Source organism: Vibrio sp. T11.5 (assembly GCF_027587155.1).
Classification (GTDB): domain Bacteria; phylum Pseudomonadota; class Gammaproteobacteria; order Enterobacterales; family Vibrionaceae; genus Vibrio; species Vibrio neptunius.
Map to the genome: position 1 here is coordinate 1 of NZ_JAPPTP010000012.1, position 57,671 is coordinate 57,671.

Annotated in this window: 51 protein-coding genes, 2 tRNA genes, 1 rRNA gene and 1 other RNA gene (1 of these 55 running past the window's edge); 34 read left to right on the forward strand and 21 right to left on the reverse strand. The window is 45.3% G+C overall.

The window, feature by feature from the left end; genetic code table 11:
- Window positions 1–34 precede the first annotated feature (34 nt).
- From OH455_RS13265 to OH455_RS13275, 3 genes are all read left to right on the forward strand, one after another.
- A tRNA-Thr gene (locus OH455_RS13265) sits at window positions 35–110 on the forward strand.
- Between the two features lie 12 nt (window positions 111–122).
- A 5S ribosomal RNA gene (gene rrf, locus OH455_RS13270) occupies window positions 123–238 on the forward strand.
- A 70-nt stretch (window positions 239–308) separates the two neighbouring features.
- A tRNA-Asp gene (locus tag OH455_RS13275) sits at window positions 309–385 on the forward strand.
- Between the two features lie 455 nt (window positions 386–840).
- Here OH455_RS13275 and OH455_RS13280 read toward each other — a convergent pair.
- The 5 genes from OH455_RS13280 to leuA all read right to left on the reverse strand — a co-directional run bounded on the left by OH455_RS13280 (window position 841) and on the right by leuA (window position 6,501).
- Window positions 841–1,623 (reverse strand): DUF547 domain-containing protein, encoded by a 783-nt coding sequence (locus tag OH455_RS13280; RefSeq protein WP_269981737.1) that lies wholly within the window; start codon window positions 1,621–1,623, stop codon window positions 841–843.
- A 109-nt stretch (window positions 1,624–1,732) separates the two neighbouring features.
- On the reverse strand, window positions 1,733–2,335 hold the full coding sequence (gene leuD, locus OH455_RS13285) for a 3-isopropylmalate dehydratase small subunit (RefSeq protein WP_269981738.1): 603 nt from the start codon (window positions 2,333–2,335) through the stop codon (window positions 1,733–1,735).
- An 11-nt stretch (window positions 2,336–2,346) separates the two neighbouring features.
- Window positions 2,347–3,747: a 3-isopropylmalate dehydratase large subunit gene (gene leuC / locus OH455_RS13290; protein ID WP_269981739.1), complete on the reverse strand. Its 1,401-nt coding sequence runs from the start codon at window positions 3,745–3,747 to the stop codon at window positions 2,347–2,349.
- A gap of 54 nt (window positions 3,748–3,801) precedes the next feature.
- Window positions 3,802–4,893, reverse strand: coding sequence for a 3-isopropylmalate dehydrogenase (leuB, locus tag OH455_RS13295; RefSeq protein ID WP_045975426.1), 1,092 nt, complete (start codon window positions 4,891–4,893; stop codon window positions 3,802–3,804).
- Between the two features lie 60 nt (window positions 4,894–4,953).
- Window positions 4,954–6,501, reverse strand: coding sequence for a 2-isopropylmalate synthase (gene leuA / locus OH455_RS13300; protein ID WP_269981740.1), 1,548 nt, complete (start codon window positions 6,499–6,501; stop codon window positions 4,954–4,956).
- A 466-nt stretch (window positions 6,502–6,967) separates the two neighbouring features.
- On the opposite strand from leuA, the gene OH455_RS13305 reads away from it, so the two are divergent.
- The 7 genes from OH455_RS13305 (at window position 6,968) to ilvN (ending at window position 15,137) form a co-directional block, all read left to right on the forward strand.
- Window positions 6,968–7,492, forward strand: coding sequence for a phosphatase PAP2 family protein (locus OH455_RS13305; protein ID WP_269981741.1), 525 nt, complete (start codon window positions 6,968–6,970; stop codon window positions 7,490–7,492).
- An 82-nt stretch (window positions 7,493–7,574) separates the two neighbouring features.
- Window positions 7,575–8,105, forward strand: coding sequence for a phosphatase PAP2 family protein (locus OH455_RS13310; protein WP_045975424.1), 531 nt, complete (start codon window positions 7,575–7,577; stop codon window positions 8,103–8,105).
- Between the two features lie 3 nt (window positions 8,106–8,108).
- Complete coding sequence (locus tag OH455_RS13315) at window positions 8,109–9,155, forward strand: MJ1255/VC2487 family glycosyltransferase (protein WP_269981742.1); 1,047 nt, start codon at window positions 8,109–8,111, stop codon at window positions 9,153–9,155.
- A gap of 390 nt (window positions 9,156–9,545) precedes the next feature.
- Window positions 9,546–10,505, forward strand: a complete 960-nt coding sequence (gene leuO / locus OH455_RS13320) for a transcriptional regulator LeuO (protein ID WP_269981743.1) — start codon at window positions 9,546–9,548, stop codon at window positions 10,503–10,505.
- A 166-nt stretch (window positions 10,506–10,671) separates the two neighbouring features.
- Window positions 10,672–12,480, forward strand: a complete 1,809-nt coding sequence (locus tag OH455_RS13325; RefSeq protein ID WP_269981744.1) for an AMP-dependent synthetase/ligase — start codon at window positions 10,672–10,674, stop codon at window positions 12,478–12,480.
- 436 nt (window positions 12,481–12,916) lie between these two features.
- Window positions 12,917–14,641, forward strand: coding sequence for an acetolactate synthase 3 large subunit (locus OH455_RS13330; protein ID WP_269981745.1), 1,725 nt, complete (start codon window positions 12,917–12,919; stop codon window positions 14,639–14,641).
- Window position 14,642: 1 nt separating this feature from the next.
- Window positions 14,643–15,137, forward strand: coding sequence for an acetolactate synthase small subunit (gene ilvN / locus OH455_RS13335; RefSeq protein WP_045975419.1), 495 nt, complete (start codon window positions 14,643–14,645; stop codon window positions 15,135–15,137).
- A 59-nt stretch (window positions 15,138–15,196) separates the two neighbouring features.
- On the opposite strand, the gene glpQ is transcribed toward ilvN, so the two are convergent.
- The 7 genes from glpQ to OH455_RS13370 all read right to left on the reverse strand — a co-directional run bounded on the left by glpQ (window position 15,197) and on the right by OH455_RS13370 (window position 21,337).
- The gene (gene glpQ, locus OH455_RS13340; protein WP_269981746.1) at window positions 15,197–16,252 is read right to left on the reverse strand and encodes a glycerophosphodiester phosphodiesterase; all 1,056 of its coding nucleotides are present in this window, start codon (window positions 16,250–16,252) and stop codon (window positions 15,197–15,199) included.
- A gap of 51 nt (window positions 16,253–16,303) precedes the next feature.
- Window positions 16,304–17,668: a glycerol-3-phosphate transporter gene (gene glpT, locus OH455_RS13345; RefSeq protein WP_045975417.1), complete on the reverse strand. Its 1,365-nt coding sequence runs from the start codon at window positions 17,666–17,668 to the stop codon at window positions 16,304–16,306.
- 335 nt (window positions 17,669–18,003) lie between these two features.
- Complete coding sequence (gene serA, locus OH455_RS13350) at window positions 18,004–19,233, reverse strand: phosphoglycerate dehydrogenase (RefSeq protein WP_206369808.1); 1,230 nt, start codon at window positions 19,231–19,233, stop codon at window positions 18,004–18,006.
- Between the two features lie 253 nt (window positions 19,234–19,486).
- The gene (gene rpiA, locus OH455_RS13355) at window positions 19,487–20,143 is read right to left on the reverse strand and encodes a ribose-5-phosphate isomerase RpiA (RefSeq protein ID WP_064488710.1); all 657 of its coding nucleotides are present in this window, start codon (window positions 20,141–20,143) and stop codon (window positions 19,487–19,489) included.
- 63 nt (window positions 20,144–20,206) lie between these two features.
- Window positions 20,207–20,794: a 5-formyltetrahydrofolate cyclo-ligase gene (locus OH455_RS13360; protein WP_269981747.1), complete on the reverse strand. Its 588-nt coding sequence runs from the start codon at window positions 20,792–20,794 to the stop codon at window positions 20,207–20,209.
- Between the two features lie 31 nt (window positions 20,795–20,825).
- A non-coding RNA gene (gene ssrS / locus OH455_RS13365) (6S RNA) lies at window positions 20,826–21,008 on the reverse strand.
- A 20-nt stretch (window positions 21,009–21,028) separates the two neighbouring features.
- Window positions 21,029–21,337 (reverse strand): cell division protein ZapA, encoded by a 309-nt coding sequence (locus OH455_RS13370; protein ID WP_045975413.1) that lies wholly within the window; start codon window positions 21,335–21,337, stop codon window positions 21,029–21,031.
- A gap of 234 nt (window positions 21,338–21,571) precedes the next feature.
- Between OH455_RS13370 and OH455_RS13375 the strand changes: the two genes are divergently transcribed.
- The 3 genes from OH455_RS13375 to OH455_RS13385 are packed head-to-tail and all read left to right on the forward strand — an operon-like array spanning window position 21,572 to window position 24,590.
- Window positions 21,572–22,147: a YecA/YgfB family protein gene (locus OH455_RS13375; RefSeq protein WP_269981748.1), complete on the forward strand. Its 576-nt coding sequence runs from the start codon at window positions 21,572–21,574 to the stop codon at window positions 22,145–22,147.
- A gap of 12 nt (window positions 22,148–22,159) precedes the next feature.
- Window positions 22,160–23,338, forward strand: a complete 1,179-nt coding sequence (gene ubiH / locus OH455_RS13380; RefSeq protein WP_269981749.1) for a 2-octaprenyl-6-methoxyphenyl hydroxylase — start codon at window positions 22,160–22,162, stop codon at window positions 23,336–23,338.
- Between the two features lie 25 nt (window positions 23,339–23,363).
- Window positions 23,364–24,590, forward strand: a complete 1,227-nt coding sequence (locus OH455_RS13385; RefSeq protein WP_269981750.1) for an FAD-dependent 2-octaprenylphenol hydroxylase — start codon at window positions 23,364–23,366, stop codon at window positions 24,588–24,590.
- Between the two features lie 60 nt (window positions 24,591–24,650).
- Here OH455_RS13385 and OH455_RS13390 read toward each other — a convergent pair whose 3' ends face one another.
- The 3 genes from OH455_RS13390 to ygfZ form a co-directional block, all read right to left on the reverse strand.
- Window positions 24,651–24,857, reverse strand: coding sequence for a DUF1107 domain-containing protein (locus tag OH455_RS13390; protein WP_006957803.1), 207 nt, complete (start codon window positions 24,855–24,857; stop codon window positions 24,651–24,653).
- A 619-nt stretch (window positions 24,858–25,476) separates the two neighbouring features.
- Window positions 25,477–25,953, reverse strand: coding sequence for an aminoacyl-tRNA deacylase (locus OH455_RS13395; protein WP_269981751.1), 477 nt, complete (start codon window positions 25,951–25,953; stop codon window positions 25,477–25,479).
- On the reverse strand, window positions 25,943–26,911 hold the full coding sequence (gene ygfZ / locus OH455_RS13400) for a tRNA-modifying protein YgfZ (protein WP_269981752.1): 969 nt from the start codon (window positions 26,909–26,911) through the stop codon (window positions 25,943–25,945). Before ygfZ ends, OH455_RS13395 begins: the two co-directional genes overlap by 11 nt.
- Window positions 26,912–27,098: 187 nt before the next feature.
- Here ygfZ and OH455_RS13405 point away from each other — a divergent pair, with 187 nt between their 5' ends.
- Together OH455_RS13405 and OH455_RS23425 are read left to right on the forward strand one after the other, a co-directional pair.
- A complete protein-coding gene (locus OH455_RS13405; protein WP_006957800.1) occupies window positions 27,099–27,359 on the forward strand; it encodes an FAD assembly factor SdhE in 261 nt (86 codons plus the stop codon).
- A complete protein-coding gene (locus tag OH455_RS23425; RefSeq protein ID WP_422636365.1) occupies window positions 27,331–27,726 on the forward strand; it encodes a protein YgfX in 396 nt (131 codons plus the stop codon). Before OH455_RS13405 ends, OH455_RS23425 begins: the two co-directional genes overlap by 29 nt.
- Before the next feature lie 12 nt (window positions 27,727–27,738).
- Here OH455_RS23425 and nadB read toward each other — a convergent pair whose 3' ends face one another.
- Window positions 27,739–29,355, reverse strand: coding sequence for an L-aspartate oxidase (nadB, locus tag OH455_RS13410; protein ID WP_045975431.1), 1,617 nt, complete (start codon window positions 29,353–29,355; stop codon window positions 27,739–27,741).
- A gap of 385 nt (window positions 29,356–29,740) precedes the next feature.
- Between nadB and rpoE the strand changes: the two genes are divergently transcribed.
- The 11 genes from rpoE (at window position 29,741) to acpS (ending at window position 39,031) form a co-directional block, all read left to right on the forward strand.
- Window positions 29,741–30,319: an RNA polymerase sigma factor RpoE gene (gene rpoE / locus OH455_RS13415; protein WP_045975406.1), complete on the forward strand. Its 579-nt coding sequence runs from the start codon at window positions 29,741–29,743 to the stop codon at window positions 30,317–30,319.
- 26 nt (window positions 30,320–30,345) lie between these two features.
- Window positions 30,346–30,969, forward strand: a complete 624-nt coding sequence (locus tag OH455_RS13420; protein WP_269981753.1) for an RseA family anti-sigma factor — start codon at window positions 30,346–30,348, stop codon at window positions 30,967–30,969.
- Window positions 30,966–31,928 (forward strand): sigma-E factor regulatory protein RseB, encoded by a 963-nt coding sequence (gene rseB / locus OH455_RS13425; RefSeq protein ID WP_045975404.1) that lies wholly within the window; start codon window positions 30,966–30,968, stop codon window positions 31,926–31,928. Before OH455_RS13420 ends, rseB begins: the two co-directional genes overlap by 4 nt.
- Entirely contained in the window at window positions 31,928–32,398 is a 471-nt protein-coding gene (locus OH455_RS13430) for a SoxR reducing system RseC family protein (RefSeq protein WP_206369819.1), read from the forward strand. Before rseB ends, OH455_RS13430 begins: the two co-directional genes overlap by 1 nt.
- 105 nt (window positions 32,399–32,503) lie before the next feature.
- Window positions 32,504–34,297: a translation elongation factor 4 gene (gene lepA, locus OH455_RS13435; RefSeq protein WP_045975402.1), complete on the forward strand. Its 1,794-nt coding sequence runs from the start codon at window positions 32,504–32,506 to the stop codon at window positions 34,295–34,297.
- 88 nt (window positions 34,298–34,385) lie between these two features.
- Complete coding sequence (gene lepB / locus OH455_RS13440; RefSeq protein WP_206369820.1) at window positions 34,386–35,282, forward strand: signal peptidase I; 897 nt, start codon at window positions 34,386–34,388, stop codon at window positions 35,280–35,282.
- Between the two features lie 162 nt (window positions 35,283–35,444).
- A complete protein-coding gene (gene rnc / locus OH455_RS13445) occupies window positions 35,445–36,122 on the forward strand; it encodes a ribonuclease III (protein WP_006957792.1) in 678 nt (225 codons plus the stop codon).
- Entirely contained in the window at window positions 36,115–37,092 is a 978-nt protein-coding gene (era, locus tag OH455_RS13450) for a GTPase Era (protein WP_269981754.1), read from the forward strand. Before rnc ends, era begins: the two co-directional genes overlap by 8 nt.
- A 93-nt stretch (window positions 37,093–37,185) precedes the next feature.
- Window positions 37,186–37,914, forward strand: a complete 729-nt coding sequence (gene recO / locus OH455_RS13455) for a DNA repair protein RecO (protein WP_045975399.1) — start codon at window positions 37,186–37,188, stop codon at window positions 37,912–37,914.
- On the forward strand, window positions 37,911–38,642 hold the full coding sequence (gene pdxJ / locus OH455_RS13460; protein WP_045975398.1) for a pyridoxine 5'-phosphate synthase: 732 nt from the start codon (window positions 37,911–37,913) through the stop codon (window positions 38,640–38,642). Before recO ends, pdxJ begins: the two co-directional genes overlap by 4 nt.
- 5 nt (window positions 38,643–38,647) lie before the next feature.
- The gene (gene acpS / locus OH455_RS13465) at window positions 38,648–39,031 is read left to right on the forward strand and encodes a holo-ACP synthase (RefSeq protein ID WP_206369824.1); all 384 of its coding nucleotides are present in this window, start codon (window positions 38,648–38,650) and stop codon (window positions 39,029–39,031) included.
- Here acpS and barA read toward each other — a convergent pair.
- Window positions 39,016–41,799, reverse strand: a complete 2,784-nt coding sequence (gene barA, locus OH455_RS13470) for a two-component sensor histidine kinase BarA (protein ID WP_269981755.1) — start codon at window positions 41,797–41,799, stop codon at window positions 39,016–39,018. The genes acpS and barA overlap by 16 nt on opposite strands.
- Window positions 41,800–41,964: 165 nt before the next feature.
- Here barA and rlmD point away from each other — a divergent pair, with 165 nt between their 5' ends.
- The 5 genes from rlmD (at window position 41,965) to eno (ending at window position 49,794) form a co-directional block, all read left to right on the forward strand.
- Window positions 41,965–43,284, forward strand: coding sequence for a 23S rRNA (uracil(1939)-C(5))-methyltransferase RlmD (gene rlmD, locus OH455_RS13475; RefSeq protein WP_269981756.1), 1,320 nt, complete (start codon window positions 41,965–41,967; stop codon window positions 43,282–43,284).
- A 73-nt stretch (window positions 43,285–43,357) separates the two neighbouring features.
- A complete protein-coding gene (gene relA / locus OH455_RS13480; RefSeq protein WP_045975394.1) occupies window positions 43,358–45,577 on the forward strand; it encodes a GTP diphosphokinase in 2,220 nt (739 codons plus the stop codon).
- A gap of 242 nt (window positions 45,578–45,819) precedes the next feature.
- Entirely contained in the window at window positions 45,820–46,614 is a 795-nt protein-coding gene (mazG, locus tag OH455_RS13485) for a nucleoside triphosphate pyrophosphohydrolase (protein ID WP_269981757.1), read from the forward strand.
- A gap of 162 nt (window positions 46,615–46,776) precedes the next feature.
- Window positions 46,777–48,417 carry a CTP synthase gene (locus OH455_RS13490; RefSeq protein WP_206369829.1) on the forward strand — a complete coding sequence of 547 codons (1,641 nt, stop codon included), beginning with the start codon at window positions 46,777–46,779 and terminating at the stop codon, window positions 48,415–48,417.
- Between the two features lie 78 nt (window positions 48,418–48,495).
- Complete coding sequence (eno, locus tag OH455_RS13495; RefSeq protein WP_269981758.1) at window positions 48,496–49,794, forward strand: phosphopyruvate hydratase; 1,299 nt, start codon at window positions 48,496–48,498, stop codon at window positions 49,792–49,794.
- A gap of 231 nt (window positions 49,795–50,025) precedes the next feature.
- Here eno and OH455_RS13500 read toward each other — a convergent pair whose 3' ends face one another.
- Complete coding sequence (locus OH455_RS13500) at window positions 50,026–51,234, reverse strand: multifunctional CCA addition/repair protein (protein WP_269981759.1); 1,209 nt, start codon at window positions 51,232–51,234, stop codon at window positions 50,026–50,028.
- A gap of 90 nt (window positions 51,235–51,324) precedes the next feature.
- On the opposite strand from OH455_RS13500, the gene OH455_RS13505 reads away from it, so the two are divergent.
- Window positions 51,325–52,932: an ExeA family protein gene (locus OH455_RS13505; RefSeq protein WP_269981760.1), complete on the forward strand. Its 1,608-nt coding sequence runs from the start codon at window positions 51,325–51,327 to the stop codon at window positions 52,930–52,932.
- Entirely contained in the window at window positions 52,932–53,708 is a 777-nt protein-coding gene (locus OH455_RS13510) for a general secretion pathway protein GspB (protein WP_269981761.1), read from the forward strand. Before OH455_RS13505 ends, OH455_RS13510 begins: the two co-directional genes overlap by 1 nt.
- Before the next feature lie 40 nt (window positions 53,709–53,748).
- Here OH455_RS13510 and OH455_RS13515 read toward each other — a convergent pair whose 3' ends face one another.
- The 3 genes from OH455_RS13515 to OH455_RS13525 form a co-directional block, all read right to left on the reverse strand.
- Window positions 53,749–54,360 carry a TIGR04211 family SH3 domain-containing protein gene (locus tag OH455_RS13515; protein ID WP_269981762.1) on the reverse strand — a complete coding sequence of 204 codons (612 nt, stop codon included), beginning with the start codon at window positions 54,358–54,360 and terminating at the stop codon, window positions 53,749–53,751.
- 154 nt (window positions 54,361–54,514) lie between these two features.
- Window positions 54,515–55,774 carry an inorganic phosphate transporter gene (locus OH455_RS13520; RefSeq protein ID WP_045975386.1) on the reverse strand — a complete coding sequence of 420 codons (1,260 nt, stop codon included), beginning with the start codon at window positions 55,772–55,774 and terminating at the stop codon, window positions 54,515–54,517.
- Between the two features lie 130 nt (window positions 55,775–55,904).
- Window positions 55,905–56,585 carry a TIGR00153 family protein gene (locus tag OH455_RS13525; protein WP_029236343.1) on the reverse strand — a complete coding sequence of 227 codons (681 nt, stop codon included), beginning with the start codon at window positions 56,583–56,585 and terminating at the stop codon, window positions 55,905–55,907.
- Between the two features lie 204 nt (window positions 56,586–56,789).
- Between OH455_RS13525 and OH455_RS13530 the strand changes: the two genes are divergently transcribed.
- On the forward strand, window positions 56,790–57,671 hold the 5' portion of the coding sequence (locus OH455_RS13530) for a CYTH and CHAD domain-containing protein (protein ID WP_269981763.1). Its footprint extends 636 nt past the window's final position; 882 of the gene's 1,518 nt are visible here — the first part of the coding sequence; it begins with the start codon at window positions 56,790–56,792; the stop codon falls past the right edge of the window.

Sequence of the window (57,671 nt, forward strand, 5' to 3'; positions counted from 1 at the left end):
CCTTGTTTAAGATAAATATCTTGAGCAAAATTATGCTGATATAGCTCAGGTGGTAGAGCGCATCCTTGGTAAGGATGAGGTCCCCAGTTCGAGTCTGGGTATCAGCACCAGCAAAAATTTTGCTTGGCAACCATAGCGCTTTGGACCCACCTGATTCCATGCCGAACTCAGAAGTGAAACGAAGTAGCGCCGATGGTAGTGTGGGGCTTCCCCATGTGAGAGTAGGACATTGCCAGGTTCCCTTTCTGTTTTTAGATTTTAGAAAAATCTAAAGGCAAAAAACTTAGACTCAAGAGTCTAACCAGTGCGGAGCGGTAGTTCAGTTGGTTAGAATACCGGCCTGTCACGCCGGGGGTCGCGGGTTCGAGTCCCGTCCGCTCCGCCACTTATTCCAGACCTCAGCAGAAATGCTGAGGTCTTTTCGTATCTGCGTATTGGAGAGTTGGAACGGACTTCGTCCTATGGAACACTTCGTTTCGAGAAAACGGGAGCGGGCTTCGCTCTGCTGGAATGCTACGTGTTGAAAGTCTAAGGTAGACAGCGTCCTTTGAGAGGTAAACTGTCATTCCATAGACTGACGAAGGAAGGGATAGGGAATCTCATAAATTCTTCGGCTTGCTGTAAGAGATCCCCAACTCGCTCGTGCCTCGCTCTCGGGGATGACAACGTTATGTATTGAAAACAAGAAGGTTTGACACGATATGCCAACCCTCAAAAACTTTCCAGTTTTCCAGTTTTCCAGTTTTCCAGTTTTCCAGTTTTCCAGTTTTCCGTAGGGCGAAGCCCGTTCCCGCATCCCGTATCCCGCATCCCGCATCCCGAATCCCTTATCCTCTTCCGCTATTCCTTCTCATTCAAATCCCAATCGTATTCATAACTAAACTTACCACTTAAATCCGATAACTCTGGGCGGTATTTTGCCAGATGCTGGATTAACTGTTGGCTATTACCAAAGTCATCAGCAAACCAATCATAAATGGAAGATAGTTGAGTATTACCACTTTTGATGAACACGCCTTTTTCACTGTTTATGAAGGTGGTCGCTGCTTGCTCAAGTAAGGCTTCTGTATTTTCAGCAGTAAACGCCTGAGATTGCAGGTTTGGACAGCCTAAGCTAGCACAGTTGACCGCATAATGGGTTCTTGGATCATTCCATATCGGGCGTAAAATTCGATGTTCAATATCATTCAGCGTGAGCTCTTTTCCATTGATGGAAACCACTTCATCTCCCCAAGGACCAAAACTGAATAACCCACCTAATTTTGTGATCGATTTGATTGGGTAAGCGCCTAAAATCAAATCGACAGTAATCGCGTTATATAAATTTACCCAGTAAGGGTACTGCTCAGCCTTGCTTAACTGAAGTGGATTGATATGACTCAGTTGATCTATGTAGTCATTGAGTTGTTGTTTATCTTGGACACTGACTGATGAGTATTTAAAAAGGGTGTATTCGCTTTCCGTGATGAGATATTTATCGAGTATTTGTTGCCAAGGCTGATGGTCAACTTTGGTGGTATTAGATTCATTACTGGTATTCCAGTAGGGCCAAAGTTCAGATTTGGGAGCAGAGTAAGCGTGGAAAGATATTAACGCGGCGATAAAAGCAAGAAAGAGTCTCATGGTCAGTCCTATTCATAACAACATTAAGATTTTAGACCGAGCCTACGAATGATAACTTTCAAAGAAATAAAAAGGCTGGCATGAGCCAACCTTTTTATATCGGTTTTAATTACTTGAGAAATGAGGGAATCTTACTTTCGTAATCGGCAATTCTATCTTCGTGCTGTAGTGTCAAACCGATGTTGTCCAAGCCATTTAGCAAGCAGTGACGACGGAACTCGTCAATTTCAAAAGAGTACTCTTTACCGTTTGCGCGAACTCGGTTGGCTTCTAAGTCGACCTCAACCTGTGCCCCTTCATTTGCCTCTACAAATTGGAAGATTTCATCGACTTCTTGCTCTGTGAGACGAACCGGTACCATTTGGTTGTTGATTGAGTTGCCATAGAAAATATCGGCAAAGCTTGGCGCGATCATCGCCTTGATGCCATAGTCTGCCAGTGCCCACGGAGCGTGTTCACGTGAGGAACCACAGCCAAAGTTTTCGCGAGCGAGTAGGATAGAGGCACCTTGATAACGAGGTGCATTCATTACAAACTCTGGGTTTGGCTGCTCACCTGCATCATCTAGGAAGCGCCAATCATGGAATAGGTGTTTACCAAAACCCAAGCGAGAAACTTTTTGTAGGAATTGTTTAGGGATAATGGCATCGGTATCGACGTTCGCGGCATCTAGAGGAACGACTAAGCCTGTGTGTTGTTTAAAACCTGACATCTGTTCTCTCCTTAGTCCAACTCACGAATATCTACAAAGTGACCAGCAATTGCTGCCGCTGCTGCCATCGCAGGACTTACTAAATGGGTACGGCCATCACGACCTTGGCGGCCTTCAAAGTTACGGTTTGAAGTTGATGCGCAACGTTCGTGTGGACCTAAGCGATCGTTGTTCATCGCCAAGCACATTGAACAGCCAGGAAGGCGCCATTCAAAGCCCGCTTCTTTAAAGATGATGTCTAAGCCTTCTGCTTCTGCTTGCGCTTTGACTTGCTCAGAGCCCGGTACGATAAGAGCTTGCACGTTATCTGCAACTTTACGGCCTTTTGCTACCTGTGCAGCGGCGCGCATGTCTTCGATACGAGAGTTAGTACAAGAACCAACAAATACCTTATCGACTTTGTAATCTGATAGTGCTTTGCCAGCTTCTAGCCCCATATACGCCAATGCTTTTTCTGCTGATGCTTTCTCGACAGGATCTGCAAAGCTTTCTGGTGCTGGGATAGGTTGATCAACGGCGATTACCTGACCAGGGTTTGTACCCCAAGTCACCTGAGGTTTGATTTCCGCTGCATTTAGAGTGACGACTGCATCAAACTCTGCATCTTCATCAGTTTTGAGTGAAGACCAGTACTCAATAGCCGCTTCCAAATCATCGCCTTGAGGTGCGAATTTGCGGCCTTTGATGTATTCGAACGTGGTTTCATCAGGCGCGATTAGACCCGCCTTGGCACCAAGCTCAATAGCCATATTACACACTGTCATACGACCTTCCATCGTTAGATCAGTAATTGCTTCACCACAGAACTCAACTACATAGCCCGTACCGCCAGCTGCTGTTGTCTCACCAATGATGGCTAAAACGATATCTTTCGCTGTGATGCCAGGGTTCACCTTACCTTTTACCTCAATCTTCATCGTTTTGGCTCGTGCCTGCTTTAGCGTTTGAGTCGCTAAAACGTGCTCAACTTCAGAAGTACCGATGCCAAAAGCTAATGAACCAAATGCACCGTGAGTGGCTGTGTGAGAGTCACCACAAACGATCGTCATGCCAGGTAAGGTAATACCCAGCTCTGGGCCCATTACATGCACGATACCTTGGTATTTGTGGTTAATGTCGTAAAGAGTGACACCAAACTCTTCACAGTTCTTTGACAGCGTTTCCATCTGAATACGTGCCATCTCACCAGATGCATTGATGTCTTTAGTAGTGGTGGAAACGTTGTGGTCCATGGTGGCAAAGGTCTTGCTGACCTGACGCACTTGACGACCTTTTTCACGCAGGCCATCGAAGGCCTGGGGTGAAGTCACTTCGTGTACCAAGTGGCGATCGATATACAAAATTGGGTTCTCACCCTCGGCGGCTACGGCAACGTGTGCATCGTAGACTTTCTCATACAGTGTTTTGCCCATTATTACTATCCCGTGTATAGCACCTGACAACGGCTTATCAGGTGCGAATAATTATTATGAATTTAAAATGTACTCAGCGATTTTATCGCCCATTTCTGATGTCGAAAGGGCAGGATTGTCACCTGCTAGATCGGCGGTCAGCTCTCCAGCAGACAGTGCTTTAGATACTGCTGCTTCAATATCTTGTGCAGCAGCTTCTTCACCTAGGCTGTAACGCAGCATTAGTGCAGCAGAAAGAATCTGTGCAACAGGGTTTGCGATGTTTTTACCTGCGATGTCTGGTGCACTGCCACCTGCTGGCTCATACAAGCCAAATTGGCTTTCGTTCAAGCTGGCAGAAGGTAACATACCCATAGAACCAGTGATCATTGCACATTCGTCAGAGATGATGTCGCCGAAGATGTTTGAACACAGCATGACGTCAAACTGCGCAGGATCTTTGATTAGCTGCATGGTCGCGTTATCGATGTACATGTGTGACAGCTCGACATCTGGATAGCTTTTCGCCACTTCTTCGACCACTTCACGCCACAGGATAGAGCTCTGTAGAACGTTCGCTTTATCGATAGAGCACACTTTTTTGCGACGTAAGCGCGCTGATTCGAATGCTATTTTAGCGATGCGCTCAATTTCAAAACGGTGATAAATCTCGGTATCAAATGCTTTTTCATTCGCTCCTTCGCCTTCACGGCCTTTTGGTTGGCCGAAGTAGATACCACCTGTCAATTCACGTACCACGACGATATCAAAGCCATTGCCAGAAATATCTGCACGTAGAGGTGAGAAAGCTTCTAGGCCTTTGTGAATTTGGGCTGGACGCAAGTTACAGAACAACTGAAAGTGCTTACGCAGAGGTAAAAGAGCACCACGTTCAGGCTGATCATTTGGCGGTAAATGTTCCCACTTAGGGCCGCCGACTGAGCCGAATAGTACTGCATCTGCTTCTTCACAGGCTTTTACTGTGCTGTCTGGTAGTGGGCAACCATGATTGTCGATGGCAATACCACCCACATCGTGTTGGTTGCGAGAGAAAGCAATACCGTGTTTCTTTTCGATGGCGTCTAGCACTTTGTGTGCTTGCTGCATTACTTCTGGGCCAATACCGTCTCCTGGTAGAACGGCAATATTGTAAGATTTGTCTGTCATGGTAATCCTTTAATTTTTATATCTTTTGTTCCAGAGATGACTCGCATCCCTAGAGTCTATTTATACTGTTGCGATTTTTTGCTGTTTGATTTCGGCAATCTTATCTGCACGGTGAATGCTGTTGATTACGTGCAGTAGTGCTTGACCAGAAGCTTCTACGATGTCTGTTGATACACCAGTACCGTGGTATTTACGACCTTTGTAGTTGGCGATAATATCAGCCTGACCAAGCCCGTCTTCACCTTCGCCTTTCGCGGTTAAATCAAACTTGTCTAGCACGATATCATATCCGGTGATGCGATAGATACACTGGTAAAGCGCGTCAACAGGGCCGTTACCTACCGCAGCTTCAGACGTCTCTTTATCACCACATTGCAGTTTAATACTTGTGGTTGCCATGACGCTACCTGACTGAACGCTTAGGTAGTTCAATTTGTAAAAATCGTCTTCTTCACGCAAGTTAGAAAAGTGCATTAGCGCTTCTAAATCGTAGTCAAAGACTTGGCCTTTACGGTCAGCCAGTTTCAAGAAGTCTTCGTATAGCGCATCCAAGTTGTACTCGTCTTCTTTGTAGCCCATGCTATCCATGTGGCTTTTCACTGCAGCACGTCCACTGCGGCTGGTTAAGTTCAATGCTTGATTTTTCAGGCCGATTGACTCTGGGGTCATGATTTCGTAAGTGTTTTTGTTCTTTAGCATGCCATCTTGGTGGATGCCTGAAGAGTGACTGAATGCGTTGGCACCAACAATAGCCTTGTTGCTTTGGATTGGCATGTTACATAACTGACTGACCAATTTACTGGTGCGATGAATCTCATCATGCTTAAGACCAGTGTGAACACCCAAGAATTCCTGACGAGTCTTGATAATCATCGCGATTTCTTCTAAGGAGCAGTTCCCCGCTCGTTCACCAATACCATTGATCGTACCCTCAATTTGTCGTGCGCCTGCTTGAACAGCTGCAATTGAGTTAGCGACTGACATACCTAAGTCATCGTGACAGTGAACAGAAATAATGGCTTTATCAATATTTGGAACACGATCAAACAGAGTTTGGATAATTCCGCCAAACTCGTTTGGCACTGTGTAACCAACGGTATCAGGAATGTTTATCGTGTTAGCACCAGCGTTGATAGCGGCCTCAACCATGCGGCATAAATTGTCAATTGGGGTACGTCCAGCATCTTCACAGGAAAATTCGACATCATCAGTGTAGCGACGGGCGTGTTTTACCGCTTTGACTGCCATCTCGACAACGTCATCATAACTGCGGCGTAGTTTGTCTTGGACGTGGACGGTGGAAGTAGAAATGAAGGTATGAATACGGAATTGATCAGCGACTTTTAACGCTTCGCCTGCAGCGTCAATGTCTTTCGCAACGGCACGTGCTAGCGCACAGACTCGGCTGTCTTTTACGTGTTTGGCGATGGTCTGCACGGATTCGAAGTCACCAGGAGATGAGACAGGAAATCCCGCTTCAATTACATCAACACCTAGCCTTTCTAGCGCATAGGCAATCTGCAGTTTCTCTTTAACTGTCAAGCTTGCTGACAACGCTTGTTCGCCATCACGCAATGTGGTGTCGAAAATAATGACTTGATCGTTCATGTTTGCTTCCTTCCTGACTTGTGTGTTTACCACACTGTTAATCGTTTTCTTCCGGTATTTTAGGTATAAAAAAACCCGCATCTGTGTGCGGGTTTCTGATATCTCGTTGTGGTTATTTTTCTTCCACAGCCTACCCGCGCGATCGTGTCACGATAAGGAGGAGGCTCAGCAGGATAGAAAAACGCTTTATCATTGTTAACGGTTCCTATTAGGGCGTTAAATAAACCACAGAATTAAGTTAATAAATTAGTACCGCACTCCACTGAGTACGTCAACCCTAAAGTTGTTTTTTTATTCATCAATAGTCAAATGAACTAATTTATGGCGATAAACCATATTAGGCATACAGAAGATATTGTCCTGCTATTCGAGCAGTGAATGGCAAGATGAACGAGATGATTAATCTCTGGTTCATCTCGCTATACCTATGATGTGACTTCTCATGTGATCACAGGAGAAAAGTACCGTGCGTGCCGTTGAACCCATCATCAAATTTGACTTGGCATTGTCCTCATTTTGCTTAGGTCATCGCTTTAATCTGCCGCTGGCTAAGCTGAGTCGCCTGATTTCTCATACTGGAGATGGGCATCTGTATTTGCTGATTGGCCTGATCGCTTGGGCGCTGGATACGACCGCAGGTGCCGCTTTTCTTAAAGTCGGCATTCTGGCATTTATCATCGAATTACCCATTTACTGGGTTTTGAAGAATGGTTTTCGGCGCCGTCGTCCCTATGATCGTTCCGAATCACTCACCTCATTTATCCAACCCGCGGATCAGTATAGCTTGCCATCCGGTCATACTGCGGCTGGATTTTTGATGGCTACATTAATTGCGAGCTTTTACCCTCAATATGCGATTGCAGCGTACGGCTGGGCGGCAGCAGTGAGCACCTCACGTATTTTTCTGGGCGTACACTTCTTCACTGATATCGTGATAGGGGCGGGTTTGGGCATTGCGTGTGCCAAGCTGGCGTTGATGTTGACGATGTAACTGAATCAACCTGAAAGCTTCACTGATTTGTCACTTACTTCTCTTAATTTGAACGTAGAACCGTCGTTGCAAGGAGTCGGTAATGCGTTCAATCGAACCAATCGCCAAGTTTGATTTGGCATTCTCACTGTTTTGTCTACAACATAAATTCTCATATCCACTCTCTCGATGGAGCAAAGCCGTCTCTCACACGGGGGATGGGCATTTGTATGCTTTGATAGGCCTTGTCGCTTGGTGGTTTGGTGGCGAAATCGGTAGGCTCTTTTTACTGGCCGGTTTGCTTGCCTTTGCTGTGGAGCTACCTATCTACTGGACAGCTAAAAACCTCTTTAAACGTCGTCGACCAGAAGAGCTATCTGAGCTGGTGACGTCCTTCATTACACCTTCAGATCGTTACAGCTTGCCTTCAGGGCATACAGCCGCCGCTTTTTTAATGGCTACGCTGATCAGTCACTTTTACATCGACCTAGAAATGTTTGTCTTTTTGTGGGCGGCTTTGATTGCAGCTTCTCGTATTTTACTGGGTGTCCACTTTCTAACAGATGTGGTACTCGGTGCACTATTGGGTATTGGTTGCGCCCAAATTGGACTATCTGTGATCATGGGAGTGTAAAGCATGAGAGTTCTGTATGGGGTTCAAGGTACAGGAAATGGTCATATCGCTCGAGCTAGAGCAATGAGTTACGCACTCAAACGTCGGGGCATTGACGTTGAGTTTCTTTTTTCTGGTCGTGCAGTCGATAAATACTTTTCAATGGAAGCGTTTGGTGATTATCACACACGACGTGGTTTGACATTTGTGACTGAGAGTGGCCAGGTCAATTACCATAAAACATGCCTGCGTAATAACTTGCTCACTTTCTGTAAAGAGGTGAGGCAGCTTGATTTAAGTAATTTTGATATCGTTTTGAATGATTTTGAGCCCGTTTCAGCATGGGCATCGAAAATGCAAGGCAAGGTTTCCATCAGTATCAGCCATCAGAATGCATTCCGATACTCTGTGCCTCTCAAAGGAGCGAGTTGGCTAGACAAAAAAATCATTAAGTACTTTGCTCCTGCTTTGCACCATATCGGTTTGCATTGGTACCACTTCGATCAACCCATTCTTCCTCCTATTGTTCATACACATAATGAACAAGTCGAAGGTGAAGACTTTGTGCTCGTGTATTTGCCATTTGAGAGCATAGATGATATCGCGGAGCTATTGCTGCGATTCTCACAACAGCGATTTGTCTGCTTTCATCCGGAAATTAGGCAGGAGCAAATTGTCGACAATGTATGCTATTTGCCATTGAGTTTTCAGAAATTTCAATATCACCTTAATCGCTGTAACGGTGTTATTGCCAATGGTGGCTTTGAACTCCCATCGGAAGCTCTGACTCTAGGGAAAAAATTATTGCTCAAGCCCCTGAGTGGGCAGTTTGAGCAGATGAGTAATGTGGCAACCTTAGAAGTTCTAGGCCTAGCCAGTTGTATGGACATGCTTGATGCTTCTGTTGTACGTCATTGGCTAGATGATGATCAAGCGGAAAGCGTCACTTATCCCGATGTAGCTGAAGCGATTGCTGACTGGCTGATAAAAGGTGACTGGGATAACAAGTCTGAGTTAACTCAAACCTTGTGGGATAAAGTAGACTTTCCAAGTTACGTCACCAATATTTAGCTTATTGCCACTTTTCTCGGGTACACAGCATCAAATTATTGATGCTGTGTTTGTATCTGCCCCATAAATTATTTTTTCTACCAATACATCTCGTCACGATCTTAACTCCATGCTTAAACCTAATTGATTAGCTGATCCTTTACAGTATGTGCGATTTATAATTTTTTATATATGACATAACTTAATGATTAATAATATTAATTTTATAGCTTAAGTAAAAAATACTGATTAATTATCAATCTTGTTGCTAATCATTGATTGATTCGCTGATAGTAGAAATCCGCCGGGAAATATCTGACGGATAAATATAACACTATCTGGGTTATCTATTCCCAACCAATATTCATTTTAAGAACCATTTACATTGACGAATACAAGAGGCTTGCCCTGATGATTGATAAGAAAGAATCTATGAGTGCGATTGCTAGCTACCGAATGGAAAGTACTCTACGTGGAGTAGATCTAAACCTTCTCACTGTTTTTGACGCAGTAATGCAAGAACAAAATATTACCCGTGCCGCTCATAACTTGGGCATGTCTCAACCAGCAGTAAGTAATGCGGTTGCACGCTTGAAAGTTATGTTCAATGACGAGCTATTTATGCGTCAGGGGCGTGGTATTCAACCGACTCAGCGTGCGCGCCTGTTGTTTGGTCCAGTTCGCCAAGCACTGCAACTTATCCGTAATGAGCTACCAAGCTCAATTTTCTCGCCTGAAACATCAACGCGTTTGTTTAAACTGGCGATCTGTAGTCCTTGTGATATGCGCTTTGCGCCTAGAATTATGTCGACAATTCACGATCAGGCTCCAAATGTACAGCTTCATCTTGATGCTGAATTTGACCGCCAATTAGCGGAGAGAATGCGCTATCAAGAAATCGACTTCGTGATTGATTACGCACGTTTCGACGAACAAGGATTCTCAAGTACAGAAATCTTCCAAGACGAGCTTGTCGTTGTTGCTTCTAAATCTCACCCACGTATTCAGGATGCCGTAACTGCTGAGCTTCTTAAAGGTGAGCGTCATGCGAAACTATCTCGTGTTCATGGTCAGCGCAGTTTCTCTGAGCAAGCATACCGTGATCTAGACGTGCAGGCGTATTACGAAGGAACAAGCTTGAGCAACGTGCTTTACGTGGTTGGACAATCTGAGCTTGTGACTATCGCACCACGTTGGATGGTAGAAAATGCAGCGAACAAAGAACAGTTGCAAGTACTGGATTTCCCATTTGAAAATGGCAAGATCAGTGGCTTCCTAAGCTGGCATGAATCAAGCGAAAAAGACAAAGGTCATATTTGGTTACGAGATCAGCTAATGATGATCTGCGGTGAAGTAGTTGCCCTAGACTAATTTACAGTTATTTATGGCAAGAATGAAACCTTGAGTGGCTATTCGTCATTCAAGGTTTTTTACGATTTAATGGATAAGTTTGATACCCGTCAGTTGCCTTTTATGGCCTTAAATGTACACTTGTGCGCTCTAAAAAGCTTACAGGTGTAAGCTAAAGGTAGAAAAGATGGCCAACTTAGATTTTCATATTGTAAAAAGAATTCGTGAACAGATTGCCAAAAGCGGTGACCATATTGCTCTAAAACACAAAGTGGGTGATATGTGGAATGGCATTAGCTGGAAGCAATTTGGTCAGCAAGTGGATGCTTTGTCACTTGCTTTGTTGGCTCATGGGATCCGAATTCAAGATAAGATCGGTATCTTCTCTAACAACATGCCGCAGTGGACAGTGGCGGACTTTGCTGCTCTTCAAATTCGCGCGGTTACTGTACCCATTTACCCAACGAACACAGCGGCTCAATCTGCGTATATCTTACAAGATGCAGATGTGAGAGTTCTGTTTGTTGGTGAACAGGCTCAATTTGATGCTGCCGTGTCTATTTTTAATCAATGTGAACAACTAGAACTTATTGTTGCTATGTCTGATGATATTGATGTGGGGGAGCACGGATTTGCCATCCGTTGGCAGCGACTCATTGCCAATGTAGATAAAGCCCAACAGCAAGAACTCGATACTCGCATAGAGCAAGCGAATTTAGATGATCTTCTCACTTTGATCTATACCTCAGGTACCACAGGTCAACCGAAAGGTGTGATGCTCGATTACGCCAATATCGGCGCTCAACTTGAAGGTCATGATCAGCGTTTAAGCTTATCGCAAACTGACGTTTCTCTTTGCTTTTTACCTCTTTCTCATGTTTTTGAACGAGCATGGACTTTCTACGTTCTGTATAAAGGTGCTACCAATTGTTATCTACAAGATACCATGCAAGTACGTGATGCCTTGAGTGAGGTGCGCCCGACAGTGATGTGTGCGGTTCCGCGCTTTTACGAAAAGATCTTCTCTGCCATCCATGAAAAAGTCGCTAAAGCCCCATTCATTCGCAAAGTCTTGTTTACTTGGGCGGTTAACATGGGGGCTAAGATGGCGGTTTGTCATCAAGAGCGACGTAAGCCTTCTATTGTATTACAGAAATCTCATGATTTAGCGAATAGGTTGGTGTTGTCTAAATTACGTGCTCTTCTTGGTGGGAACATCAACTTTATGCCTTGTGGTGGCGCCAAGCTAGACGAAACTATAGGCCGCTTTTTCCACGCTATCGGTATCAATGTTAAGCTCGGTTATGGTATGACAGAAACCACTGCGACGGTATCGTGTTGGGATGACAAGTGTTTCAATCCAGACTCAATTGGTATGGCAATGCCTGGTGCTCAAGTAAAAATCGGCCAAAACAATGAGATCCTAGTCCGCGGACCTATGGTAATGCGTGGTTACTACAAGATGCCAGAAGAGACGGCAAAAACGTTTGATGAGCATGGTTTCCTCAAAACCGGAGATGCGGGCCATATCGACGAAAATGGCAACTTGTTCATTACCGAACGCATTAAAGAGCTTATGAAAACATCAGGTGGTAAGTACATTGCGCCGCAGATGATCGAAGGAGCAATCGGCAAAGATCATTTTATTGAGCAGATTGCAGTGATTGCCGATACGCGTAAGTTTGTTTCTGCGCTTATTGTACCGTGCTACGACAGTTTGGAAGAGTACGCGAAAGAGCTGAACATAAAATACCATGATCGTGTTGAACTGATTAAGCATCATCAAGTGGTGGAAATGCTCGAACAACGAGTCAACGACCTACAGCAAGAGCTGGCGAAGTTTGAGCAGGTTAAGAAGTTCAAATTGTTACCAAAGGCTTTCTCAATGGATGATGGTGAACTAACACCAACACAGAAATTGCGTCGCAAGGTGATTAACGACAAATATCAGGACGAAATCGAAGAAATGTACAGTGATACGGCAATGAAAAAGTAAATCTCTAACAAGTTAAATTTTAAATTGTTTAAAATTCCCTCAATCGGTTGTCTTTGACTGTTGAGGGATTTTTTATACCTAAACAGATGACCTGATGAGGGTAAAGCTTCGTTCTTATCTGACATTAGCTAATATTTTACTCTGAATTTTTTGTTTTTTTTTATCTCATTTTCTGTTTTTTTTGTTTAATCTGGTGTTCTTTCCTTATATTAGTTTGATAAATAGCATATTGCTTAAAATGAGAATTATGTCTCATTAGACCCTTTGATAAGAAAACGTTACATTTGTTGCGTGAACTTGTTTTCTGTTACGACAGAGCAAGACATAGCCGAAAAAGTGAAAGTATTTCGATTTAGGCTACGAATAAGCCCTAGACTATGTAAAACCAGCCCAATTAGTTGACCTTATTAATTGGTATACTGGTGAGGAGAATAATATGACAGCAATGTTGTCCGGTGCAGAGATGGTTGTTCAATCTCTGATCGAAGAAGGTGTAGAACAAATTTTTGGGTACCCTGGCGGTTCCGTTTTGGATATCTACGATGCGCTTCATGCTAAGACAGATCAAATTAAGCACGTCTTAGTTCGTCATGAACAAGCGGCTACCCATATGGCAGATGGCTATACCCGTGCCACTGGCAAGCCAGGCGTGGTTCTGGTGTGCTCTGGTCCCGGCGCGACCAATACTGTGACAGGTATTGCAACCGCGTACATGGACTCTATTCCTATGATCGTGATTTCAGGTAACGTACCTAATAACCTGATTGGTAATGATGCTTTCCAAGAATGTGACATTGTCGGTGTTTCGCGCCCTATTGTTAAGCACAGCTTCTTGGTTAAGAAAGCAGAAGATATTCCTGAAATCATGAAGAAAGCTTTCTATATTTCGACGACAGGGCGTCCTGGCCCGGTTGTTATTGATCTGCCGAAAGACGTGATGAATCCGCAGGTCAAATTGCCATACGAATATCCTACCAGTATTGCAATGCGTTCATACAAGCCAACTACAACGGGTCATAAAGGTCAGATCAAAAAGGCTTTGAAGGCATTACTAGAGGCGAAAAAGCCGGTTCTTTACGTCGGTGGCGGCGCTGTGATTTCAGAAGCTGATGAGCAGCTTCTGAAGTTATCAGAGGCGTTAAATCTACCTGTTGTCAGCACTTTAATGGGGTTAGGCGCCTTCCCTGGTACGCATAAAAACTCGCTTGGTATGTTGGGGATGCACGGTGTGTATGAGGCCAATATGGCAATGCATAACGCAGACTTAATTTTTGGTATCGGTGTGCGATTTGATGATCGAACCACCAACAACCTAGAAAAATATTGTCCGAATGCCAAAGTGATGCATATTGATATCGATCCGTCGTCTATCTCAAAAAACGTCAAAGCAGATTTGCCTATTGTTGGCTCAGCAGAGAAAGTTCTAGCGAGTATGGTGTCGCTCTTAGAGGAGCAAGGCACCACCAACAATGGTGAAGCATTACAAAGCTGGTGGGATGATATCCAGACTTGGCGTGATCGTGAATGTCTGTCTTATGAATCCACGCCTGAGCGTATTAAACCTCAACAGGTTATTGAGGTTCTGCACAAGCTGACAAATGGCGATGCGTACGTTGCTTCTGATGTGGGTCAACACCAAATGTTCGCAGCGCTCTACTATCCGTTTAATAAACCACGTCGCTGGATTAATTCTGGTGGTCTAGGCACGATGGGCTTCGGTTTGCCAGCTGGTCTAGGGGTTAAATTTGCTAAGCCTGATGAAGAGGTCGTAGTGGTGACTGGTGATGGCAGTATCCAGATGAACATTCAGGAGCTGTCGACGGCGTTGCAATACGATATTCCAGTTAAGATTATTAACCTAAACAACCGTTTCCTAGGCATGGTTAAACAGTGGCAAGATATTGTTTACCAAGGAAGACATTCTAACTCATATATGAGCTCCGTTCCGGACTTTGTTGCGATTGCAGAAGCATACGGACATGCGGGAATTCGCATTGAAACGCCAGACCAACTTGAGTCTGGTTTAAAACAAGCATTAGAAATGAAAGATCGTTTAGTGTTTGTGGATATCAATGTTGATGAAACTGAGCATGTATACCCAATGCAAATTAAAGGCGAAGGTATGGACAAGATGTGGCTAAGCAAAACGGAGAGAACGTAATATGAGACACATTATTTCACTGCTAATGGAAAACCAACCGGGTGCATTATCTCGAGTGGTAGGTCTGTTCTCACAACGTGGTTACAACATTGAGTCGTTAACGGTGTCACCGACAGATGATGAAACGCTGTCGCGCATGAACATCACTACGATCTCGGATGACATGCAGCTTGAACAGATCCAGAAACAGCTCAATAAGCTGATTGATGTATTGAAAGTTCAGGAAGTTACCGAACTTGATCATATTGAGCGTGAGCTGATGATGGTTAAAGTGAAAGCCAGTGGCTTTGCTCGCGCAGAAGTCAAGCGCACAGCGGATATCTTCCGTGGTCAGATTGTTGATGTCACCGCTTCTCAATACACGGTTCAACTAGCGGGTACCAGTGAAAAGCTGGATGCGTTCATTCAAGCGATTTCAGAAGTGACTGATGTCATTGAGGTTGCGCGAAGTGGTGTGGTAGGGATTGCACGCGGTGAGCGTTCACTGAAGCCTTAACTTGATATTAGTTGTGAAAAAAAAGCCTTAGTCATGGACTAAGGCTTTTTGTTTAAGGACTATTGGTTGAGAAAGTTAACTGCTTTGTCTGGGAAATCGGTAAACAGGCCATCTACTTTGACCTGATTGTAGAAGATATCCATCATTCCCTCGAAGCTATCAGTATAACTCGGAATACGCCCTGGATCGGCTCGGAAAGTGTATGGGTGAACATCTAGGCCTGCTGCTTTTGCCTCTTTCATCAAGGGTTTGATAATAATGTTGTCTTTGGTTGATTTATCATCGACCAACATTGGTTTCCAAGGGCCAATGCCTTCGGCGTACTTGGCAACTTCCTTCATTGCGCCTGATTCGAACATCCAATCATAGCTATATGGGGTTGCCGTGTTGCCTTTGTAGACCATGGTTTCGTTCCAGTCAGTGTAAGCCATCAGCTGCACTAACTTGAGATCCATGTCCATACTAGGCATGAGTTCATTGTTGATGCGTTTGAGCTCATTGGCGTCAAAGCATTGTAGGTAGACTTTGTCATCCTGACTGTCATAGCCGTACTGCTTTAATAGCTTAAGCACTGCGGAAGAGATATCTTTGCCTTCATGACGGTGGAACCATGGAGCTTTGATTTCAGGGTAAATACCAATATCGTAACCAAGCGTTTTGTTGAGCCCTTGAATGAGCTCAATTTCTTCAGCGAGAGTAGGGACGCTGAAGTCGGATTTCCACATTGGAAAACGGGTCGGATAACCCGCAACTTTATTACCATTGTCATCAATATTGAACCCTTCTGTCACTTTTAGGGTTTTGATTTCTGCGAGCGTAAAGTCAATTGCATAATAGCGGCCATCAGCACGAGCACGATCAGGGTAGCGCTCTGCTACATCGGTGACTCGATCTAAGTAATGATCATGGAGGACAACCAGTTGATCGTCCTTAGTCATGACAACATCTTGTTCGATGTAATCCGGTTTCATTGCGTAAGCCAAAGCTTTAGCTTCTAGAGTATGCTCTGGCAGATAGCCTGATGCGCCGCGGTGAGCGATGACTAGAGGCTTAGCCAAAGCTCCAGCAGATAGACTAAGAGCCAGAAATGTAGCGCAAACTGACGTTGTTTTCATTCTTCATTCCTTGATTAAAATAAGGCAGCCGTGCTGCCTCTTTGATGAGTATTAAGCGAGTGCTGCCTTTTCGGCTTCTTTCTGTTTATGGTGAGCACGTTCGCCAACAAATGCATAAATTAGACAAATAATAGATGCGATACAGGATGCGAACAGAATGATAAACCCACCATCCCAGCCAAAGTGATCCACTGTGTAACCCAGAATCGCGTTAGCTGCAACCGCACCGCCAAGATAACCAAATAGTCCGGTTAGACCTGCAGCCGTACCTGCAGCTTTTTTCGGAGCGAGCTCAAGAGCATACAAACCGATCAACATCACAGGACCGTATATCAGGAAGCCGATGGCAACCAGCGCCATCATGTCTACGGCAGGGTTACCGGCTGGGTTGAACCAGTAAACCAAGACCGCAACTGTCACTAAGGCCATAAACAGGATACCGGCTGGGGCGCGACGACCTTTGAATAGCTTGTCGGAAATCCAACCACACAATAAGGTGCCAGGAATACCCGCCCATTCGTAAAGGAAGTAAGCCCATGAAGATTTATCAACCGTGAAATCTTTTGCTTCTTTGAGGTAAACCGGCGCCCAGTCAAGCACACCGTAGCGAATGAGGTAGACAAACGCGTTCGCAATGGCGATTGACCAGAGTAGTTTGTTAGAAAAAACGTACTTAAAGAAAATTTCTTTGGCCGTCATTTCCTTTTCATGTGATTTATCGTAGTCGTCTGGGTAGTCGTTTTTGTACTCTTCAATAGGTGGTAAACCACAGGATTGTGGCGTGTCGCGAACTGTCATCCAGATAAAGATGGCAACTAGCGTGGCGAAGAAAGCAGGAACGTAAAAAGCGGTACGCCAGTCGTCATTGAATGCCCATAGGCCAAGGATAAACAGAGGACCAATTAGGCCACCGCCAACATTATGAGCGACATTCCATACCGAAACGATTTCGCCACGTTCTTTACGAGACCACCAGTGCACCATAGTTCGACCACAGGCAGGCCAGCCCATCCCTTGAAACCAACCGTTTAGGAAAAGCAGGATGAACATGGCAGTGATACTACCGGTCGCCCAAGGCATGAATCCGAAGCAAAACATGATCAACGCCGACATCAGCAAGCCGCCACTGAGGAAATAACGCGGGTTTGAGCGGTCAGAAACGCTACCCATTAAAAATTTTGATAAGCCGTAAGCAATCGAAACTGCTGCTAAAGCAACGCCAAGATCTCCGCGGCTAAAGCCTTGTTCAATTAGGTAGGGCATTGCCAAGCTAAAGTTCTTGCGAACTAAGTAATAGCCAGCATAGCCAACAAAAATACCGATAAAGAGTTGCCAACGTAATCGGGAATAAGTGCTGTCGAGCTTATCGGAAGATAAGCGGTCGATGTGCGCCTTAGGTTTGAAGATTCCAAACATAGGGACCTCATTGTTATTGTGCGATGGTAAGTAAAGGGAAAGTGAACGAGCAAAATTAATTTCGTTCGAAAGCGTTGGGCATTGTATGAATAATGACAGTTATTTCTGTGATAAATGTTGCATAAATATTAAAATTTTCGAAAATACAGAAGGTTAGTGTGAAAAATTTCGACTTGGATTCCGTAATAGATCAGTTGCGTGATAGTTCAGAAACACATCAACGAACTGCTTTTGTTCCTAAGGGAACATTAGGACTCGATACTTTTTGAGGGGAGAATGTGAGTTAACAAAAAGCCACTGCAATAGCAGTGGCTTTGATAGCGTCGAGGTTTAACTTAGTGAAGGATACGCGCGCGTAGTGTGCCTTCAATACCTTTGAGTTTCTTGAGTGCTTCTTCGGAGCGGCTGGTTTCAACATCAATGACGACATAACCGATATCGGCGCTGGTCTGCAGATACTGACCCGCGATGTTGATGCCTTCTTCTGCGAAGATAGTGTTAATTTGAGTCATGATACCTGGGCGGTTTTTATGAATGTGCAACAGACGCGAACAATCACGATGCTCAGGTAAAGAGACTTCAGGAAAGTTAACACTTGAAAGTGTTGAACCATTGTCAGAGTATTTCGCCAGTTTACCCGCTACTTCTACACCAATATTCTCCTGAGCTTCCTGTGTAGAGCCGCCCACGTGTGGGGTAAGGATAACATTATCAAATTTTTGCAGTGGCGATTCAAATGGGTCTGAGTTGGTTTTAGGCTCGGTTGGGAACACGTCAATCGCAGCACCAGCAAGGTGACCGGACTCCATTGCATGACAAAGCGCTTCAATATCAACTACAGTACCGCGTGCAGCGTTAATGAAAATCGAACCAGGTTTCATACGAGAAAACTCTTCAGCGCCCATCATGTTTTTGGTGCCTGCGGTTTCTGGAACGTGTAAAGAAATAACATCACATTTGTTCAATAGCTCACTCATAGTATCTACTTGAGTTGCGTTACCAAGTGAAAGTTTGTTCTCAATATCGTAGAAGTAAACACGCATTCCTAAGTTTTCGGCGATAATACCCAGCTGTGTTCCAATATGGCCATAGCCGATAATTCCTAATCGTTTGCCTCGTGCTTCATAGGAGTTGTCGGCGCTCTTTTTCCAGATCCCACGATGTGCCAGAGCGTTTTTTTCCGGAATACCGCGCAGCAAAAGCAAGGTTTGACCGAGCACCAACTCCGCCACACTGCGGGTGTTTGAGAAAGGAGCATTAAACACTGGAATACCACGAACGGCAGCAGCATTAAGGTCGACTTGGTTGGTACCAATACAGAAGCAGCCAATCGCCACTAACTTTTCTGCAGCATTAATCACTTCCTGAGACAGGTTAGTACGGGAGCGAATACCGATAAAATGAACATCCTTTACAGCTTCTAGTAATTCCTCTTCTGGCAACGAGCCTTTGTGATATTCAATATTGGAGTAACCAGCAGCCTGCAATACTTCTACCGAAGATGAGTGAAGACCTTCAAGCAGGAGGATCTTAATTTTGTCTTTTTCCAGTGAAACTTTGGCCATTGTCTTCGTCCTTAAAATGGAAATTTGGGGCTTAACTGGCGCACAAGTAGTGTAATGTCATTAAAGCAAACGTTTTGTTAGCAAAAAGACTCGCGCAAACGTTTTCCTTGTGCGTCTTCTGCTCACTAAGTTAACAAAAAAAATACACTTTGGGTAAGAAAATTACGGAATAAGGAATAATTTTTATAGGATAAAAGACAAAAACGGCACCTAATGGTGCCGTTTGTAATGAAATAACCGAAACTAGCTTGAATTAATCTTCGATTTTTGCCCCTTGAGGTGTACCCGTGATCACCACGTCCGCACCACGGTGGGCAAATAAGCCAACCGTCACAACACCTGCGATTGCATTGATTTTATCTTCCATTTCTTTAGGATTGGTGATCTGCATGCCATGTACATCAAGGATAACGTTGCCGTTATCTGTCACCACACCTTCACGGTACACAGGGTCGCCACCAAGTTTTACCATTTCACGAGCAACGTAAGAACGCGCCATTGGGATGACCTCTACAGGTAACGGGAACTCACCCAGAACGTCAACAGCTTTGGTACCATCTACGATACACACAAACTTATCTGAAATAGCCGCTACAATTTTCTCGCGTGTTAGCGCCGCGCCACCACCTTTGATCATGTCGCGTGCAGCGTTGATTTCGTCAGCACCGTCAACGTAGACATCTAAATTCGATACTTCATTACAGTCGAAGACTTCAATGCCTAAACCTTTCAGTTTTTCAGTTGATGCTTCTGAGCTAGAAACCGCACCTTTGATATCGTCTTTTATTGTACCGAGTGCATCGATGAAGTGATTTACCGTAGAGCCTGTGCCAACACCGACAATGCTGTCTTTTTCAACATACTTAAGTGCTGCCCAACCAGCTTCTTTCTTCATTTCATCTTGAGTCATGCCCATCTCCTGAATGAGGTTTGAATTTAACGTTTGCGGCGCGATTATATAACCAATCTAAGGCTATTCCCAATCCCAGATCTGCTTTGGTGTCACTATTTTGGGTAAAGGCACATCCCAGGATTCAATGGGCAGTTGTTCGACCAGCTGGCAGTCATGCGCGAGGCCTATGGGTTTTGGCCCTGATTGATGATGGAACCAAGGCTCTAACGTTCGGTCGTAGTACCCTCCACCCATGCCGAGACGATGTCCATGGTGATCAAACGCGACTAGTGGAGTACAGATAAGATCGAGCTGATTAACGGGAATGACTTGAGTTTGATCCAGCTTAGGTTCCTGAATCTTATATCGATTAAGTACCATAGGTGTTTCAGCGTCGTAGCGCAGAAACAACAAATGTCCGGCTGAAAATGGGTGGATAACGGGAAGATAAATCGCTTTTCTTTGCGCTCTTAACCAGTTAATCAGTGGTGTGGTATTGATTTCACCGTCAGCAGGCAGATACAGGGCAATATGCTGAGCTGAAGAGGCTTCTGGTATTTGTGCAAATTGGGCAATTAAATCAAATCCTGCTTTTTGCTGTGTTACATCACTGAGTTGATTGCGCTTGCTGCGGATCAGCTTTCTAAAATCTTGTCGGGATAGAGTCATAAGAGTACCCATGGTTGCTGGGTACCGAGGAGGATACCCCAGAGTGCCGTTGGAGATTTTGACCCTTGAACCAGCTGGTTCAAGGCGGATCAGCAATGATAACCGTAGGCTTCTCGGTTCAAGCCGAGCTTGCTCAATAGCTATCAAGTACTAACCCTTAGGGATTGCTTATCGGCTCAGGGACTTAATCCCCTCACGAACACTCCAGGGTAAATTCTTGTTTGGCGGTAAAGGCTATTGCTGTCCTGGCTTTACTTTACTTAGTGCATCACTGAGTGATGCCGTGAGCTTTTCCAATTGCTCATTTAACGCATTTTTTTGCTGCTCATCTACTGTATCACGGCTTTCGAGCTCATGACAGACATTCAGAGCGACAAAGGTGAGCAGTTGAACTTCGTTGGTAATCTTGGTTTTAGCAGACATGTCTTGTAAGCGTTCATCAAGGCGCTGAGCTGCATTACGCAAAGACTCTTCTTGTCCTGATGGGCAATTCACCCGGGTTAGTTTGCCTAAAATTTCGACTTCAACTGCTTGATTGCTCATACTGACTCTAAATGCGTTAGTAGGGGTGATATGCAGACAATCACCGAGGAGGAAACTATAGGAAAAGGCTTGTTAAGATTCAAGCTTTTCCCAATCAAGGTGCTCAAATCATGACGTAATAACACAGTAATTGGACAAATTGTGTAAATGCTATCCACAATTGCGCAATCGCTCGTTTTCGCTGGTCTTGGTAAATGGTAGAATTGATCTTATTTAGCAAACTTAGGTCTCTTTATGAGCGAACGTAATCTTCCAGAATACCTGATATTGGCTAGTGAGCTTCAGTCGGCCGGTCTGGCAGTGAACCCTGCAGAACTGCACGGCCTTTTAGCAGGAATGCTGAGCGGCGGTTTAAGTCTGACAGACAAAAGCTGGCAGCCCCTAATTTTTGATTACACTAATGATGGTCTGGGGTGGCCTACTAAGTCATTGCAATTGGCTCAAGCGACATTAGACGCAACCATCGCTGAATTTACGGGTTCAGGTATGGATATCTCAATGTTGATCCCTGATGAAGATGCCAGTGCAAGTCTGTTTGATACGGCTGATGGTGTCGCGGAATGGGTGAATCACTACATTTCTGGTTTAGGCCTTGTGAATGCTGAACTGAAAAAAGCCTCGACAGATGTTAAAGAGGCGTTGGCCGATTTAGAAGAGATTGCCAAGCTGGGCATTGATGAAGATGACGATATGCAAGAGCAAGCTCAGCTGCTAGAGCAGGTGATTGAACATGTTAAAGCATGTGCGTTGACGATCCACGCTGAATTTGGCCAAAAGCCGGTAGAGCAAAAGGCTCCAACCATCCATTAATCAGGACTCCCCATGAAGCAGTTTGATGTTGTAATTGCTGGTGGCGCAATGGCGGGCATGACGCTGGCACTGGCGATCAATAAACTTTCTCAGCAGCCGCTGTCTGTAGCGGTTGTCGAGCCTTACAAAGTCGACCATCAGGCTCACCCAGGCTTCGACTCTCGTTCTATCGCTCTGTCTTACGGTACCGTCAATATTCTTAAGCAATTCGGGCTGTGGAAAGACATTTCAACCTTCGCGACGGCTATCCGTCATATTCATGTTTCTGACCGCTCTCATGCAGGTATGACTGAAATTGATAACCTTGAGGTTGGCGTGGAAGCTTTGGGATATGTGGTCGAGTTAGCGGATGTTGGCCGTCTCTATCATGAAAAGGTCGCGCAGGAGCCTAATATCACTTTACTGTGCCCTGCCTCGGTTAATCAGATCGAACGACGACAGCAATGCGTCCATATTGAGCTGGATGATGGTCAAACCATCAGTGGGAAACTGCTGGTGGCGGCGGACGGTGCCATTTCGACCTGTTGCCAGCAAATCGGACTTGATTTCAACGAACACGATTTCGAGCAAGTTGCGGTTATTGCTAACATTAAGACGGCAGAGCATCACCTAGGGCGCGCTTTTGAACGCTTTACCTCTTCTGGCCCTGTAGCTCTGTTGCCAATGAGCGAACATCGCATGTCTTTGGTTTGGTGTGTAAGGCCAGATGACGCTCAGCGTATTCTGTCGCTCGATGATGATGCCTTTCTACAAGAGCTCCAGCACGCATTTGGTTGGCGATTGGGGAAATTGGTAAAGGTCGGCCAGCGTGCTGCATATCCATTATTGTTGCGCTATCGAGAGCAGAACACATCACATCGATTTGCCATTGTTGGCAATGCAGCACAAACATTGCACCCGATTGCTGGGCAAGGGTTTAACCTTGGAATTCGTGACGTAGCGACACTGGCCGAGTCGATAGCCAATCATAGCGGCGATCCTGGAGATTATTCGGTACTGAGCCAATTTAAACGTCGCCGCGAAAACGATCGTAGTGCGACGATTTCACTGACATCGTCTCTGGTTCATATTTTCTCTAATGATTATCTCACACTACGTATTGGTCGAAATTTCAGCTTGGCCGCGATGGACAACATTCCGGTGTTGAAAGCGCCTTTATTAGCAAGAACTTTAGGCTTAGTTGCTCGATAGCAGCTTGAATGAGGATTGAATTCAGATGATGCAAAGTGTTGATATTGCAATTGTCGGTGGTGGCATGGTTGGCCTAGCTTTGGCTGCAGCATTTAAAGAGACCGATTTACGTATTGCGGTGATAGAAAGCCGAGTACCTGAGAGCGAATTGGCGGACTTACCGGATGTTCGCGTGTCAGCCCTAAGCCGTTCAAGTGAAAATATATTGCGTAATTTAGGGGCTTGGAATGGCATTATAGAGCGTCGTGCCGCACCATACTCGGCGATGGAAGTCTGGGAGCAAGACAGCTTCGCTCGAATTGAATTTGATGCGCAAAAGCTCGCTCAACCCGATCTCGGACACATTGTTGAGAATCGTGTGATTCAGCTATCACTACTTGAGCAGGTGAAGCAGCAGTCGAATGTCAGTTTGTTTATGCCTGCACAGTGCAACTCTATGGCGGTTGGAGAAAGTGAAGCTTGGCTCACTTTGGACAATGGTCACGCATTGACGGCTAAACTGGTGGTCGGCGCGGACGGTGCCAACTCTTGGGTGCGCAAACAACAGGATATTCCGTTAACGCACTGGGACTATGGGCATAGCGCTGTGGTTGCGAATGTCTGGACTGCAGAAACTCATGCCAAAGTAGCACGTCAGATCTTTACCCCACAGGGACCTTTGGCTTTCTTACCTATGGGAGAAAGTAATATGAGTTCGATCGTTTGGTCTACAGAGCCGAATCGCGCAGAGAGTTTAGTAGCGATGTCCAATGAAGAGTTCAATAAGTCACTGACGGCTGAATTTGACGCTCGACTAGGATTATGTGAAGTCGTTGGTCAACGTTTTGCTTTCCCGCTCAAAATGCGTTACGCACGCGATTTTGCTGTTGAACGAGTCGCTCTAGTGGGGGATGCTGCACATACAATTCATCCATTAGCAGGTCAGGGTGTAAACCTTGGTTTACTTGATGCGGCGAGCCTAGCGCAAGAAGTGATGACCTTGTGGCGCAAGGGTGAGGATATCGGCACCAAGCGTAACCTACGTAGTTATGAACGCTGGCGTAAATCCGAAGCGGCAAAAATGATTGCTGCGATGCAAGGCTTTAAAGATCTGTTTGCTGGTGGTAACCCTGCGAAGAAGCTAGCGCGAGGTATTGGCATGGCTTTGGTAGGACAATTGCCAGGAGCGAAAGATGAAATCATGAAACACGCCCTTGGTTTAAAGGGGAATCTTCCTGCATTAGCGAAATATCATGAAGCGACTTTGCCTTAGTCGTCATTTTAAATGACAAGGGTTGGCAAATAAAAAATGCCAACCCTTTTAAATTCTTACCTACGCATATGCACAGCGCAGTCTCATGATTTCCTGATTTACTTCCTTGACTGTTTGGAAATGTCGCCGTTCGGCTTTTTCTGGCAAGACAAGCTTGCCGTTGTCAAATTCAAACTTACCAATACCGTAGATATAAATTCTTCCCTTAAATAGCCGACTTACATGTTTAGCAATCATACCTGGTGTGTATCGCTTAAACAGTCTCATAGAGTAATCCTTATGTTTAGCAAGCACTGCAAAGTATACGATTTCCCGCCTGTTATTTATGTGATTTTGGTGGAGGAATATGCAGTAAAATGAGTTTGTTTGGATATTTGTGTTGTTGTGGGCAAAACAGCCGATAAATATCCACTTTATTGTGATGATTACCTCACTTATGTTCTGTGGTGGGAACTCATCTTGGTTACTCATTCAACACAATAGTTAAACCAAGATTTATGACATTTATAAGATTAGATTATTTTTTAAATAATATGCCAACTTACGGTAAATTTTTTGCTTAAAAAAAGCCCGCATAAATGCGGGCGAATAGTCACAGATGCATTACACAAAAAGTGAATGTCCTCCAATAATCAGCGGATTCACTTTTTCGTTGGAGAAGAGGCGTGTTTATTGCTATGCAAACACTCAGCAGTCAAACACACCAAGCAGTACATCATGGTTTGCCTGTACTTTAACCAACAAAAAAAACATAAACCAAAATACCATTCTTGACTATATATGCTTGCTTGGTGAATAAGAATTTAAACTTTTCGTGCTTTTTATTGAGGGTTCTGTCACGTAAATATTGCAATTATGGGATTGGATACAAGAAAGTTTGAATGGCTTATTTACGACAGATGTCAGCAAGTATCGGATTACAAAGACGGATGAGTTCGTCTCGCTGCAATGCTATTCCTGCCATATTTGAACCGCTGCTTATAGTCACTGTCTCTTCATTCAGCAGTCGACGATCAAATATGATTGGCATCTCTACTGGCAAGAGTAGGGGGGTTACCGTGCCAATCTGGTAGCCGGTCAGTTCTTCAACCATGGAGAGATCAACACAGGTCATTCGGCGGCAAGCGAGCAACGCTCGCACTTTTTTGGGATCAACAGATTGATCACCTGGCGTACAAGCCAGCGCATACAAATCGCCCATATCACGCAAAAGCATAGATTTGACCATTTGAGCAGGTCTCACTCCTCGCTGATAAGCGGCGTCTTCAATCGTGGTTGCAGGGGTACGATGGGGAAGAATGCGGAAAGATACCCGCTGCTCGGTTAAGTAGCGGGTCAGTTTCGTCTCAAACTTATTCGTCATCTTCAAGAGAATATGGCAGTGCTTGCATTGTCCAGATCGAATCTGGCGCATCTTTCAAACGAAATTGTGTATCAGAATCAAGGTTGTTTGGCAGTACGATGAGGCCGATAGAGACGCCGTCATTGAAGCGGTAACTGCTCATCAACTGACCAGCGCTGCGCCAATTGTCCCCAACTGAACGTTCTATTTCAGCTCCGACTTTTATTTCGTAATCGGAGCGTCCTTTAAGTATTTGTAACGCGCGCTTGTTCATACCGCGGTACTTGGCACGAGCAACCGTTTCTTGGCCTGTGTAGCAACCTTTGCTGAAGCTTATTCCACCCAGAGCTTGTACGTTAATCGCTTGAGGAATATGTTCGTTTTGTTGCTCTTGTGTGACTGCAGGTATAGCGGCTTCAATATCCAGTCGAGTCCAGATATCTTCATAAGCTTTGGTCGCATTTATCGACTGGCACAATTGTTCCGCAGTCGTGGCATCTGTAGCTAGCAACCAGCGTTGGTTATCGATTTTAATCGCGGTTCCCCCATCAATTGCTCGAACATCACCGCTTTGTTGTGAAAGATCTTCAACGATATGGGTCGCTTTCTCGCCAATTAATCCGAGTAAGACATCAGTACTTTGTGTGAATTCTATTTTGGAAAAAATGGCGTATTTTTTGAGTTCGGCGAGCTCAGTCTCAATGGCTGAATTTGGCTGTAGCATTGCGTAACCGCCTCGATGGTGGAACAAACGGAATACACTCCAGACTTTTCCTTTTGCATCACAATGCGCGCCAAACGTAGCGGTATCTTCGGCTAGTTGAACAACATCGCAGGTAACCTGACCTTGTAGATAAGACTTTTTATCATCGCCTAGTGCGGTGATCATTCCCCACGATGTGAGGTGGGTGAGTACGAGCTCGGGAAGAGAGTCATTGCTAGAAAGAGAAAGGGGAGCAAAGTCGTGTTGCCATTCCATGATGTTTACCTGAATGCTATCGAATAGTGCTATGTTAGCGCTTAAACACTAATGGAAACAACCTTTCAGATGTATGGGTTTTTACAGTAAATGCCTGAGCTACCTCTGGAGTGTGACTGAGTTAGTAGTTGTGGGCAACTTTGATTGTTACACTCGGCGCATACAACCGAACAGGTGAGGAATGAGAATGTACACCACCGAAGAAAAAGCGCGAATTAAATGGGCGTGTCGTCGTGGAATGCTAGAATTAGATGTTGTCATTATGCCTTTCTTTGAAGAATGTTTTGAAGAATTGAAAGACAATGAACAGAGGGATTTTGTGTCTCTGCTTGAGTGTGATGACCCCGATTTGTTTACTTGGATTATGGGTCATGGTCGGAGTGAAAACTTAGGTCATGCCTCTATGGTAGACAAGATTGTTGCCCACAACCTCAGTAAAGTGCGTTAGGCTATTAGCTTCAACGTCATTTGTTTCGCAACAGGTCAACTTCGGTTTGCTGATGTTGGCCTGCTGTTTTTTGATTGCCTCCGAATTACCTCTGATACCTACTATCTTTACGGTGGTGTTAATCCTTAAATATCACAGTCAAACCAACTGGCTTGTTGAACCGATGCAAGGGCGTTTGGTTTTCTTCTCTGCTAAATCATGCGAAATCAATAATGAGTCCATGGAGATCCAAAGAAGTGTCTTGAGTTTAGCCGTATTAGGAGTCCTTATTTGGTCCAAAAGCGGTAGCAAACACATTATTTGGCGAGACAGTGTGAGCGAAGAGCACTACCGGCAGTTATTAGTGGTGTTAAAAAGGGAGCGCTAAGCTCCCCCATGATTAACAGTTGATTTTCTCTGGTTCAAGGATCGTTGGACCGCTGTCTGGGGCGAGCTCTGGATAATCGAGTGTATAGTGCAGGCCTCTGCTTTCCTTTCGCTCCATTGCACAACGGACCATAAGCTCTGCAACTTGAAGTAGGTTACGCAGTTCAAGTAAGTTGTTAGACACTTTGAAGTTGCTGTAGTACTCGTGCGTTTCCTGTTGCAACAACTGAATACGGCGGAGTGCACGTTCAAGGCGTTTGTCAGTACGAACAATTCCCATGTAATCCCACATGAATAAGCGTAATTCGTGCCAGTTGTGCTGAATCACGACCTCTTCATCAGAACAGCTAACTTGACTTTCGTCCCATGCTGGCAGAGAAGGGGGGAGCTTGGCAGAGTCCATTCGGCGGATAATATCGTTCGCTGCCGACCATGCATAGACGACACACTCTAATAATGAGTTTGACGCCATTCGGTTAGCGCCATGCAATCCGGTATAGCTCACTTCTCCAATGGCATACAGATGAGAAAGGTCCGTTTCACCTTGCTTATTAACCATGACCCCTCCGCAGGTATAGTGAGCTGCTGGTACGACAGGTATGGGCTCTTTGGTCATATCGATTCCAAGGTCCATTAAGCGTGTGTAGATGGTTGGAAAATGTTTTTCGATGAAGTCTGCCGGTTTATGACTGATGTCTAAATACATACAGTCTGCACCAAGGCGCTTCATTTCGAAGTCAATTGCACGTGCGACGACATCACGAGGAGCTAATTCTTCTCTTTGATCAAAGTCTGGCATAAAGCGAGTGCCGTCCGGACGACGCAGGTAAGCGCCTTCACCACGCAGAGCTTCAGTGAGCAGGAAGTTTCTTGCTTCAGGGTGATACAGGCAAGTTGGATGGAATTGGTTGAACTCCATATTCGCGACTCGGCAGCCTGCTCGCCACGCAATGGCAATACCATCACCAGAGGAAACGTCTGGGTTGGATGTGTACTGATAAACCTTCGAAGCGCCACCGGTTGCGAGGACCACAAATTTGGCTCGAACCGTTTCAACATGTTCTTGGTTTCGGTTCCAGATATAAGCGCCAACAATTTTTTGATTGTCGCCACCGACCTTATCTTCACATATTAAATCGAGGGCATTATGTCGTTCCAATACCGTGATATTGGGGTGGTTGTGAGCATTATCTTGCAAGGACGTTTGCATGGCCATGCCTGTGGCATCGGCTGCATGTAGAATTCTACGATGGCTATGGCCACCTTCACGTGTCAGGTGGTAGCGTGGTTTTTCGTCGCTGTCGCCATCTTCTCGATCAAACGGAACTCCGCCATCAATGAGCCACTGAACACACTCTTTCGCATTTTCAGCGATAAACTCAACGGTTTCTTGCTCACATAGACCAGCGCCAGCTATTAACGTGTCCTCTACATGCGACTCAATGCTATCTGATTCGTCAAAAACAGCAGCTATCCCTCCTTGAGCGTAAAACGTGGCGCCTTCGCTTCTCGGCCCCTTACTCAATACAATGACTTTGCCATATTCCGCGATACGTAACGCTAAAGACAGACCGGCTGCGCCACTACCCACCACTAACACATCACATTGATGTTCACGGTTTGCGTTCATAAAACTTTTAAATTCCCGAGTTAAGTTGTACTGGCGCCAATCCAACACTTTAGCGTCAGTAATAGAGCGTTCTCGCTCTCCAAATCAATTTTAAAATTGCAACATGGACCCTGAAAAAAACAGAGTTAGCTCACTATAGTAGCACTGGAGTGCTTGCAATTCTTCGTAAATAACATTGCTTTTGAACTCTTTCGTCCCCACAATCTGGAACAGAAGTTACTAGTCCATTACTTCCCAAATAAAATTCGAAGAAAGTTTGAACTTTATATTCATTACAGAGTCACAATAGTGCTCAAGTAAGCAGTGGTGTCAATACTACATTTTGCATAATTAATGCTCATATCTGTCAAGATAGGGGTTAATAACAATAGGAGTACCCGCTCGAATGAACGAGCAGCTGACCGATCAGGTGTTAATTGAGCGAGTTCAGAGTGGAGATAAGCAAGCATTTAATTTGTTGGTCACAAAATACCAAAACAAAGTATGTAATCTTATTTCTCGCTACGTCAATAATCCAGGGGATGTGCCCGACGTAGCACAAGAAGCGTTTATTAAAGCTTATCGTGCTATACCAAGTTTTCGTGGCGAAAGTGCCTTCTATACTTGGTTATATCGAATTGCTGTTAATACTGCGAAAAACCATATTGTTGCTCAGGGTCGTAGACCGCCTGCGCAAGATGTGGATACTGAAGAAGCTGAATATTACGAAACTGGTAGTGCATTAAAAGAAATTTCGAACCCTGAGAACTTAACGTTGTCCAAGGAATTGAAACAAGTAGTTTTTAGTGCGATCGAAGCACTACCTGATGACTTAAAAACCGCAATGACGTTGCGCGAGCTTGATGGCTTGAGTTACGAGGAGATCGCTGCGGTGATGGATTGTCCTGTTGGAACGGTACGTTCGCGTATCTTCCGAGCTCGTGAAGCGGTTGAAAAAAAGATTCAACCTCTTTTGCAACGCTAATACCAGTAACGTTAATGGTGAAAAGAATGGCTGACAAAGAGAAACTTTCAGCACTCATGGATGGAGAGTTGGTCGATAAGGCTTTAATCGGTGAATTAGAGCAAGACCAAGCTAGCCTACAAATCTGGAAAAATTACCATTTAATTGGTGATGTGATGCGAGGTGAAGCGCCGGAAAAACCGGAGTGGAATATTGCAGACAGCGTTGCTCTTGCGCTAGAAGACGAACCAGCGCATTCAACGTTTACTTCTGGCAAAATCGCTGACATAAACCGTATAGAATCACAACCAACGCCTTCTCAAGCTCGCTGGCAGCTTCCAGCATGGCTGAGTCAGTTTGGCCAAGTAGCCGTTGCGGCCTGTGTGTCACTTGCTGTCATTTTGGGCGTTCAACAATATGGCGGTAGTGATCCTAGTCAACCAGAAACAGAACAGTTGCCCGTTCTGCAGACGATTCCATTTACCGGCAGCGCTGAACCAGTGAGCTTGACACGTTCTTCGGTAGAGCAGCAGACTGCTGCAAGTGAAGCTAACATCCAAGAGCAGCGCCGTCGAATTAACGCTATGCTGCAAGACTATGAATTACAGTTGCGTTTAAACAGCGACAGTGCTGCAGAGCATAACGACAACCCAGAAACGGTAGTTGAATGAGAAAATTTCTGATCAGTGCGCTGACACTGTTCAGTTTGAGTTCGCCACAAGCCTTTGCAGAAGAAAAACCTGCAGAGGCTTTGTTGCATCAAATGAACGAAGCCAGTCAGCATCTCAATTATGAACTGTCTTATATTCTGATTAAGAAAAACAGCATCGAACCTTTACTTTATCGTCATGCTCGTAGCGAAGATCAGCAACTTGCTCATCTTGTATATCTTAGTGGACCTGTACGTGAAGTGATTCGCCGAGGTGATGAGGTCAGCTACATAGAGCCAGGTGTTGAACCGTTTACCATAGAGTCCGGTAATATGGTTGCCCCTACTATCCCGCTTCTAAATGCCGATGTTGATGAACTGAGTGGCATTTACGACTTTATCCAAGTGGGTCGAGCGCGTGAAGCGGGAGCGGCATGTCAGGTATTGAGAATCGCACCGAAAGATGGGCTACGTTATTCTTATATCCTGTGGATCGATGAGCAAACTAAACTTCCACTAAGAGCGGATCTTGTGGATCGTGATGGCGAGGTTCTAGAGCAGTTTCGCACGATTTCTTATAGCGTGAACGATCAAATTTCAGATATCTTGAGTCGACTCAATACCGTCAAATTGCCGGACGTGCTCTCTTTACCCAAAGGGGAGCTGGAGGAAAGCTTTTGGACGGTTGGCTGGATTCCGAAAGGATTTGAGTCCAAAGAATTGAATCGTTATCGAATGGCGAACACCAACCGTATGGTTGAGACACAGATGTATAGTGACGGGCTGTTTAGTTTCTCTGTATATGTGTCAGCGAGTGACAATTATTCGCTTAAAGGTCAATTGGTTCGTCAGGGACGTCGTACACTTCATAGCTTTGTAAAAGGTGATAAAGAGATCTCAGTGATCGGGGATATCCCACCAGCAACCGCTAAGCGCATAGCGCAATCTGTTACCATCAATAAACAAACGAGTACTAAGTAATGATGACCGCGTTAGCGACAGTATCGGCAGTAAAATCAGGGCCTAAAGGCTATGATGTTGAGCTGAATTGCGAACAGCAAACAAGCTGCAGTAGTTGTTCATCGCAAAAAAGCTGTGGTACTGGCATTGTCTCGAAAGCGGTGGGGAACAAATCTCTGCACTGGCATCTAGTGACGAGTACAAGAGTTAAAGAAGGTCAGGTTGTGGAAATCGGCTTACCAGAGAAAAGCCTACTGCAATCTGCTGCCGTCGTTTATTTGGTTCCGCTGTTTGCCATGATTTTAGGCGCAGCTCTAGGGCAGTGGCTATTCGCCCCTATTTTAGGTCTTGGTGAAGGTATTGCTATCCTGACATCTGCTATCTTTACTATGGCAGGCATTTATGGTGCCAAAAGTTTGGCCAGTAATTTTGAACGCCAGTCGCTACGAGAAGTCATACTACTTCGGGTTTTGGGAGATCCAATTAGCTAGTGCGAAGTGCACAGAAATTGGGTAGAATCTGCCAACTTGATTGAAACGCCGTCACAAGACGGCTTTCTTATTTCCCTATTTTAAAGAGTTTAGTCACACCAAATCATGAAGCACATTCGTAACTTTTCGATTATCGCCCACATCGACCATGGTAAGTCGACCCTATCAGACCGTTTGATCCAAGACTGCGGTGGATTGAGTGACCGTGAAATGGCAGCTCAGGTTCTGGACTCCATGGATCTTGAACGTGAGCGTGGCATCACTATTAAATCTCAAAGTGTGACACTCAACTATACCGCGAATGACGGTGAAACTTATCAATTAAACTTCATTGATACACCAGGACACGTTGACTTCGCCTATGAAGTTTCTCGTTCTCTAGCAGCATGTGAAGGTGCCTTGCTGGTGGTTGATGCGGGTCAGGGGGTTGAAGCTCAGACTTTGGCGAACTGCTATACAGCGATCGAAATGGATCTGGAAGTGGTGCCAATTCTGAATAAGATTGATCTACCAGCTGCGGATCCTGAGCGAGTAGCGGAAGAGATTGAAGAAATTGTTGGCATCGATGCGATGGAAGCAACCCGCTGTTCAGCTAAAACAGGCCTAGGTATTGAAGATGTACTAGAAAACATCGTCTCTGCGATTCCGGCACCAGAAGGTGACCCAGAAGCACCACTGCAAGCTTTGATCATTGACTCTTGGTTTGATAACTACCTAGGTGTGGTGTCTCTGGTCCGTATTAAAAATGGCGTCCTGAAGAAGAACGATAAGATCAAGGTGATGAGCACTGGCCAAGTTTGGGGTGTGGATCGTCTTGGTATCTTCACACCTAAGCAGGAAGACACGACGGAACTGCGAACGGGTGAAGTTGGTTGGGTTGTCTGTGGTATCAAAGATATCCTAGGTGCTCCTGTTGGTGATACACTAACGCTGGCAAAGCATGGTTGTGATGAGCCGCTGCCAGGGTTTAAGAAAGTGAAGCCTCAGGTATACGCTGGACTATTCCCAGTCTCTTCGGATGACTACGAAAACTTCCGTGATGCACTAGGTAAACTGAGCCTAAACGATGCGTCTCTGTTCTATGAACCAGAAAACTCTGCTGCACTTGGCTTTGGCTTCCGTTGTGGTTTCCTTGGCATGCTGCACATGGAAATCATCCAAGAGCGTCTAGAGCGTGAATACGATCTCGATCTGATTACCACGGCGCCAACGGTAGTGTACGAAGTAGAGCAAACGGATGGTGATATTCTTTACGTTGATAGCCCAGCTAAGCTACCAGCAGTGAATGATATCGAAGAAATTCGTGAGCCGATTGCACGTTGTAATATCCTTGTACCTTCTGATTACTTGGGTAATGTGATTACTTTATGTGTTGAGAAGCGCGGCGTTCAGGTTGATATGGTGTATCACGGTAACCAAGTTGCCGTGACTTACGATATTCCGATGGCGGAAGTGGTACTCGATTTCTTTGACCGTTTGAAATCAACGTCTCGTGGTTATGCGTCTCTGGATTACAATTTTCAGCGTTTTGAAGCGTCTAACATGGTTCGTGTGGATGTACTCCTCAACGGTGACAAAGTGGACGCACTGGCATTGATTACGCACAAAGACCAATCCCAGACTCGTGGCCGTCAGCTCGTAGAGAAGATGAAAGAATTCATTCCACGTCAGATGTTTGATATTGCGATTCAGGCGGCGATTGGTAACCATATTATTGCGCGTTCAACGGTTAAACAGCTACGTAAGAACGTAATTGCAAAATGTTACGGTGGTGATGTCAGCCGTAAGAAGAAGCTACTGAAGAAGCAGAAAGAAGGTAAGAAACGCATGAAGCAGATCGGTAACGTAGAGCTGCCTCAAGAAGCCTTCTTAGCCATCTTACACGTAGGTAAAGATTAATTTGTTGGGTAACGACTCAATATAAGAACTTGTTAAGTGAAAGGGTTTCGGCTCTTTCACTTTCGTATTTTTGAGGTAAGGGAAGTCAATGGCAAATACATTTTCACTGATCTTGGTTATTGTCACTCTAGTCACTGGTATTGTTTGGGTGTTGGAAAAACTGGTGTTTGCGAAACAACGTCAGGCTAAACTAGCTGCTGTTGAAGCTCAAACAAACGGACTGGATACTGCAACGGTTGAACAAGTGGAAAAGCAACCATGGTGGATTGAAAACAGTGTTTCAATTTTCCCTGTTATTGCCGCTGTCTTGGTATTGCGCTCGTTTATCTATGAACCGTTCCAAATCCCTTCAGGTTCAATGAAGCCGACCTTATTGGTTGGAGATTTCATCCTAGTTGAAAAATACGCATACGGTCTGAAAGACCCTGTGTGGCGTACACAACTTGTTGAAACGGGTAAGCCAGAGCGCGGTGACATCGTAGTATTCAAATACCCACCTCAGCCAAACATTGACTATATCAAGCGTGTTGTTGGCCTACCGGGTGATACTGTGCGTTATAGCAGCAAGAAAGAAGTCTGTGTTCAACCGAAAGGTGAGAGCCAATGTACTCAGGTACCGTTGTCGAATGTGGAAGAAAGCCCATTTATCCAAGATGGTGTGCCACTGATTCAACTGAATGAAAAACTGGGTGAGGTTGAACACCAAATTTTGGTGAACCCATTACGCCGTGATCGCGTATCGGCTTATCAGCCACGTGCTGGTGTTAATGAGTGGGTTGTGCCGCAAGGTCAGTACTTTGTGATGGGTGATAACCGTGACAACAGTGCAGACAGCCGCTACTGGGGCTTTGTTCCAGAGGCGAATCTGGTTGGTAAAGCAGTAGGTATCTGGATAAGTTTCGAGTTCGAACGCAGTGCAGATAGCGTTTTACCATCATGGATTCCAACTGGTGTTAGGTTTAACCGCATCGGTGGTATTAACTAAATTTTCGTCATAGTTGGTTTCACAGTGTTGTGACTGCATAAATCCACCGCAACGCTGGCCGCCCAAATTATATAGAATCTCTATGCTAATAGGGTTGGATTTATTTGTCGCCTAGCCGTGAAATCAACTATTTAGAAAATTCGAAATTATTAATGAGAGAGCATGAATTCTCCTATTGCCAAACTAGAGAAAAAGCTCGGCTATCAGTTCAATGATGCAGAGCTTATTAACTTAGCACTGACTCACCGCAGTGCTCATGGAAAACATAATGAGCGTCTTGAGTTTCTGGGCGATTCAATTTTAAGTTTTGTCATTGCTGACGATCTTTATCACCGATTCCCTAAAGTGAATGAAGGGGACATGAGCCGCATGCGTGCGACACTTGTTCGTGGCAACACGCTGGCGGAGCTAGGTCGAGAATTCGAACTAGGAGATCACTTAAAATTAGGTCCAGGTGAATTGAAGAGTGGCGGTTTCCGTCGTGATTCAATTCTAGCTGATGCTGTTGAAGCTATTATAGGTGCAATCTACCTAGACAGTGATATTGAAGTGGTGCGTGGCATTATCCTTAGCTGGTACAAGCAACGCCTTGAAGCGATACAGCCGGGTGTTTCTCAGAAAGACCCTAAAACGCGTCTTCAAGAGTTCCTGCAAGGGCGAAGAAAACCACTGCCAGTCTACACAGTGACTAATATTAAAGGTGAAGCACACAACCAGCAGTTTACTGTGTCGTGTGAAGTCGCAGGTGTCGGATCGCCTGTAATAGGTAAAGGCACCAGCCGCCGCAAGGCAGAACAAGCGGCTGCTGAACTAGCACTAGAGCAACTGAGCAATGACTGATTCAACTGACAACAACGAATTTGATATCGATGCGTTTTTCTCATCGAGTGACGAGCAAGCAAGTACACCAGAAAATCAACATTGTGGTTTTGTGGCGATCGTTGGTCGTCCGAATGTAGGTAAATCAACGCTACTGAATCGAATTCTTGGACAAAAAATTTCGATCACTTCTCGTAAGCCGCAAACAACGCGTCACCGCATTATGGGGGTAGACACCGAGGGTGATTATCAGGCGATTTACGTCGATACTCCTGGTCTTCATATTGAAGAGAAGCGGGCAATTAACCGTTTAATGAACCGTGCGGCTAACTCATCATTGAGTGATGTAAACCTAGTATTTTTCCTTGTTGACGGTACTCATTGGACTAGCGACGATGAGATGGTACTGACTAAACTGCAGAAGTCCAACTTCCCAGTGGTTTTGTGTGTCAATAAGGTAGACAACGTACAAGATCGCAATGAAGTCATGCTACACATGATGGAGATGTCGAAAAAGATGGAATTCGTAGATGTGGTGCCTATCTCCGCGAAGCAAGGCAAAAACATCGACGTACTGCGTAAACATGTTCGTGACCATCTACCACAAGCGACACACCATTTCCCAGAAGAGTATGTCACTGACCGTTCTCAGCGCTTTATGGCATCGGAAATTGTACGTGAAAAACTCATGCGCTTTACTGGTGAAGAGTTGCCTTACTCTGTGACGGTGGAGATTGAACGTTTTGATTACAATCCTGAAACCGATGGTTTCCATATCAATGCGTTAATTCTGGTTGAACGTAATGGCCAGAAGAAAATGGTGATTGGCAAGGGCGGCGAGAAGATCAAAACGATTGGTCGTGAAGCACGTTTAGATATGGAAGATCTGTTTGGTCGCAAGGTTTACCTAGAAACGTGGGTGAAAGTGAAATCTGGCTGGGCCGATGATGAACGAGCACTACGTTCTCTTGGTTACATCGACGATCTGTAATTTTTGCAGCGAAATCACTTCGCTCCAACATAAGTAAGTATAAGGAGCCATCAGGCTCCTTATTTTTTATGTAACATTCATCTGGCAACCTCTATGACCTCAGAAGGATTACAGCGCTGTTTTGTTCTTCATCGTCGTCCTTACAGTGAGTCGAGTTTAATTCTCGATGTTTTCAGTGAGGAATTTGGTCGTGTTACTTTGATGTCTAAAGGCGCGCGCAGTAAACGCTCAAACCTCAAAGGTGCGTTACAGCCATTTACGCCTTTATTGCTCAAGTGGTCGGGTAAAGGATCGATGAAGACATTGCGTCAGGCAGAACCGATCAGTCTAGGTTTGCCACTCACGGGTATCAACCTATACTCCGCCATGTATGTCAACGAATTGATAGGACGAGTGTTGATGGCCGAAGTGTCAATGCCGGCCCTGTTTCATGATTACCTTCACGTTCTCACCGAACTGGCTCAGTGTGAGAATCCGGAACCCGCATTGCGCCGTTTTGAACTGGCACTGCTGTCTGCAATGGGATATGGCGTCGATTTTCTGCATTGCGCTGGTACAGGAGAGCCGATTGACCCTGAAATGACCTATCGATATCGAGAACAAAAGGGTTTTATTGCCTCAGTGCGGCGCGACAATCTGACCTTTGTTGGTAATGAACTGATTGCGATTAGTGAGCGTAGGTTTACCACAAAAGAACAACTTAAAGCGGCAAAACGCTTTACACGGATAGCATTAAAGCCGTATCTTGGCGGCAAACCATTAAAGAGTCGGGAGCTATTTATGCAAATTTTAGCGCCCAAATCACGGAGTATTGGAAAATGAGCTCAATTTATCTGGGTGTTAACATCGATCACATTGCTACATTACGTAACGCGCGCGGTACCAAGTACCCAGATCCTGTTCATGCAGCTGAAGTTGCCGAGCGTGCTGGAGCAGACGGCATTACCATTCACCTTAGAGAAGACCGCCGTCACATCCTTGATCGTGACGTACGTATCCTAAGAGAAACGATCCAAACTCGTATGAACCTTGAAATGGCTGTAACGGATGAGATGGTTGATATTGCCCTGAAAACTCAACCTGAATACGTGTGTTTGGTTCCAGAAAAACGTGAAGAGCTCACTACTGAAGGGGGGCTGGACGTGGCGGGTCATGTAGAAAAAATCAAAGCGGCAACGAAAAGACTGACAGAAGCGGGCATTAAAGTTTCTCTGTTTATTGATGCAGACCGTGAACAGATTGATGCAGCAAAAGCCTGTGATGCGCCTTATATCGAGCTTCACACTGGTCATTATGCTGATGCGAAAAACGATGAAGATCAGCAAGATGAACTAAAGAAAATTGCTGCTGGTGCAAGCTATGCGGCTGATTTGGGTATTACCGTAAATGCAGGTCATGGTTTGACTTACCATAATGTAGCTCCTATCGCCGCTATCCCTGAAATCTATGAGCTGAACATTGGTCACTCTATCATCGGTCGTGCGGCCTTTGATGGTTTGCATAAAGCCGTAGCTGATATGAAAGCACTGATGGTTGAAGCGCGTAAGTAACCGTAATGGCGATTGTAGGTCTAGGGACAGATATTGCGGAAATTGAACGTATTGAAAAGGCACTGTCCCGCAGTGGTGAAGCGTTTGCTCGACGTATTTTGACGGATATTGAGTTACAACGCTTTCAATCGCTTAAGCAACAAGGGCGCTTTTTAGCTAAGCGCTTTGCGGCTAAAGAAGCGGCGTCTAAAGCATTAGGGACCGGCATCGCATTGGGGGTGACTTTCCATGATTTCACTATTACCAACGATGAATACGGTGCGCCAAATTTGTCTTTGTCTGGTAAAGCCCTAGAGTTTGCCCAAAAAAAACAGGTGGTGAGCATCCACCTGTCTATTTCTGATGAACGGCATTATGCCGTTGCTACTGTTATTTACGAGTCTAAATAAGGCGCCGCACTCGCGGTGACCTTCTCCATTTCGTCTTGCAGCTCAAACAGCTCCGGTTCGACATCTTCAAGACTTTCACCCGAACGCAAGGCTCTCTCTATGGTAGCACACACTTTTTTCAGTCTTGGGACGCCACAATATGAACTGCTACCGTGTAGCTTATGTATGTGATGGATCAGTGTCTCGCTGTCAAAGTCATCCTCTTCCAGAGCGCTTTCAACCACACTATTCACTTCAGGAATGAAGTCGATCAGCATTTGCAGCATGTCACGTGCAAGATCTTCTTTATTGGCGGATTGCTTTAGCGCTGCTTGCCAGTCGATAATGATGTTGTCATGCTCAATCACTGCTGATGAAGGTAACCCTGACGTTTCAATGTTGGACGGCAACTCAATCTTAGCCATTTCTGATTGTTGCGTGTGCGGGTTCCAGTGCATTAAGACTTGTTGCAAAACATGCTCCTCAATTGGCTTAGTGAGGTAATCATCCATGCCGGCTCCAAGGAGTCTGTCACGTTCTCCACTCATCGCGTGTGCGGTAACAGCGATCACTGGAGTGTTAGCATTAAGCTCAGTTTGTTTGATTTTGCCACAAGCGGTCACGCCATCCATGTGTGGCATCTGAATATCCATTAGGATGATATCGAAATGCTGACTTTCAGCTTGAGTTACAGCATCGAGGCCGTTAGTACAAGTCACCACTTTTTCGACCCGTTCCTGAAGCAGGGCACTGATCAATTTTAGGTTTGCTGGGTTGTCATCAACAGCCATAACCGTTAGAGGAAGCGTCTCGTTGTAAGCTGGTTCAACCTCAACCATCGGTAAGCTGTTCTGGTTAGCGGCTAATATCTGTAATAGTTTTCGGCGAGATAATGGCTTCGTAATGCAATGAACGTGATAGGTCTGTGTTAAGTGATCAGACAAAGCCAACGCAGTACTCGGAATACCGACCACGACTTGAGGTGAGCATTTCTGGGCTTGTTTTACCCACTGTTCGACAAGCTCAGGCTCGTTGGCTCTATTCGGCGCAAGGTTCAACAATACATAATCAAACGGGCTAGCCTCTTCTGGTACTGATGAGCGATAGGTTACGATCAAACCTTCTTGTACCAATGTTTGTTGAGTGACAGAAGCCGCTTGCATGTTAGGTTCAATAAGCAGTAGTGTGCGAAGCTTCAGAACCTGAGTTTCGAGTAAATCGTTCATTGGCATATCGGTTGAGTTTAATCTCAGCGTAAACCAAAACGTCGAACCTTGGTGTAAGCGACTGGTAAGACTGATCTCACCTCCCATCTGGCTAACGAGTTTCTGAGTGATGACTAAGCCAAGTCCTGTACCGCCGTAACGGCGAGAAATACTCGCATCTGCTTGGCTGAAAGCTTGGAATAATTGTGATTGTTGGCGTTCAGAAATACCAATGCCTGTATCTCGCACCATAAATTGTAATTCAACAACATCTTCTTTTTGTGAACGAAGCTCAACACTGATGTCAATGTTCCCTCGCTCGGTAAATTTGATTGAGTTACCAACTAGGTTAGTCAGTACTTGTTGGATTCGCAGCGGATCGCCAACAAGACCTGCCGGGATCTTATGATCCACTTTGAGTGTCAGTTCTAGGCCTTTTTCATGCGCGCTGGTGGCTTGTAAACTGACCACTTCTTCGAGTGTTTCTTGGAACTCAAACGGAATATTTTCCAGTGCTAACTTGCCCGCTTCCAGTTTAGAGAAATCCAAAATGTCGTTAATAATATTGAGCAGGTTATTGGCTGATTTTTCAATGGTCTGTAAATAATCCGCTTGGCTGTTAGTCAGTTTGGTTTTTAGCATCTGACGCGTAAACCCAATCACCCCATTTAATGGTGTGCGAAGCTCGTGAGACATATTGGCAAGGAACTCAGATTTCACTCGTGCAGCTTCCTGAGCTCGTTTCTTGGCTATATCCAATTCAACGTTTTGAATCTCAAGCTGTTCAAGAGTTTCTCGTAAGTCTGAAGTTGCCTGATCAATGCTATGTTGCATTTCGACATGGTATTCCGACAATGAGACCGCCATGGCGTTGATGCCATTTTTGAGGGAGTCGAGCTCACCATGCATCTTGCCTTCAATTCTAACATCTAAGTGTCCACGACGGATTCGGTCGACCATATTTTTCATATGCGAAATCGGGCGTGTAACATCGTGCATCAGTCGATAAGCAAACATGGCTGACAAGCCCAGCCCAGATAGCAGAACCAAAAAGGCTGAGAAAATTTCTTGATATTGTTGCAGGCGCAGGGAAGAAAGATCGAGCTCTACGGCGATGTAGCCAAGTGCTGGATTAGTGTTTTGACCTTTTGGTGTCGATATTAGCCCTGACTCGGTAATGATAGGAGCACGTAAGATTAGTGTGTTCTCCTGTAGGTCTGAAGTGACCAATAGGGGAATGACTTCGTTGCGAGGGAAAGTCAGAGATTCAAAGTTTGGATGAAAGTTGGAAGTGACGAATAATTCGTGGTTGTAATCGAAAACGGCAATACTGCGGACAAACTTTGAGTTTTTCCGGTGCGCATAACTAATAATCCGCCTAACAGACTCGCGGCTATTATTCTTTAGACCTTCTTCACTGGCAATGGCTAGGGGTTCAATAATACTTAACCCTGAATTGATGACCTGCTTTTCAAGATCGTGGTAGCGGTTAAATGAGAAAAACGCGCTCAATAACAGGCCAATGATCAACGTCGGCGCGAGGGTAAGGGTAATAACGCGGGCGCGTAAGCCATATCTTGTCATTATTATCTAAACATCGTGGTGTGGATATGGGAAAATAACTTCCGCAAAAAGAAGCCGTCGAATACTTAAGCATAATCAACTCGTTCGGCTCAGACAACGATTCAGGTCTGAAAAGGTGCACCTGGACAGCAATACAGAGCAACAGTAAAAGGCACAGATCAAAGCATGGCGCGTTTCTTCCAACCCAAAAAGAAAACTCAACTCAACACAAAGCATCAATCGCTTAAGATTGAAAAACTCGATCACCACGGTGCCGGCATAGCTTATCAGAATAAAAAACCGATATTTATTGAAGGTGCACTGCCTGGGGAGCAAGTGTTAGCTCAGTTGATTGAAAGTAAGAGTAAGTTCTCACGTGCGGCACTCATCAAAGTGCAAACGACGAGTGAACAGAGAGTTGAGCCCTTCTGCCCTCATTACGATCAATGTGGCGGGTGCAACATGCAGCATCTGAGTAGTGAACATCAGCAAGCTTATAAACAGCAAACATTGAGTCAACTGATGAGCAAGTTTGCGGGTCAGACACTTCATTTAGAACCCCCGATTGTAGGTGAAACAAAAGGGTACCGCCGTCGCGCCCGTATCAGTGTCAAGGTGGACAAAAAAACACGCCAACTGCAGTTCGGCTTTCGCAAGAGACAGAGCAAGGATATAGTGACTTTGACTCACTGCCCAGTATTGATGCCAGAGTTGAATGAGTTGTTGCCAGAGTTGCATCAATTGCTCAAGAGCTTTTCTCAACAAGATCAACTTGGCCATGTTGAATTAGTCAAAGCCGATAACACTCGCATTCTGGTTTTGCGTCATCTCAAACCACTGAAAGATAAAGATCATGATGCATTGCTTGAATTTGCCAAGCTTAATCAGATTACGCTTTATCTGATGCCAAACAATGAACAGTTGGTGCTTGAAGCCGGTGAAGCGGGTGTTTATCAGGAAACAAGCGTCACTATCCCCTTCGAGCCAAACAATTTTATTCAAGTTAATCAACAAGTGAATGCACATATGGTTGCTCAGGCGCTGGATTGGCTGGCCTTATCTGAGCAAGACCGAGTATTGGATTTGTTTTGCGGCCTAGGGAACTTCAGTCTACCTATTGCTAAGCAGGTAAAAAGCGTAACAGGAGTGGAAGGGGTTGATGAGATGGTCAACAAAGCCACGCACAATGCTCAAATAAACCAGATTGAGAATGCTAAGTTTTATCAGGCTAATTTGGAACAAGATATGTCTGGTCAGCTCTGGGCGAGAGAAAAGTTTGATAAAATACTACTGGATCCGGCACGAGCTGGCGCCAGTGGAATTGTCGAGCAAGTTTCATCGCTAGGTGCGACAAGAGTCGTTTATGTTTCTTGTAATCCTGCTACTCTAGCGCGAGATTCGCAGAGCTTGCTTAGTCAGGGGTTCAAGTTACAACGATTGGGAATGCTAGACATGTTCCCACATACCAGTCACTTAGAATCCATGGCGCTTTTTGTGAAGGATTAATGCGAACTTACCCTTTCGAGCAGGGTCTCACTGTGGGTTAGGTCGAAGAAAAAAGTATAACAGGACAAAGACAATGGTTGCGGTAAGAAGCGCACATTTGAACCAAGATGAACAGTTTGATTTAGATAATTGGATTGCTAGCTTAGAGCAGGACACGAAAGTCGCGAAGCGCCTTAAAGAGGTGTACCGCCATTGCGAAACGATTCTTGAAGACAACGATCGCGGACCATTGCTCTTGTGGCGTGGTAGAGAGATGATCGAAATCCTCATCACCCTTTCCATGGACAAAGCCACGTTAGTGGCTGCCTTGTTGTTCCCAGTGGTGTCCAGCGGTGCATACGAACGCGAAGTTTTGGAAGAGGATTTTGGTAAAGAAACGATCAAGCTGATTGACGGTGTTGAAGAAATGGCTGCACTGGGCCAACTCAATGTCACTATGGAGGGGAGCGCAGCTTCTGCTCAAGTAGATAATGTTCGCCGCATGCTATTGGCTATGGTGGATGATTTCCGCTGCGTGGTGATAAAACTTGCAGAACGAATCTGTAACCTGATTGAGGTCAAGAAGGCTCCGGACGAAGTGCGTCAGGCAGCAGCGAAAGAATGTTCAAACATCTATGCGCCTTTGGCCAATCGTCTTGGTATTGGTCAGCTTAAGTGGGAAATCGAAGATTACGCGTTCCGTTATCAGCAACCTGAGACTTACAAACAAATAGCGAAGCAGTTATCTGAGCGTCGCATTGTTCGAGAGCAGTACATTACAGACTTTGTTAATGACCTTTCTAATGAAATTACTTCTTCAGGCATTAATGCGGAAGTGAGCGGTCGTCCTAAACATATCTATAGTATCTGGCGCAAAATGCAGAAAAAGAGTCTGGCATTTGATGAGCTGTTTGATGTTAGAGCCGTTCGAATCATTGCTGATAAGCTTCAGGATTGTTATGCGGCTTTGGGTGCGGTGCATACTAAGTACAAGCATTTGCCAAGTGAATTCGATGATTACGTCGCGAATCCAAAACCAAACGGATATCAGTCAATTCATACTGTTATTCTTGGTCCCGAAGGGAAAACCATCGAGATTCAAATTCGTACCAAAGACATGCACGAAGACTCAGAATTGGGCGTCGCTGCGCACTGGAAATATAAAGAAGGTGGCGGCGGTCGCAGTGGGTACGATGAGAAAATCACGTGGCTGCGCAAACTGCTCGATTGGCAGGAAGAAATGTCTGATTCGGGCGAGATGCTTGATGAAGTGCGCAGTCAGGTATTTGATGACCGAGTGTATGCTTTCACGCCTCGTGGCGATGTCGTCGATTTACCAATGGGTGCTACGCCACTTGATTTTGCTTACCACATTCACTCTGAAGTCGGCCATCGTTGTATTGGCGCTAAAGTTGCAGGCCGCATCGTACCGTTTACTCATAAGCTTTCTATGGGAGATCAGGTCGAGATTATTACTGCTAAAGAGCCGAACCCTTCTCGAGACTGGCTGAATCCATCAATGGGGTTTGTGACTTCTGGTCGTGCGCGCGCTAAGATCAATGCTTGGTTCCGTAAACAATCACGAGAGAAAAACGTCGAAGCAGGGCGAGATATTCTCGAAGTTGAATTGCAGAAAATTGGTGCGACTTTAAAAGATGCAGAGCAGTATGCGTTGAAGCGTTTTAACGTCAATAGCACTGATGAACTGTACGTTGGTATCGGAAGTGGTGACTTACGTATCAACCAAGTTATCAACCACATCAATGCCTTGGTCAATAAGCCAACCGCCGAGGAAGAAGATCAACAAGCATTAGAAAAGCTTCAAGAAGCAGAGACTAAAGCACCAGCGCAAAGTCGCCCTAAGAAAGACGCAGTCGTTGTGGAAGGGGTTGATAACCTGATGACGCATCTTGCGCGCTGCTGTCAGCCGATTCCAGGGGATGAAATCTCAGGTTATATCACCCAAGGTCGAGGTATTTCAGTGCATCGCGCTGACTGTGAACAGCTTGAAGAGTTGCGCCACCATGCACCAGAACGCATCATTGATACCGTATGGGGGAGTGGCTTTGTTGGTTCTTATATCCTGACAGTTCGTGTAGAAGCGATGGAGCGCAGCGGATTACTGAAAGACATCACCACCTTGTTTGCCAACGAGAAAATTAAAGTCACCAGCATGAAAAGTCGTGTTGATTATCGCAAGCAGTTATCGATTATGGATTTTGATCTAGAGGTCACCAATATTGAGATTCTGCAGCGTGTGTCGAAGCGAGTTGAACAGATTAAAGATGTTATGTCGGTAAAACGCCTCGGCTAGTTTTTACGTCGTATTTGGCTTTCTAACTGCGTTAACTTCACTATACTCGCTCCATCACATAGGCAAGCTATGCTCAGGAGTCTCGTAAGTTTGTTGCCTTGTTAGAAGAGCCAACTACTTAGTAAAAAAGAGTGGTCATTCCCTAGAGTGAGACGAGCGATTGGGGATGACGAGAAATTTTTAAAGGTGAGTGGTTGTACCGCTCACCTTTTTCTTTAGATAGATTTAAAGGAACAGAGAAAATGAGTCACCCGATTGAACAGCTAGAACAGATTATGGCGCGGCTTCGTGATCCTGAGAGTGGTTGCCCGTGGGATTTAAAACAAAGCTTTGACACGATTGTCCCGCATACGATTGAGGAAACGTATGAAGTAGTGGATGCAATTCACAATCGTGATTGGCCGAATCTGCAGGAAGAACTCGGGGATTTGTTGTTTCAGGTTATCTTTTACAGCCAGTTGGCGAAAGAGCAGGGGTTATTTGAATTCGCCGATGTTGTTGACACGGTCAATGAGAAGCTGACTCGCCGTCATCCCCACGTCTTTTCTGATATTGAATTCGAATCAGACGAAGAAATCAACGCCAACTGGGAAGCGGAAAAAGCCAAAGAAAAAGCTGAATTGGGCAAAAAAGAGCAAAGTATCCTAGACTCAATACCGAGTTCGCTCCCAGCGCTTTCACGTGCCAACAAAATTCAGAACCAATGTGCCAAATTTGGCTTTGATTGGGACTCGCTGGGCCCGGTTGTCGACAAGGTACGCGAAGAGGTTGATGAAGTCATGGATGAGGCTCTGCAGGTGTCCCCTGATGATGAAAAAGTTGAGCTTGAGCTGGGGGATTTGTTGTTTGCAGTCGTGAACTTAAGTCGGCATCTTGGGCAAAATCCTGAATCGGCATTAAGTAAAGCAAATCTCAAATTCTCTCGGCGATTTAAAGGGGTTGAGAAGATGGTTGCTGAACAAAGTAAGCAGTTGACAGATTTCGACTTACAGCAACTTGATAGCATGTGGGATGAGGTGAAACGTCGAGAATCGTAACAATAAACCCAGTGTGTCGAGCTGCTTGAATTTGATTTGAAGCAAAAAATAAAAAATAGCAGTGTGATAGATTTCACGTTGTGGCGATAAGGGTCTTCTGGTATATTTATCTCCCGTCCAGAAGAAATCCATTTCCCTCATTCAACCAATTTCAGGTTAAACATGACGACAAATTACATTTTTGTTACTGGCGGGGTCGTATCCTCTCTAGGTAAAGGTATTGCAGCAGCATCTCTTGCCGCTATTCTTGAAGCTCGTGGTCTTAAAGTGACTATGATGAAGCTTGACCCTTACATCAACGTTGACCCGGGCACAATGAGCCCAACTCAGCATGGTGAAGTGTTCGTTACGGAAGATGGCGCAGAAACTGACCTAGATCTTGGTCACTACGAGCGTTTCATTCGTACCAAGATGACTAAGCGCAACAACTTCACTGCCGGTCGTGTTTACGCAGACGTTCTCCGCAAAGAACGTCGCGGTGATTACCTAGGTGCAACGATTCAGGTTATCCCTCACATCACTAACGCCATCAAAGACCGCGTAATCGCTGGTTCTGAAGGTCATGATGTTGCTATCGTTGAAGTCGGCGGTACTGTGGGTGATATCGAATCACTACCATTTATGGAAGCAATTCGTCAGCTAGCCGTAGAGCTGGGGCGTGAACGTGCTATGTTTATGCACCTAACATTGGTTCCTTACCTTGCCGCAGCGGGCGAAGTGAAAACGAAACCGACACAACACTCTGTTAAAGAGCTACTGTCTATCGGTATTCAACCAGACATTCTAGTTTGTCGCTCAGATCGTATGATCCCAGCGAACGAGCGCAAGAAGATTGCTCTTTTCTGTAACGTGCAAGAAAAAGCAGTTATCTCTATGAAGGACGTCGATTCCATCTACAAGATCCCTCAACTGATCAAATCTCAAGGTCTGGATGATCTTGTCTGTTCTCGTTTCGGTATTTCTGCTCCTGAAGCTGATCTGACTGAGTGGGAACAGGTTATCTATGAAGAAGCGAACCCGACGGCAGAGGTGACCATTGGTATGGTTGGTAAGTACATCGAACTGCCGGATGCTTACAAGTCAGTCAACGAAGCGCTGAAACACGCAGGATTAAAAAACCGTTTGAGCGTTAAGATCAAATACGTTGATTCACAAGACGTAGAAACCAAAGGTGAAGAAGCGCTAGAAGGTCTAGATGCTATCCTTGTTCCAGGTGGTTTCGGTGATCGTGGCGTGGAAGGAAAAATTCGTGCAGCGCAATACGCTCGTGAAAACAAGGTACCTTACCTAGGTATTTGTCTGGGTATGCAAGTAGCACTGATTGAATACGCGCGTAACGTTGCGGGTATGGAAGGTGCACATTCAACAGAGTTTAACAAAGAGACCAAGTACCCTGTGGTAGGTTTGATCACAGAGTGGGTAGACGGTGAAGGTAAAGTTGAAGAACGTACCGAAACGTCTGATCTAGGCGGTACGATGCGTCTTGGTTCTCAGCTATGTCACCTAGAGAAAGGGACTAAAGCTCGTGAACTCTACGGTAGCGCGACGATTCATGAACGTCATCGCCACCGTTACGAAGTGAACAATAATCTGCGTCCAAAAATTGAAAAAGCGGGTCTAAAAGTGTCGGGCCTGTCAGCAGATAAGAAACTTGTGGAAGTGATTGAGAATCCAGCTCACCCATGGTTTGTAGCGGCTCAGTTCCACCCAGAGTTCACTTCGACACCTCGCGATGGTCACCCACTATTCGCAGGGTTCGTAAAAGCGGCTGGTGAATTCCAACGCAGCGAATTAGAGAAGTAAAAAGGATACGGGCAGTGGCGAAGGTTGTGCTGCTGCCTTTTAAATTTGACATTTATATTTGAACGAGAGGAAACATTAATGTCTAAGATCGTTAAAGTTCTAGGTCGTGAAATCATCGACTCACGTGGTAACCCAACTGTAGAAGCTGAAGTACACCTAGAAGGCGGTTTCGTAGGTATGGCGGCTGCTCCATCTGGCGCATCAACTGGTTCACGTGAAGCTCTTGAGCTACGTGACGGTGACAAAGCTCGTTTCCTAGGTAAAGGTGTTCTTAAAGCAGTTGAAGCGGTAAACGGTGAAATCGCGGAAGCTCTAGTGGGTAAAGACGCTAAAGACCAAGCTGCGATCGACGCAGTAATGATCGAGCTAGACGGTACTGAGAACAAATCTAAGTTCGGTGCTAACGCTATCCTAGCTGTTTCTCTAGCGAACGCTAAAGCTGCAGCAGCAGCTAAAGGCATGCCTCTATACGAGCACGTCGCTGAACTAAACGGTACTGCTGGTCAGTTCTCTATGCCTCTACCAATGATGAACATCATCAACGGTGGTGAGCACGCAGACAACAACGTTGACATCCAAGAGTTCATGATCCAACCAGTTGGTGCTAAGACTCTTAAAGAAGGCCTACGTATCGGTGCAGAAGTATTCCACAACCTAGCTAAAGTTCTTAAGTCTAAAGGCTACAGCACTGCAGTTGGTGACGAAGGTGGTTTCGCTCCTAACCTTAAGTCTAACGCTGAAGCGCTAGAAGTTATCGCAGAAGCTGTGGCTGCTGCTGGTTACGAACTAGGTAAAGACGTAACTCTAGCGATGGACTGTGCAGCATCTGAGTTCTTCGACAAAGAAGCTGGCATCTATAACATGAAAGGCGAAGGTAAGACTTTCTCTTCTGAAGAGTTCAACCACTACCTAGCTGAGCTAGCTAACCAATTCCCAATCGTTTCTATCGAAGACGGTCTAGACGAGTCTGACTGGGATGGTTTCAAGCACCAAACTGAACTACTAGGTGACAAGCTTCAACTAGTAGGTGACGATCTATTTGTTACTAACACTAAGATCCTTGCTGAAGGTATCGAGAAAGGCGTAGCTAACTCTATCCTTATCAAGTTCAACCAAATCGGTTCTCTAACTGAGACTCTAGCTGCAATCAAGATGGCTAAAGATGCAGGTTACACTGCAGTAATCTCTCACCGTTCTGGCGAAACTGAAGATGCAACTATCGCTGACCTAGCGGTAGGTACAGCTGCAGGTCAAATCAAGACGGGTTCTATGAGCCGTTCTGACCGTGTTGCTAAGTACAACCAGCTAATCCGTATCGAAGAAGCACTAGGTAAGCGTGCTCCTTACAACGGTCTGAAAGAAGTTAAAGGTCAGTAATTTATAGCAATTTGCTGAATTATTCGCTTTAAAGCTTTCGAAGCGCTCCACCTAGGTGGAGCGCTTTTTTTATTGGGAGGCGGGAACGGGCTTCGCCCTCCGAGAATCGGGAACGGCTTCGTCCTTCGAAAAGGGGAGGATTTATTGAAGTGGTTGACGGCGTTTTTCACTAGAGGGGGAGAATAATCCCGCATCCCGCATCCCGCATCCCGCATCCCGCATCCCGCATCCTTATTTTCGAATCGCCTCGACTCTTCGCTTTTCCATTTCTTCTTTTATTCCCGCACCCTTAAACCCATCTTTAATAATGTCTTGCACGTTGACGGAAAGTGCGGCTTGATAGGCTTGCTCAAAAATGGCTTTTTGCGGGTAGTCGATATCTTCAAACCCAGTGCGTCCACGACTATCAGCCATACAACAAATCAGAATGTCTTCTAAGCGCTCTTGTTTACGCCAAACATCAAACTTATTCAGAACTTTGAGCTTGGTTTCTGGGCGAAGTTCTGCAGCTCGATGAATATTGGAGTGCTGCTCACAGACCATCAATGCGAGGTCACGATATTCATTAGGGACTCTGACACGTTCACACAGCGATTTAATCAGCTTCAGCCCTGTATGACAGTGCATTTTATGGCTTGGCCATTCATTCTTTGGTGTCACGCCTTTGCCTAAGTCGTGCATCTGAGCAGCAAAGCGCACTTTGGTTGATGGGCTAAGCAAAGCTGCCTGTTTCGCCACTAAAAGGTTATGAATACCTGTATCGATTTCCGGGTGCCATTTTTCTGGTTGAGGTACACCAAACAAGCGATCCAGTTCGGGAAGAATCACTTTGAGGGCACCGCAGTCGCGAAGCACCGATAGAAAAACTTGCGGATCTTGGGTTGAGAGCGATTTGTGCCATTCCTGCCACACACGCTCAGCTGTTAAATGCGCAAGTTCTCCAGACTCGACAATCTGAGCCATTAACTGTTGAGTTTCTGGAGCGATGGTAAAACCAAGGTGATGTAGTTTCGCCGCGAAACGTGCGACTCGGAGTACGCGAAGAGGATCTTCTGTAAAAGCATCTGAAACGTGGCGAAGAACGCGATTATTGAGATCTTTTTGGCCGCCGTAAGGGTCGATAATCCGACCTTGCTTATCTTCTGCCATTGCATTGATGGTCAGATCTCGGCGGATCAAGTCTTCTTCAAGGGTGACATCAGGAGCAAAATAACAATCAAAGCCTTTGTAGCCCGAACCTGTTTTGCGTTCGGTTCTTGCTAGGGCATGCTCTTGCTTGGTTTTTGGGTGCAGGAACACGGGGAAGTCCTTTCCAACAGTGACAAATCCTTGTTCGAGCAAAAGCTGAGGCGATGCGCCAACTACTACCCAGTCTTGGTCGTAAACGTCGATTTTCAGCAGTTTATCGCGGACTGCACCACCAACCAGAAATATTTGCACAGATGTCTCTCTTAAATTCGGATTTTAGAATTGGCTATTTATGCCAGCAATGGTACTTTTCTTATCGGTAAATTCCCAGAGACGAGAAGTATGTATAAACAACATTTTGGATTCACAGAGCTGCCGTTTTCGATTGTGCCGAATTCTCGTTTCCTGTTCCAAAGCCAAAGGCATAAAGAAGCGCTGTTTCGCCTACAAGCGGGCCTTGGCGAGGGTGGGGGCTTTGCGATGCTGTCTGGTGAAGTGGGAACAGGTAAGACAACCGTTGCACGTGCATTGCTGAAATCACTCGGCACGGATACTCAGCCCGGTTTAATACTCAACCCTACCTTTTCAAGCATAGAATTGCTTGAAGCAATCTGCGATGAATTCTCTATTGAGTATCAATCTGGCGCAACGCTCAAACAACTGAATCAGAAGATTCATGAATTTCTGCTCAGTACATATGCGAACGGTATTCAGACTTTGCTGGTGATTGATGAAGCACAGCATTTGTCCGCTGAAGTGCTAGAACAGTTGCGCTTATTGACCAATCTTGAAACGGACAACCAGAAGCTACTCAAAGTGCTACTCGTTGGCCAACCAGAACTGCAGCAGAAATTGCAGATGCCTCAATTACGCCAGCTAGCGCAGCGTATTACGGGACGATATCACCTATTGCCATTGGATAGCAAAGAAACCGCTAATTATATTCAGTATCGTCTTGAATTGGCGGGTGGTGAAGTGAGTTTGTTCTCTGCTAAGTCACTCAAACATATTGCAACTGAGTCACTGGGCATACCACGCCTGATTAATCTGATTTGTGATGCTGCTTTGAAACGAGCGTATAGTATTGGTGAAACGGTACCAAGTCATTCTAGTGTCGAAGCGGCTTGTGAAGAGGTGATGAGTTTTCAAACCTCATATCAGTCGGTTCATTCTACGCCTTCATTGCCACGCCGTTCTCCTCTGACTATCGCTGCTGCCGTTGGGGCAATATTAGCTGTCGGTAGTTATTGGTTGACTCCTAGGTTTCTGAATGCGTCAATTGAATCGTACCTGAGTGAAGCGTATCCAGTGTCAGATGTTGAAGTGTTAGAAAAGGAAGTCTTCCCTGTTGAACTACAGTCCACTCTTGCTCGTGCAACGGATTTTCAGCAGGGTATTGCGCAGCTTTACCATGTATGGGGTTTTAATGCATCTGTCGCTGAGCGTCTTTGTCAGCAAAGTGATCAAAGTGTATTCCGCTGTACTCAATCACGAGGTACGTTAAATACGATCAGGCAAGGGGATGTTCCCGTACTCTTGTCCCTCAGTAAAGACGGCCTGCAAAGTTATGCTGTGCTATATAAACTCACACCGAATTCGGCTCAGCTATTGTTAGGAATGGAGCGAATCGAATTGCCTATCACCAAACTCAAAGAGCTCTGGCAGGGGCAATATCACCAGATCTGGCAAAGTTACTGGCATCAGACTCTTAAACCTAATATGTCAGGACGAGCAATTGCTGAATTAGATGAACGTCTATCTAAAGTTCTGGGTGAGTCGGAAGGGGAGTCCGATGCTTATGATCATGAACTCAAGCGCAAGGTTGAGCTGTTCCAACAATGGCAGGGTCTCCATGTTGATGGCATTGCAGGGCGAAGAACCTTGGAGCGTCTTGAAAAGCTCTCTCAAGAGCATGCCCCTTCGTTAACTGCCTCAGAGGAGAAAGCGTAATGTCAAAAGTACTGCAGGCTTTAGAACACTCAGAGCAACACCATCAGACGTTTAGTAATATGAATCTTTACCAGTCGGTCAATGATCCTCGACCTCGACGGACTGTATCAGGCTGGTTATTAGCTACGGTTGTGGTAGCCCCTGCGTTGGTTACGGGAGCCCTAGGTACATACCAGAGTTACCTCGATCAACGAGTGGAATGGCAAGCAAGTCATCAAGCGAAACCTCAAGTGCTAGAAGTCCCGTTTGCGTATCAAACTTTGCTTTATCCATCATTTAGTGACCTTCGTGAAACTTATGAATATGCTAAGACCGATACTGATCGTATAGAACTGGTAGGCCAACAAGATCTAACTCCTAAGGTTCAACCACAGGTACCTGTTAAACCGAGTGTTCAGCATACTCCTAAGTCAGAAAACAATATGCTACTAGATGGTTTGGATTTATCAGGTTTATCGCCTGAGCTTGCCATGCGGGTTGAATCGGCTCTGGAATCAAGTACAACCCCTGAGGCGAAGTATGATGACAGCAAGGCGTCCGATCTTGCGATACACAGTCGCCAGTGGCAAGGAAAGTTACCGCCAATGAATTTCCAGACCCATGTTTACTCAAGCAATCCTGATAAACGTTGGGTGAAGGTTAATGGCATCGAGTATCGTGAAGGTGACTGGATCAATAATGACATTCAACTACAGCATATCGAACCGCAGCGCAGTGCGATTTTATTTAAAGGCTCGTTGATTGAAGTGCCAGCTTTGTATGATTGGAAAGGATAATAAAAAAGGTCGCCTTGGCGACCTTTTTTATATTCTGTATTTAGGCCCAGCCCGATGGAGAGCGTTTTCTACGTGGAATAATGTGTGGCAAGATCAGACCAAACAGCAATCCAATACCCGCTACTCCACCGCCGTACATAAAGTACTTCAGTAGTAAATCATCTTTCTGAGTGTCCAGTTTGGCACGTAGGTTACGGACTTCTTCCTGCGAAGCCGTCAGTTGTTGACTGATTTCACCGTAGCTCTTCTCGAGATCAGCAATTTGACGATTGCGGTTTTCCAGTGAATCTGCCAACCCTGCTTTTTCCTGGTCCGCGCTAGAGCGTGCATTCGCAAGTTTGCCCTTAACATCGGCCAGTTCTTTTTCTAGTTTAGGCAGACGAAGCGCCATACTTTCTTGTCTTGTGACGAAACGGCTCTCTATCCAGCCCTTGCGACCTTTGGCATCTTCAATCTGGGTGTAGCCAGTATCGCGGTTGGTTGAAAGTTGCTTCACTTTGTCACCAGCATCGACACTGCCGATGATGCGGAATTGGTTGCTAGGACCAGAGTGCATGTAGGTAAATAGCTTATCAGAAATGTATCGATCTTGAGCCATTGCTGCTGGAACAGCGAGCATTGATGCTAGAACGAAGCAAACCAGTTTTTTCACGGTAAATCCTTTAACAGTCTTGTGTCTATAACTTGCTAATGCCAAATAGTAAGTAGTTTCCCCAGTCACTGCAACAAAGAAGGGAGGCTAAGCCTCCCTTTCTGTGGATTTGAGTCAATAATGACAGTGAGTTAACATGTCATTGACTTGCTTATCAGATGAACATAGCTTGAATTGCGTAGAAGAACACAACCGCTAAGAGTGCACCAGCTGGCAAAGTTACAATCCATGATGCAACGATGTTACGTACTACACCTAGGTTGAGGGCAGCAATTCCGCGAGCAAAGCCGACACCCAGAACCGCACCAACTAGCGTTTGAGTGGTAGATATTGGTAATCCAGTACCAGAGGCCAGTACAACGGTACATGCTGTTGCTAGCTGAGCGGCAAAGCCACGGCTCGGTGTTAGTTCAGTTATACCAGTACCAACTGTTGCCATGACTTTGTGACCAAGCGTTGCCAGACCGACAACAATACCCAAACCACCAAGAGGTAGAATCCACCAAGCGATAGCGCTCTTAGTTGTGATTTCACCCATGTGCTCAATTGTAGAAACTACCGCAGACAAAGGACCGATAGCGTTAGCAACGTCGTTTGAACCGTGAGCGAATGCCATCGCACACGCAGTGATAACCATAAGCACGCTGAAGATGCCTTCTACGCCTGCAAAGCCGTGATCGTCTTCTCGGCTTGAGAACTTCTTCTGAATGTAGAAGTAGCCTCCAGCCATGACTAAGGCAGATACTGCCGCCGCCCATACCCAGGCTTCACCATCAGTAAGGTGGAGGCCAACATGCTTTAGGCCTTTCTTGATGGTAACCAGTGCAATCACCATCGTAGTAATGAACATGTAGACAGGTACAAACCGTTTCGCGTTGAAGAGAGGCTTTTCGGTATCAAAAATGAGACGCTGGGCGCTAACGAAAATTACATAGGCAAAGAAACCTGAGATGACCGGAGTAATAATCCAGCTACCGACTATGCCTTTGACTGATCCCCAATCAACCGCTTCTGTACCTACAGAGACACAGGCGAAACCAATGATGGCACCAATGATTGAGTGAGTGGTCGAAACGGGCCAGCCCATATAAGAAGCGAGAAGAAGCCAAGTACCAGCTGCAAGTAGTGCTGACATCATGCCGAAGACAAGTACGTCCGGTTGACTGGCAAAGAGTGACGTTTCGATGACGCCTTTACGGATGGTGTCAGTGACCTCACCGCCTGCAAGGTATGCCCCTGCAAATTCAAAAATCATCGCGATAATGATCGCTTGTTTTACAGTCAGTGCTTTAGAACCCACTGATGTACCCATCGCATTGGCTACATCATTCGCGCCAATACCAATCGCCATCATAAAGCCAAAAACTGCTGCAATAATAATCAGGACAGTGCCGTAGTTCGCAAGGATATCCATCGTAATACCTAGTTGTTGATAACAAGCGGAGCAAATTAGGCACGACAGAACCCCTTCAGCGTTTCGTTTTTTTACGCTTATAAGGGGAGTGCTATTAAGATGCTCTTCGTTATTTGGTTAACTTATTTATTTATGAGCGAGACAACATTAGCTCAAGACGCGCACCAACACGTTGCGCCTGATCAGCTATGCCACCTACCCATTCAAGAATCTTATAGAGGAACATGACATCGATCGGATTCAGATCGTTTTCAACCGCCATCAGTTGTTGACGAAGCTGAATCTGCATCGCGTCTGTATCGTCCTCAATCACATCCAGTTGATGGATCATTTCAGCCACAAGTGTCACTTCACGGCCTTTAAATCCAGTTTCCAATAACTCATCGAGCTCATTGATGACTTTTTGCGCCTGATTTGCTGCGTCGAGACAACGTTTAACATACGCAATGAAGTTTTCTTGGAGAGGCTCTGGGATAGTCAATTGACGACCGTAGACACGGCCAGCAATATCTTTTGCGAGGTTTGCCAGTTTGTCTTGCTGAGTCAGTAGTTCAAGCATGTCGCTACGATCTACTGGCATAAACAAACCGCGAGGAAGTTTAAGGCGAATTTCGCGCTTAAGTACGTCAGCTTCTTTCTCAAGATGAGAAATCTGTGCACGAATTTCTGAAGCTTTCTCCCAGTCACCCTTTGAACTTACTTCAAAAAAGTTAACTAGGTGAGAACAACATTCGTTGACACACACTACGTGGCGCTGCAAAGGCTTAATAGGGGACTTTGCAAATAACCCCATAATTGTATTTACTGGCATGGTCAGTCAACCTAATTAATATAACCTAAAAATAACATACACCATTCATGGTGAAATGTTGAACGATGGCTATAAAGGCGCGCATGGTAACGCATTAAATCCATCATTAAAACTGTTTTAGATCATCATTGCTGTGATATTTCTTTCTTGCCCAGTACGAAAATTGGCAATATCCTGTTTGTATCTGCTTTAAAAGGTATAACTATGGAAACCGAGATAGAACTGAAGTTTTTTGTTTCTCCTGATTTTTCAAATACTTTACGAAAAAAGATTGCTCAAGAGAAAGTACTTCAGCATAGCTGTCGTGAGTTAGGGAATACCTACTTCGATACTCCCGACAATTGGTTACGTCAGCATGACATTGGTTTGAGAATCCGTCGTTTTGACGATGTGTATGTCCAGACGGTCAAGACTTCCGGACGTGTGGTAGCAGGATTACACCAACGACCTGAGTTTAATGCTGAACATCACAGCAATAATCCGCTTCTTTCTCTCCATCCTTCTGATATCTGGCCGATAGGTAAAGATACTGAAACGCTCCAGTCGGAACTTGTTCCGCTTTTTTCGACTAACTTCACACGGGAACAGTGGTTGATTGCGATGCCTGATGGTAGCCAGATTGAAGTAGCGTTTGATCAAGGCAAAGTCGAATCTGGTGACAGAGAAGACCCTATTTGCGAAGTGGAGCTGGAACTAAAGTCCGGTCAAACTGATGCATTGTTTACATTAGCGCGTTGTTTTTCTGAAGAAGGCGGGATGCGATTAGGTAACCTTAGCAAAGCAGCAAAAGGTTATCGTCTTGCGAGTGGCTATACTGGAGATGACGTTAAACCTATTGCCTTGGTGAGTACAGACAAGCATGACAGTGTCGAGTCTTGCTTTGTTAATTCTTTAGAACATGGACTTTCTCATTGGCATTATCATGAGCAAATTTATGCTGAGCGAGAATCTATTGATGCTTTGCATGAAATTAGGAATGCCATCAGTTTTATCCGCCAGGTTCTTACAGTATATGGTAGTGTGGTGCCACGTCGAGCGAGCGCGTTGGTTCGTCAGGAACTCAAGTGGCTCGAACAGGGCTTAGAG

Bases quoted from the DNA above. Each gene is read 5' to 3' on its own strand.
- OH455_RS13280 (WP_269981737.1), bottom strand. From the start codon at position 1,623: ATGAGACTCTTTCTTGCTTTTATCGCCGCGTTAATATCTTTCCACGCT.
- leuD (WP_269981738.1), bottom strand. From the start codon at position 2,335: ATGTCAGGTTTTAAACAACACACAGGCTTAGTCGTTCCTCTAGATGCC.
- leuC (WP_269981739.1), bottom strand. From the start codon at position 3,747: ATGGGCAAAACACTGTATGAGAAAGTCTACGATGCACACGTTGCCGTA.
- leuB (WP_045975426.1), bottom strand. From the start codon at position 4,893: ATGACAGACAAATCTTACAATATTGCCGTTCTACCAGGAGACGGTATT.
- leuA (WP_269981740.1), bottom strand. From the start codon at position 6,501: ATGAACGATCAAGTCATTATTTTCGACACCACATTGCGTGATGGCGAA.
- OH455_RS13310 (WP_045975424.1), top strand. From the start codon at position 7,575: ATGCGTTCAATCGAACCAATCGCCAAGTTTGATTTGGCATTCTCACTG.
- OH455_RS13315 (WP_269981742.1), top strand. From the start codon at position 8,109: ATGAGAGTTCTGTATGGGGTTCAAGGTACAGGAAATGGTCATATCGCT.
- leuO (WP_269981743.1), top strand. From the start codon at position 9,546: ATGATTGATAAGAAAGAATCTATGAGTGCGATTGCTAGCTACCGAATG.
- OH455_RS13325 (WP_269981744.1), top strand. From the start codon at position 10,672: ATGGCCAACTTAGATTTTCATATTGTAAAAAGAATTCGTGAACAGATT.
- OH455_RS13330 (WP_269981745.1), top strand. From the start codon at position 12,917: ATGACAGCAATGTTGTCCGGTGCAGAGATGGTTGTTCAATCTCTGATC.
- ilvN (WP_045975419.1), top strand. From the start codon at position 14,643: ATGAGACACATTATTTCACTGCTAATGGAAAACCAACCGGGTGCATTA.
- glpQ (WP_269981746.1), bottom strand. From the start codon at position 16,252: ATGAAAACAACGTCAGTTTGCGCTACATTTCTGGCTCTTAGTCTATCT.
- glpT (WP_045975417.1), bottom strand. From the start codon at position 17,668: ATGTTTGGAATCTTCAAACCTAAGGCGCACATCGACCGCTTATCTTCC.
- serA (WP_206369808.1), bottom strand. From the start codon at position 19,233: ATGGCCAAAGTTTCACTGGAAAAAGACAAAATTAAGATCCTCCTGCTT.
- rpiA (WP_064488710.1), bottom strand. From the start codon at position 20,143: ATGACTCAAGATGAAATGAAGAAAGAAGCTGGTTGGGCAGCACTTAAG.
- OH455_RS13360 (WP_269981747.1), bottom strand. From the start codon at position 20,794: ATGACTCTATCCCGACAAGATTTTAGAAAGCTGATCCGCAGCAAGCGC.
- OH455_RS13370 (WP_045975413.1), bottom strand. From the start codon at position 21,337: ATGAGCAATCAAGCAGTTGAAGTCGAAATTTTAGGCAAACTAACCCGG.
- OH455_RS13375 (WP_269981748.1), top strand. From the start codon at position 21,572: ATGAGCGAACGTAATCTTCCAGAATACCTGATATTGGCTAGTGAGCTT.
- ubiH (WP_269981749.1), top strand. From the start codon at position 22,160: ATGAAGCAGTTTGATGTTGTAATTGCTGGTGGCGCAATGGCGGGCATG.
- OH455_RS13385 (WP_269981750.1), top strand. From the start codon at position 23,364: ATGATGCAAAGTGTTGATATTGCAATTGTCGGTGGTGGCATGGTTGGC.
- OH455_RS13390 (WP_006957803.1), bottom strand. From the start codon at position 24,857: ATGAGACTGTTTAAGCGATACACACCAGGTATGATTGCTAAACATGTA.
- OH455_RS13395 (WP_269981751.1), bottom strand. From the start codon at position 25,953: ATGACGAATAAGTTTGAGACGAAACTGACCCGCTACTTAACCGAGCAG.
- ygfZ (WP_269981752.1), bottom strand. From the start codon at position 26,911: ATGGAATGGCAACACGACTTTGCTCCCCTTTCTCTTTCTAGCAATGAC.
- OH455_RS13405 (WP_006957800.1), top strand. From the start codon at position 27,099: ATGTACACCACCGAAGAAAAAGCGCGAATTAAATGGGCGTGTCGTCGT.
- nadB (WP_045975431.1), bottom strand. From the start codon at position 29,355: ATGAACGCAAACCGTGAACATCAATGTGATGTGTTAGTGGTGGGTAGT.
- rpoE (WP_045975406.1), top strand. From the start codon at position 29,741: ATGAACGAGCAGCTGACCGATCAGGTGTTAATTGAGCGAGTTCAGAGT.
- OH455_RS13420 (WP_269981753.1), top strand. From the start codon at position 30,346: ATGGCTGACAAAGAGAAACTTTCAGCACTCATGGATGGAGAGTTGGTC.
- rseB (WP_045975404.1), top strand. From the start codon at position 30,966: ATGAGAAAATTTCTGATCAGTGCGCTGACACTGTTCAGTTTGAGTTCG.
- OH455_RS13430 (WP_206369819.1), top strand. From the start codon at position 31,928: ATGATGACCGCGTTAGCGACAGTATCGGCAGTAAAATCAGGGCCTAAA.
- lepA (WP_045975402.1), top strand. From the start codon at position 32,504: ATGAAGCACATTCGTAACTTTTCGATTATCGCCCACATCGACCATGGT.
- lepB (WP_206369820.1), top strand. From the start codon at position 34,386: ATGGCAAATACATTTTCACTGATCTTGGTTATTGTCACTCTAGTCACT.
- rnc (WP_006957792.1), top strand. From the start codon at position 35,445: ATGAATTCTCCTATTGCCAAACTAGAGAAAAAGCTCGGCTATCAGTTC.
- era (WP_269981754.1), top strand. From the start codon at position 36,115: ATGACTGATTCAACTGACAACAACGAATTTGATATCGATGCGTTTTTC.
- recO (WP_045975399.1), top strand. From the start codon at position 37,186: ATGACCTCAGAAGGATTACAGCGCTGTTTTGTTCTTCATCGTCGTCCT.
- pdxJ (WP_045975398.1), top strand. From the start codon at position 37,911: ATGAGCTCAATTTATCTGGGTGTTAACATCGATCACATTGCTACATTA.
- acpS (WP_206369824.1), top strand. From the start codon at position 38,648: ATGGCGATTGTAGGTCTAGGGACAGATATTGCGGAAATTGAACGTATT.
- barA (WP_269981755.1), bottom strand. From the start codon at position 41,799: ATGACAAGATATGGCTTACGCGCCCGCGTTATTACCCTTACCCTCGCG.
- rlmD (WP_269981756.1), top strand. From the start codon at position 41,965: ATGGCGCGTTTCTTCCAACCCAAAAAGAAAACTCAACTCAACACAAAG.
- relA (WP_045975394.1), top strand. From the start codon at position 43,358: ATGGTTGCGGTAAGAAGCGCACATTTGAACCAAGATGAACAGTTTGAT.
- mazG (WP_269981757.1), top strand. From the start codon at position 45,820: ATGAGTCACCCGATTGAACAGCTAGAACAGATTATGGCGCGGCTTCGT.
- OH455_RS13490 (WP_206369829.1), top strand. From the start codon at position 46,777: ATGACGACAAATTACATTTTTGTTACTGGCGGGGTCGTATCCTCTCTA.
- eno (WP_269981758.1), top strand. From the start codon at position 48,496: ATGTCTAAGATCGTTAAAGTTCTAGGTCGTGAAATCATCGACTCACGT.
- OH455_RS13505 (WP_269981760.1), top strand. From the start codon at position 51,325: ATGTATAAACAACATTTTGGATTCACAGAGCTGCCGTTTTCGATTGTG.
- OH455_RS13510 (WP_269981761.1), top strand. From the start codon at position 52,932: ATGTCAAAAGTACTGCAGGCTTTAGAACACTCAGAGCAACACCATCAG.
- OH455_RS13520 (WP_045975386.1), bottom strand. From the start codon at position 55,774: ATGGATATCCTTGCGAACTACGGCACTGTCCTGATTATTATTGCAGCA.
- OH455_RS13525 (WP_029236343.1), bottom strand. From the start codon at position 56,585: ATGCCAGTAAATACAATTATGGGGTTATTTGCAAAGTCCCCTATTAAG.